This window comes from Delftia sp. WSY_12 (assembly GCF_043104645.1).
Lineage (GTDB): Bacteria > Pseudomonadota > Gammaproteobacteria > Burkholderiales > Burkholderiaceae_C > Comamonas > Comamonas tsuruhatensis.
Genome location: NZ_JBICKW010000021.1, coordinates 1 through 46829 on the forward strand (window position 1 = coordinate 1; position 46829 = coordinate 46829).

At 66.0% G+C, this 46829-nt stretch carries 45 protein-coding genes and 1 pseudogene; 23 read left to right on the plus strand and 23 right to left on the minus strand.

Going from position 1 to position 46829, the window contains the following annotated elements:
• Positions 1 to 53 precede the first annotated feature (53 nt).
• The 7 genes from ACF8LI_RS12205 to ACF8LI_RS12235 form a co-directional block, all read right to left on the minus strand.
• A complete protein-coding gene (locus tag ACF8LI_RS12205) occupies positions 54 to 743 on the minus strand; it encodes an ANTAR domain-containing response regulator (protein WP_392412891.1) in 690 nt (229 codons plus the stop codon).
• Between the two features lie 2 nt (positions 744 to 745).
• Positions 746 to 1894 carry a transporter substrate-binding domain-containing protein gene (locus ACF8LI_RS12210; protein ID WP_016445955.1) on the minus strand — a complete coding sequence of 383 codons (1149 nt, stop codon included), beginning with the start codon at positions 1892 to 1894 and terminating at the stop codon, positions 746 to 748.
• A gap of 80 nt (positions 1895 to 1974) precedes the next feature.
• Positions 1975 to 3711 (minus strand): nitric oxide reductase activation protein NorD, encoded by a 1737-nt coding sequence (locus tag ACF8LI_RS12215; protein ID WP_392412893.1) that lies wholly within the window; start codon positions 3709 to 3711, stop codon positions 1975 to 1977.
• A 12-nt stretch (positions 3712 to 3723) separates the two neighbouring features.
• Positions 3724 to 4581: a CbbQ/NirQ/NorQ/GpvN family protein gene (locus ACF8LI_RS12220; protein WP_133073739.1), complete on the minus strand. Its 858-nt coding sequence runs from the start codon at positions 4579 to 4581 to the stop codon at positions 3724 to 3726.
• Positions 4582 to 4653: 72 nt separating this feature from the next.
• Positions 4654 to 5691, minus strand: coding sequence for an aliphatic amidase (locus tag ACF8LI_RS12225; RefSeq protein ID WP_043791758.1), 1038 nt, complete (start codon positions 5689 to 5691; stop codon positions 4654 to 4656).
• Between the two features lie 307 nt (positions 5692 to 5998).
• Positions 5999 to 7408, minus strand: a complete 1410-nt coding sequence (locus tag ACF8LI_RS12230) for a GntP family permease (RefSeq protein ID WP_016454628.1) — start codon at positions 7406 to 7408, stop codon at positions 5999 to 6001.
• A 21-nt stretch (positions 7409 to 7429) separates the two neighbouring features.
• Positions 7430 to 7942, minus strand: coding sequence for a hypothetical protein (locus ACF8LI_RS12235; protein ID WP_392429762.1), 513 nt, complete (start codon positions 7940 to 7942; stop codon positions 7430 to 7432).
• Between the two features lie 110 nt (positions 7943 to 8052).
• Between ACF8LI_RS12235 and ACF8LI_RS12240 the strand changes: the two genes are divergently transcribed.
• Positions 8053 to 10287, plus strand: a complete 2235-nt coding sequence (locus ACF8LI_RS12240) for an NADP-dependent isocitrate dehydrogenase (RefSeq protein ID WP_016454629.1) — start codon at positions 8053 to 8055, stop codon at positions 10285 to 10287.
• A 155-nt stretch (positions 10288 to 10442) separates the two neighbouring features.
• On the opposite strand, the gene ACF8LI_RS12245 is transcribed toward ACF8LI_RS12240, so the two are convergent.
• A complete protein-coding gene (locus tag ACF8LI_RS12245) occupies positions 10443 to 10790 on the minus strand; it encodes an RNA-binding protein (RefSeq protein WP_016445960.1) in 348 nt (115 codons plus the stop codon).
• 111 nt (positions 10791 to 10901) lie between these two features.
• Positions 10902 to 11111, minus strand: coding sequence for a hypothetical protein (locus ACF8LI_RS12250; RefSeq protein ID WP_016445961.1), 210 nt, complete (start codon positions 11109 to 11111; stop codon positions 10902 to 10904).
• Between the two features lie 315 nt (positions 11112 to 11426).
• On the opposite strand from ACF8LI_RS12250, the gene ACF8LI_RS12255 reads away from it, so the two are divergent.
• From ACF8LI_RS12255 to fur, 6 genes are all read left to right on the plus strand, one after another.
• Complete coding sequence (locus ACF8LI_RS12255) at positions 11427 to 11870, plus strand: transcriptional repressor (RefSeq protein WP_392412896.1); 444 nt, start codon at positions 11427 to 11429, stop codon at positions 11868 to 11870.
• Between the two features lie 66 nt (positions 11871 to 11936).
• Positions 11937 to 13157: a zinc metallochaperone GTPase ZigA gene (zigA, locus tag ACF8LI_RS12260; protein ID WP_392412898.1), complete on the plus strand. Its 1221-nt coding sequence runs from the start codon at positions 11937 to 11939 to the stop codon at positions 13155 to 13157.
• A 95-nt stretch (positions 13158 to 13252) separates the two neighbouring features.
• The gene (gene folE2 / locus ACF8LI_RS12265) at positions 13253 to 14143 is read left to right on the plus strand and encodes a GTP cyclohydrolase FolE2 (protein WP_392412900.1); all 891 of its coding nucleotides are present in this window, start codon (positions 13253 to 13255) and stop codon (positions 14141 to 14143) included.
• 44 nt (positions 14144 to 14187) lie between these two features.
• Entirely contained in the window at positions 14188 to 14337 is a 150-nt protein-coding gene (gene ykgO, locus ACF8LI_RS12270; protein WP_013802515.1) for a type B 50S ribosomal protein L36, read from the plus strand.
• Entirely contained in the window at positions 14334 to 14894 is a 561-nt protein-coding gene (locus ACF8LI_RS12275; RefSeq protein ID WP_016445965.1) for a hypothetical protein, read from the plus strand. Before ykgO ends, ACF8LI_RS12275 begins: the two co-directional genes overlap by 4 nt.
• A 17-nt stretch (positions 14895 to 14911) precedes the next feature.
• Positions 14912 to 15361, plus strand: a complete 450-nt coding sequence (gene fur / locus ACF8LI_RS12280) for a ferric iron uptake transcriptional regulator (protein WP_013802513.1) — start codon at positions 14912 to 14914, stop codon at positions 15359 to 15361.
• On the opposite strand, the gene ACF8LI_RS12285 is transcribed toward fur, so the two are convergent.
• The 7 genes from ACF8LI_RS12285 to ACF8LI_RS12315 all read right to left on the minus strand — a co-directional run bounded on the left by ACF8LI_RS12285 (position 15348) and on the right by ACF8LI_RS12315 (position 21771).
• The gene (locus ACF8LI_RS12285) at positions 15348 to 16133 is read right to left on the minus strand and encodes a DNA alkylation repair protein (RefSeq protein ID WP_392412902.1); all 786 of its coding nucleotides are present in this window, start codon (positions 16131 to 16133) and stop codon (positions 15348 to 15350) included. The two genes, fur and ACF8LI_RS12285, sit on opposite strands and share 14 nt — an antisense overlap.
• On the minus strand, positions 16130 to 16621 hold the full coding sequence (locus ACF8LI_RS12290) for a MarR family winged helix-turn-helix transcriptional regulator (RefSeq protein ID WP_012205483.1): 492 nt from the start codon (positions 16619 to 16621) through the stop codon (positions 16130 to 16132). The genes ACF8LI_RS12285 and ACF8LI_RS12290 overlap by 4 nt, the downstream gene beginning before the upstream one ends.
• Before the next feature lie 23 nt (positions 16622 to 16644).
• The gene (locus ACF8LI_RS12295; RefSeq protein ID WP_392412904.1) at positions 16645 to 18177 is read right to left on the minus strand and encodes a PepSY domain-containing protein; all 1533 of its coding nucleotides are present in this window, start codon (positions 18175 to 18177) and stop codon (positions 16645 to 16647) included.
• Between the two features lie 14 nt (positions 18178 to 18191).
• Positions 18192 to 20405: a TonB-dependent siderophore receptor gene (locus ACF8LI_RS12300; protein WP_160854901.1), complete on the minus strand. Its 2214-nt coding sequence runs from the start codon at positions 20403 to 20405 to the stop codon at positions 18192 to 18194.
• A gap of 98 nt (positions 20406 to 20503) precedes the next feature.
• Positions 20504 to 20875, minus strand: coding sequence for a DUF2946 family protein (locus ACF8LI_RS12305; RefSeq protein ID WP_013802509.1), 372 nt, complete (start codon positions 20873 to 20875; stop codon positions 20504 to 20506).
• Positions 20876 to 20884: 9 nt separating this feature from the next.
• Positions 20885 to 21334 carry a DUF192 domain-containing protein gene (locus ACF8LI_RS12310; RefSeq protein ID WP_016445971.1) on the minus strand — a complete coding sequence of 150 codons (450 nt, stop codon included), beginning with the start codon at positions 21332 to 21334 and terminating at the stop codon, positions 20885 to 20887.
• A 215-nt stretch (positions 21335 to 21549) separates the two neighbouring features.
• On the minus strand, positions 21550 to 21771 hold the full coding sequence (locus tag ACF8LI_RS12315; RefSeq protein WP_016445972.1) for a hypothetical protein: 222 nt from the start codon (positions 21769 to 21771) through the stop codon (positions 21550 to 21552).
• A 209-nt stretch (positions 21772 to 21980) separates the two neighbouring features.
• On the opposite strand from ACF8LI_RS12315, the gene icd reads away from it, so the two are divergent.
• Positions 21981 to 23243 (plus strand): NADP-dependent isocitrate dehydrogenase, encoded by a 1263-nt coding sequence (icd, locus tag ACF8LI_RS12320; RefSeq protein WP_012205489.1) that lies wholly within the window; start codon positions 21981 to 21983, stop codon positions 23241 to 23243.
• A 66-nt stretch (positions 23244 to 23309) separates the two neighbouring features.
• Here icd and ACF8LI_RS12325 read toward each other — a convergent pair whose 3' ends face one another.
• Entirely contained in the window at positions 23310 to 24077 is a 768-nt protein-coding gene (locus ACF8LI_RS12325) for a DsbA family protein (RefSeq protein WP_392412906.1), read from the minus strand.
• Between the two features lie 137 nt (positions 24078 to 24214).
• On the opposite strand from ACF8LI_RS12325, the gene ACF8LI_RS12330 reads away from it, so the two are divergent.
• From ACF8LI_RS12330 to mnmH, 3 genes are all read left to right on the plus strand, one after another.
• Positions 24215 to 24802: a TIGR02281 family clan AA aspartic protease gene (locus ACF8LI_RS12330; protein ID WP_392412908.1), complete on the plus strand. Its 588-nt coding sequence runs from the start codon at positions 24215 to 24217 to the stop codon at positions 24800 to 24802.
• 47 nt (positions 24803 to 24849) lie between these two features.
• The gene (locus ACF8LI_RS12335; protein ID WP_392412910.1) at positions 24850 to 25974 is read left to right on the plus strand and encodes a serine hydrolase domain-containing protein; all 1125 of its coding nucleotides are present in this window, start codon (positions 24850 to 24852) and stop codon (positions 25972 to 25974) included.
• 226 nt (positions 25975 to 26200) lie between these two features.
• Positions 26201 to 27265 (plus strand): tRNA 2-selenouridine(34) synthase MnmH, encoded by a 1065-nt coding sequence (gene mnmH, locus ACF8LI_RS12340; RefSeq protein WP_392412929.1) that lies wholly within the window; start codon positions 26201 to 26203, stop codon positions 27263 to 27265.
• A 27-nt stretch (positions 27266 to 27292) separates the two neighbouring features.
• Here the strand turns inward: mnmH and ACF8LI_RS12345 are convergent, their stop codons facing one another.
• Positions 27293 to 27928 carry a LysE family translocator gene (locus tag ACF8LI_RS12345; RefSeq protein ID WP_016445977.1) on the minus strand — a complete coding sequence of 212 codons (636 nt, stop codon included), beginning with the start codon at positions 27926 to 27928 and terminating at the stop codon, positions 27293 to 27295.
• 126 nt (positions 27929 to 28054) lie between these two features.
• Between ACF8LI_RS12345 and ACF8LI_RS12350 the strand changes: the two genes are divergently transcribed.
• The gene (locus tag ACF8LI_RS12350; RefSeq protein WP_016445978.1) at positions 28055 to 29584 is read left to right on the plus strand and encodes a PLP-dependent aminotransferase family protein; all 1530 of its coding nucleotides are present in this window, start codon (positions 28055 to 28057) and stop codon (positions 29582 to 29584) included.
• Between the two features lie 112 nt (positions 29585 to 29696).
• Entirely contained in the window at positions 29697 to 30494 is a 798-nt protein-coding gene (locus tag ACF8LI_RS12355) for a hypothetical protein (protein ID WP_392412912.1), read from the plus strand.
• 37 nt (positions 30495 to 30531) lie between these two features.
• Here the strand turns inward: ACF8LI_RS12355 and ACF8LI_RS12360 are convergent, their stop codons facing one another.
• The gene (locus ACF8LI_RS12360) at positions 30532 to 30867 is read right to left on the minus strand and encodes a cupin domain-containing protein (RefSeq protein WP_063326208.1); all 336 of its coding nucleotides are present in this window, start codon (positions 30865 to 30867) and stop codon (positions 30532 to 30534) included.
• A gap of 100 nt (positions 30868 to 30967) precedes the next feature.
• Entirely contained in the window at positions 30968 to 31420 is a 453-nt protein-coding gene (locus ACF8LI_RS12365; protein ID WP_012205499.1) for an SRPBCC family protein, read from the minus strand.
• A gap of 233 nt (positions 31421 to 31653) precedes the next feature.
• Between ACF8LI_RS12365 and ACF8LI_RS12370 the strand changes: the two genes are divergently transcribed.
• The 5 genes from ACF8LI_RS12370 (at position 31654) to ACF8LI_RS12390 (ending at position 36669) form a co-directional block, all read left to right on the plus strand.
• Positions 31654 to 32634 (plus strand): Bug family tripartite tricarboxylate transporter substrate binding protein, encoded by a 981-nt coding sequence (locus ACF8LI_RS12370; protein ID WP_392412915.1) that lies wholly within the window; start codon positions 31654 to 31656, stop codon positions 32632 to 32634.
• Between the two features lie 11 nt (positions 32635 to 32645).
• On the plus strand, positions 32646 to 33947 hold the full coding sequence (locus ACF8LI_RS12375) for a CaiB/BaiF CoA transferase family protein (RefSeq protein ID WP_392412916.1): 1302 nt from the start codon (positions 32646 to 32648) through the stop codon (positions 33945 to 33947).
• Positions 33932 to 34327: a cupin domain-containing protein gene (locus ACF8LI_RS12380; protein WP_012205502.1), complete on the plus strand. Its 396-nt coding sequence runs from the start codon at positions 33932 to 33934 to the stop codon at positions 34325 to 34327. The genes ACF8LI_RS12375 and ACF8LI_RS12380 overlap by 16 nt, the downstream gene beginning before the upstream one ends.
• A 57-nt stretch (positions 34328 to 34384) precedes the next feature.
• Positions 34385 to 35548, plus strand: coding sequence for an acyl-CoA dehydrogenase family protein (locus ACF8LI_RS12385; RefSeq protein ID WP_392412919.1), 1164 nt, complete (start codon positions 34385 to 34387; stop codon positions 35546 to 35548).
• Positions 35549 to 35715: 167 nt separating this feature from the next.
• Positions 35716 to 36669 (plus strand): LysR substrate-binding domain-containing protein, encoded by a 954-nt coding sequence (locus ACF8LI_RS12390; RefSeq protein WP_203399416.1) that lies wholly within the window; start codon positions 35716 to 35718, stop codon positions 36667 to 36669.
• On the opposite strand, the gene ACF8LI_RS12395 is transcribed toward ACF8LI_RS12390, so the two are convergent.
• From ACF8LI_RS12395 to ACF8LI_RS12405, 3 genes are all read right to left on the minus strand, one after another.
• Positions 36650 to 36982, minus strand: coding sequence for a hypothetical protein (locus tag ACF8LI_RS12395; protein WP_392412921.1), 333 nt, complete (start codon positions 36980 to 36982; stop codon positions 36650 to 36652). The two genes, ACF8LI_RS12390 and ACF8LI_RS12395, sit on opposite strands and share 20 nt — an antisense overlap.
• A 509-nt stretch (positions 36983 to 37491) precedes the next feature.
• Positions 37492 to 37845, minus strand: a complete 354-nt coding sequence (locus ACF8LI_RS12400) for a hypothetical protein (RefSeq protein ID WP_392412923.1) — start codon at positions 37843 to 37845, stop codon at positions 37492 to 37494.
• 473 nt (positions 37846 to 38318) lie between these two features.
• Positions 38319 to 40811 carry a PAS domain-containing sensor histidine kinase gene (locus tag ACF8LI_RS12405; RefSeq protein WP_016454737.1) on the minus strand — a complete coding sequence of 831 codons (2493 nt, stop codon included), beginning with the start codon at positions 40809 to 40811 and terminating at the stop codon, positions 38319 to 38321.
• 63 nt (positions 40812 to 40874) lie between these two features.
• On the opposite strand from ACF8LI_RS12405, the gene ACF8LI_RS12410 reads away from it, so the two are divergent.
• From ACF8LI_RS12410 to ACF8LI_RS12430, 5 genes and pseudogenes are all read left to right on the plus strand, one after another.
• On the plus strand, positions 40875 to 41135 hold the full coding sequence (locus ACF8LI_RS12410) for a hypothetical protein (RefSeq protein WP_392412925.1): 261 nt from the start codon (positions 40875 to 40877) through the stop codon (positions 41133 to 41135).
• 273 nt (positions 41136 to 41408) lie between these two features.
• On the plus strand, positions 41409 to 42509 hold the full coding sequence (locus ACF8LI_RS12415) for a porin (RefSeq protein WP_392412930.1): 1101 nt from the start codon (positions 41409 to 41411) through the stop codon (positions 42507 to 42509).
• Between the two features lie 130 nt (positions 42510 to 42639).
• Positions 42640 to 44220, plus strand: a complete 1581-nt coding sequence (locus ACF8LI_RS12420) for an esterase-like activity of phytase family protein (RefSeq protein ID WP_392412927.1) — start codon at positions 42640 to 42642, stop codon at positions 44218 to 44220.
• A 505-nt stretch (positions 44221 to 44725) separates the two neighbouring features.
• Positions 44726 to 46489 carry a DEAD/DEAH box helicase gene (locus ACF8LI_RS12425; protein ID WP_392412932.1) on the plus strand — a complete coding sequence of 588 codons (1764 nt, stop codon included), beginning with the start codon at positions 44726 to 44728 and terminating at the stop codon, positions 46487 to 46489.
• 254 nt (positions 46490 to 46743) lie between these two features.
• A pseudogene (locus ACF8LI_RS12430) lies at positions 46744 to 46829 on the plus strand (IS5/IS1182 family transposase); the annotation flags it as partial.

Below are 46829 nucleotides of genomic sequence, written 5' to 3' on the forward strand. Positions count from 1 at the left end.
CCCTGGTTCCCGGGGCCAAACCATGGCTGCTGGCGGCAGGAATTCTGCGTGATTTACCCGCCCACGCCCTTGCCCAGCGACAGTATTTCGCTCGCATGCACGATGGCCTGGGCAATCTCCTCCACCGAGCTGCGCCGGCTCATGGCCTGGGCGCGGATCATGTCGTAGGCCTGGTCTTCGTTGATGTGGTGGGTGTGCATGAGGATGGCCTTGGCTTCGGCCACGCGGCGCTGGCCCAGCAGCTTGGCCTGGAGCTTGGCGATGCGCTGCTGCTGCTGGCGTGATTCCTTGTGGTTTCTGCGCGCCAGCACCAGGGTGGACAGCAGGCCGAAGGAGCGGATGGGCGTGGGCAGGATGGCTTGCACCTGCAGCTCCAGCACGGCGGAGACGATGGTGGGATTCTCGTAGTTGACCACGGCGATGGCGGTGGGCGGGCTCTCTCCCTCGCCCTGGGTCCAGGCGTAGTTCAACTGCAGGTGATCGGGGCGCACGGCCAGGAAGACCACGTCCGTGCCCTCGGGCAGGCTGGGCTGGGGCGGCCAGATGGCCTGGACCTGGCAGCCTATGCGCTGCAGCTGCTGGGCCAGCAGGCGGCCGTCCGCGTCGTCGGGGTGGACGACGGCAATGCGCAGCTGGCGCAGTTCCTTGAGCTGGGGCGAGGTGGCGCGCAGCAGCGGCTTTCTTTCCAGCAGCGGCCGGCCTGTGGCAGCGCTGCCGGTTTCCTTGTTCGGTGCGGCATCCACGCTCAGTTCTCCAGGGCACCGAGGCTGGCGGTCCAGTCGCCCAGTGAATGGGTCACCAAATAGGGGTCGGGCGAGACGGCCCGGGTGGCCTGGCGCACGATGGTGAAGCCGCCTTGGGCATTGGCGCGGCCCACGCGCGGGTACAGCCAGGTGTGGTGGTTGCCGGGATCGAGCCGGATGCGGCCCTGGGGCGCGTCGAACTCGCTGCCCAGCAGATGGGGCAGCAGATCGCCGATGCGGTCGCTGCCGGCCTGGCGGAAGGCGTTGGCGAACAGGTGCATCTGAAAGTAGGCGGCTTCCCAGCACAGGTTGGGCCGGCAGTCGTCGCCCAGGCGCTGGCGCAGCCGGGCCAGGCAGCGCGCATTGGCCGGTGAATCGATGGACTGGAAGTAGGGCGCGGCCGTGAAGTGGCCGGCCGCCACGTCGGCACCCATCTGGGCGATCTCGGCCTCGGAGGTGGTGAGGCTGGCAATCGGCATGGTCTGCGGATTGAAGCCCGCGTCGGCATAGGCGCGGTAGAGGCTGGCCGTGGAGTCGCCGACCACGGTGGAGAAGATGAAGTCCGGCTGCCTTGCGCGGATGTCCTGCATGATGGCCGCGTAGTCGCGCTCGGTGGCGTCCAGCGGCAGGTAGTGTTCGCCCAGCTTGTCGCTGCCCGGGTGCTGCATGACCAGCTCGCCCATGATGCGGTTGGACTCGTAGGGATAGATGTAGTCCGAGCCGATGAGGTAGACCCGCGCGCCGAAGCTGCTGGTCATGTAGTCGGCCAGTTGCACGCTGTTCTGGTTGGGCGCGGCGCCGGTGTAGATGACATTGCCCGAGAACTCGAAGCCTTCGTAGAGCGTCGGATAGAACAGCAGCCGGTTCCACTTCTCGACGATGGGGATGACGGCCTTGCGGCTGCTGGACATGTAGCAGCCGAAGATGACGTTGATGCCGTCGCGCACGATGAGCTGCTCGGCCAGCGCCGCATAGCGGGCCGGCGTGGAGGCCGGGTCGTAGCGCACGGCGACCAGTTCACGCCCCAGCAGGCCGCCCGACTCGTTGATTTCGTCGATGGCCAGCTGCGCGCCCTGCAGCTGGGACTGGCCGATGGTCGATGTGGTGCCGGTGGCCGAGTAAAGAATGCCGACTCTGACGGGGTCGTTCATGGGTTCCTTGTATGCCAGGTGCTGGCGTGCGTTCTTTGCAGGCTTCAGGTTAATCGAGATTTCCGTGGCGCTTGCCGTGGTCAGCGGCCGGCTGCGAGCCTTGCGCCCATCTGGGACAGCCGCCTTGGCAGATGCCGCGCGTCGTCGGCAATGCCGTAGTTGCGCCCGCCAAAGATGTGGCGCACATAGCCGTCGGCCTGGCTGTCCACGGCCAGGCAACTGATGCGTATGCCTGCGGCGCGGGCCTGCTGCACGGCATGGCGCGCGTCTTCGATCAGGTAGCGGTCGTCATGCACGTCGATGTCGGCGGGTGCTCCATCGGTGATCACCAGCAGATGGCGCTGGCCGGCAGGCTCGGCCGCCAGCAGGCTGCTGGCGTGGCGCAGGGCGGCGCCCAGGCGTGTGGAATGGCGCCCCTGCAGTGCCTGCAACCGGGTGGCCGCTGCTGCGGCAAAGGGTTGGCCGAAGTCCAGCAGGCGCAGGTAGCGGACCTCGGCGCGCGTGTTGGACGAGAAGGCGTGGATGGCCAGGCGGTCCACGCCGGTCCTGCGGCCTGCGCGCGACTCGGCCAGCATGAGGGCCGCCTGTTTCTCCAGCTCCAGCAAGCTGGCGCCGTGGAGGCCGGGCGTGTTGACCGATTCGGAAGCGTCCATCAGCACCAGCACGCTGGTGGGGCGCGGGCCTTTGCCGGCCCGCATGAAAAGGCGTGGTTCCGGGCGCAGGTTCAGGCGGCGGTCCACCTGGACCTCGAGGGCGGCGTTGAAGTCCAGGTCATCGCCTTCCCACTGGCGGCGCAGGCGCTGGCGCCGGTCCAGCTGGCGTGCGGGCGGCAGCGGCAGGGGCGGCATTGTCTGTCTGCCGGCCTGGGAGCCTTTCCCGGCCAGAGCCTCGGCCTGCCATGCGGGCAGGGTGTCGATGACGGTGCACCAGTCCGTCTTCAGGCGCTCCGACCTGCGGTCCCATTCGGGATAGCTGTGGCGCGACAGTTCCAGGCCTGGGTCCAGGTCCAGCGACTGGCCTTCCTGGGCATCGGACTGCTGTCCTGCGCCGGCCGATGGAGGCGGAGCCGCGCGCGCAGCGTTCTGCTGCAGCGCGAGTGTGTCTTCCTCGCCCTGGGGCGACTCCGGATGCTGCCAGAGATAGCTGTTGTCATCACGGTAGATGCTGGGCACGGCATGGTGCTGCGGGTCCATGCGCACGCGCATCTGGCCCAGGTCGTTGGCTAGGATGGAGGCAATGGCCCGGAATGCGGCGTAGTCCTCCAGGCCATGGCGCGTGGCGGTGTCCTCGAACAGGTCACGGGCCTTGTGGATCCAGTGGTTGCCGTCCATGCGCTCTGGCCACAGCAGCATGCGGTCCAGCCGGGCCATGAAGGCGGCAAAGCCCAGGTCCGATGGGTCGGGCTCGGGGGCGATGCAGGCCTCGAACCAGCGGCGCACGCCGGGGTGCTGCAGGCACAGCAGCCGTTCCACGCGCGCATCTTCCAGCGCGCCCACCACGGCCTGGCCCATGGGCTTGAGGGCGCTGCTGTCCTGGCGGGCGGGCGAGAAGCGCAGATGGGCTGCGGCATGGGCCATCGTTGCTGCGTGCAGGTGTGCCTGTATGGGCAAGTTGGCGGGAATCAGCAGCCGGGCAGGCTGGCTGATCAGCACGGCGCGCGGCGGCAGGGCGTGGGCCTGGCCCGGCGCCGGGGCACTGGCCGGCGCCCTGGCCAGCGCCTGCACGGCGACAGGCTGGCGCGCGAGGCCGCTGGCCAGCAGGCCCAGCGTGTGCAGCAGACGGGACTCTTCGGGCAAGGCAGCGGAGACGATGGCCATGGCGCGCGGCCCTCAGGCGCCGAACTCGGCTTCGACCAGCTGGCGCAGCGCGGCGGCGGTGTCGGGGTCGTCGGTCAGGGCGCTGGTGATGGTCATGTCGCAGCTGTCATGCACCGAGACGCCGTCGCGCATCAGCAGGCCCGCGTAGATCAGCATGCGGGTGGAGGCGCCTTCGTCCAGGCCCCGGTGGCGCAGTTCGCGCGTGCTGCGTGCCAGGCTGACCAGGCTGCGAGCGGTGGCCGGGGCAATGCCGGTCTCGTGGGCCACGATGTCCGCCTCGATCTCGGGCGCCGGGTAGTCGAAGTCCAGGGCCGCGAAGCGCTGGCGGGTCGATGGCTTCATGTCCTTGGCGCTGCTCTGGTAGCCGGGGTTGTAGGAGACCACCAGCTGGAAGTCGGGATGGGCATGCACCACCTCGCCCTTCTTGTCCAGCGGCAGGGCACGGCGCGCATCGGTCAGCGGGTGAATGACGACCGTGGTGTCCTGGCGGGCCTCCACCACTTCGTCCAGGTAGCAGATGCCGCCGTGGCGCACGGCCAGGGTCAGCGGGCCGTCGTGCCAGGCCGTGCCGTCGGCATCCAGCAGGTAGCGGCCCACCAGGTCGGAGGCTGTCATGTCCTCGTTGCAGGCCAGCGTGACCAGGGGGCGCTTGAGCGCCCAGGCCATGTACTCCACAAAGCGCGTCTTGCCGCAGCCCGTGGGGCCCTTAAGGATGAGCGGCATGCGGTGCTGGTAGGCCTGCCGGTACAGCTGCACTTCGCGGCCCGAGGGGCGGTAGAAGGGCTCTTCCTCGATGCGGTAGGCCGCCAGCGGGTCGGCGGCCTGGCTGGCAGGAGCGTGCAGCGGGCCTGTGGTTGTTGTCGTGCTCATCTTCACTCTTCACCTTTCCGTGTTCATGGGCGGGCCTGCCCCCAGGCCTGCAGGCTCGGAGGCAGGACGCTGTCAGCGGTGCCTGGGCGCCTCGTGCGGAATGCCTTCGATGGGGCATTCGGGCGTGCCTACGGTGGTGCGTGTGAAGGACTCCACCATCTCGCGTGTGCCCTCGGGATCGTTGACCCACTGGCTGTAGAAGTTGTAGGGGCAGGCGGCCACGCCCTTGTCCCCGTCGCCGGAGTTGATGGTGCCGGTGTAGCCCCGGTGCACCAGCTTGAACAGATGGTTCTGCGACTGGCCGTTTTTGCGCGCATCGCGGATCAGGTGCTTGGACAACTCGGCGTACTGGATGCCCATTTCCTCCTCGCCGGTCTCGCCCAGGGTGCGGCCGTCGAAGCCGATGATGGCCGAGTGCCCGAAGTACGAGTACACGCCGTCGAAGCCCGCCGCATTGGCCACGGCCACGTAGCAGTTGTTCATGAAGGCCATGGCCTTGGAGACCATGATCTGCTGCTCCTTGGCCGGGTACATGTAGCCCTGGCAGCGCACGACGAGCTCGGCGCCGCGCATGGCGCAGTCGCGCCAGATCTCGGGGTAGTTGCCGTCGTCGCAGATGATGAGGCTGATCTTCAGGCCCTTGGGGCCTTCGCTCACATAGGTGCAGTCGCCCGGGTACCAGCCCTCGATGGGCACCCAGGGCATGATCTTGCGGTACTTCTGCACGATCTCGCCCTGGTTGTTCATGAGGATCAGGGTGTTGTAGGGCGCCTTGTTGGGGTGCTCCTCATGGCGCTCGCCGGTCAGCGAGAACACGCCCCAGACGTTGGCCCTGCGGCAGGCGTCGGCGAAGATTTCTGTCTCTTCGCCCGGGATGGCGCTGGCCGTGTCGTACATCTCCTTGGCGTCGTACATGATGCCGTGCGTGGAGTACTCGGGAAAGATCACCAGGTCCATGCCCGGCAGGCCGCGCTTCATGCCTACCAGCATGTCCGCGATCTTGCGGCAGTTGTCCAGCACCTCGGCCTTGGTGTGCAGGCGCGGCATCTTGTAGTTGACCACTGCCACGCCGACGCAATCGTTGCTGCTGGAAATATCTCCGTGTCTCATGCTGCTGCTCCTGAAGGGGTTGAGGGGGCGGCGTGCGGCATCGCTGCCCCTTCGATTCCCGGCCAACAAAAAAAGGCCCGAACCGCTCCAGGTCAGGGAGCGGTTCGGGCCTTGTTGCCCGACATCGGCGCTGGCAGCTTTGGCAGCGGATGTCGTCTTGTCGGTTATGCGGGAATGAAGCGGGGCGATGCCTTATCGCCGTGCATGCATTGTTGCCATGCACCCGCCCCGCGCATATACGTCATATGCCGGTTGTGGCGGGCGCGATGCCGTGGTATTTCCCGCGCGCGCTCTGCGCCCTGGTCCCTCAGAAGGACCCGAACATGGTGCCGAGCGTGATCACCAGCACCAGGGCCAGCAGGGGCGCGCCTATGGTCATGATGGCGATGTTGCCGTACGACTGGCGGTGCGTGAGGCCGCAGATGGACAGCAGCGTGATGATGGCGCCGCTGTGCGGCAGGGTGTCGAAGCAGCCGGCCGCCATCACGGCCACGCGGTGCAGCAGCTCGGGGCTGATGCCCAGCTGGGCGGCCATGGCCAGGTAGTCCTTGCCCAGCGTGGACAGTGCAATCGACAGGCCGCCGGACGACGACCCCGTGATGCCTGCCAGCACGTTCATGGCCACGGCCTCGGAGATCAGCGGGTTGTGGGGCGCCACGTTGAGCACGGCCTCGCGGATGATGGCAAAACCGGCCAGGCTCGCGATGACGGCGCCGTAGCCCACTTCCGAGGCGGTGTTGAAGATGGGCAGCATGGAGCCCAGCACGCCCTTGTTCACCGATTCCTTGAGATTGCGCCAGCGGCCCAGGCCCAGCAGCACCAGTGCGGCGCAGGCCACGGCCAGGGACAGGATCAGCGCCCACAGGCCCGTCTGCTTGGCCGGGTTCACGGCAGGAAAACGGTCCTTGAGGAAGCCGAAATCCATTTGCGGGAACACGCCGTAGGTCAGCAGCGCGTTGACCGCGATCACCAGCACCAGCGGCAGCAGGGCCAGCAGCAGCGGCAGGTCCCGGCGGCTGTGCAGGGCGGGGTCGCTTTCGTCATGCAGGCCCTGCTCGACAGCGTCGTCATGATCGCCGTAGCCTTCGCCCGCCACGCGTGCCTTGGCCGCGCGCGACTGCAGCCACCACAGGCCCAGGGCCAGCATGGTCATGCCGCCGATGATGCCCAGGCCCGGCGCCGCGAACACGTTCGTGCCGTAGTAGGGAATGGGAATGGCGTTCTGGATGGACGGCGTGCCCGGCAGCGCTGTCATGGTGAAGGTGAACGAGCCCAGCGCGATGGTGGGCGGTATCAGCCGCTTGGGCACATGGGCCGCGCGGAACAGCGACTTGGCAATCGGATAGATGGCAAAGGCCACCACGAACAGCGACACGCCGCCATAGGTGAGCACGGCGCAGGCCAGCACCACGGTGAGGATGGCGTGCTTCTCGCCCAGCACGCGCATGATCCAGTGCGATATCGCGGTGGCCGCGCCCGAGTCGGCCATCAACTGGCCGAACAGCGCGCCCAGCAGGAACACGGGGAAGAACTGCAGCATGTAGTTGCCCAGGGCGCCCATGAAGGTGCTGGTGTACAGCGGCAGCATATGGCCCAGGTCGCCGGACAGCAGCACGGCCACGGCGGCCATCAGGGGTGCCAGCAGCAGCACGGAGATGCCTCGGTAGGCCAGGAACATCAGTCCCGCCAGTGAAATCACGATTGCCAGGGTACTCAAATCGTCTCCAGTCCAGTAGTTCTAGTCAAAAAGACAGAATAAAGGCGGATGGATGACAATTTGGCGTAATTGGCGTGCTTTGTAGATGACTTGGCGCAATATGTCGCCACGTTTACCCGTGTTCCCGGGCATTGGCGTGCGATTGCTGCCCCAGACGCCGGTGCTGGCCGGGGGCGTTTCCGACCCGGCCTGTGTGTGCCGTGAACAGCGCTTGATCAGCGCCTGATCACGGGGTTTTCGCCGGGGGTGTTTGCCCGCCGCTTCGCGCACGATGAATCGTCGTGGATGTATCGGCTCTGGGTGTGGCCCGGTGCTCTGCCATGCTTGCGTGTCCGTCACGCCACAGCATTTTTTGCATGGCAGAAAACGCAGGGGCTCCAAGCCGTTTCCCTGTGAAAACAGGGCCTGAATGCCGCTGTAAAACCCTAAGTCTTCTACAAGACTTAAAAAATCCGGCAGGTTCCGCTTAGAATTTTGTATTGTGGGATCGCATTGCAGAAAACGCCGGGGCAGCATGCTGGCGCGACGGGGCATTGCGTGACGGTCCTACAGCGTCAGGCTGCACCGGCCCGTTTCCCCTAGCGGATGCCCGGTTCGACGGCCTGCGGCGCGACCCCTACCTTTTTCACTACCTGAGACAAGAGATGAGCACGCAGCAACCCACCATCATCTACACCCTGACCGATGAGGCCCCGCGCCTGGCCACCAGTGCCTTCCTGCCTGTGGTGCGCGCCTTTGCAGCACCCGCCGGCGTGAATGTCGAGACCGCCGACATCTCCGTGGCCCACCGCATCCTGGGTGAGTTCTCCGAATTCCTGGCCGAAGACCAGCGCGTGGCCCACACCCTGTCCGAGCTCGGCAAGAAGACGCTGGAGCCCGATGTCAACATCATCAAGCTGCCCAACATCAGCGCCTCCGTGGCCCAGCTGACGGCTGCCATCAAGGAGCTGCAGGGCAAGGGCTACGCACTGCCCGACTACCCCGAGAACCCGTCCAACGACCAGGAAAAGGACATCAAGGCGCGCTACGGCAAGTGCCTGGGCTCGGCCGTGAACCCCGTGCTGCGTGAAGGCAACTCCGACCGCCGCGCTCCCGCCGCCGTCAAGAACTACGCCAAGAAGCACCCGCACTCCATGGGCGAGTGGAAGCAGTGGTCGCAAACCCATGTCTCGCACATGGAGCACGGCGACTTCTACCACGGCGAAAAGTCCATGACCCTGGACAAGGCCCGCGACGTCAAGATGGAGCTGACCACCAAGAGCGGCAAGACCGTGGTGCTCAAGCCCAAGGTCGCGCTGCAGGCCGGCGAGATCATCGACTCCATGTTCATGAGCAAGAAGGCGCTGTGCGACTTCTACGAAAAGGAACTGGACGACTGCCGCGACGCCGGCATCCTGTTCTCGCTGCACGTCAAGGCCACGATGATGAAGGTCTCGCACCCCATCGTGTTCGGCCACTGCGTGAAGATCTACTACAAGGAAGCCTTCGAGAAGCACGGCAAGCTGTTCGACGAGCTGGGCGTCAACGTCAACAACGGCATGTCCACGCTGTACGAGAAGATCGAGACGCTGCCCGCCTCGCTGCGCGAAGAGATCATCCGTGACCTGCACGCCTGCCAGGAACACCGTCCCGCGCTGGCCATGGTGGACTCCGCCAAGGGCATCACCAACTTCCACTCGCCCAACGACGTGATCGTCGATGCGTCCATGCCCGCCATGATCCGCCAGGGCGGCAAGATGTGGGGCGCCGACGGCAAGCCCTACGACTGCAAGGCCGTGATGCCCGAGTCCACCTTTGCCCGCATCTACCAGGAGATGATCAACTTCTGCAAGTGGCACGGCAACTTCGACCCCAAGACCATGGGCACCGTGCCCAACGTGGGTCTGATGGCGCAAAAGGCCGAAGAGTACGGCTCGCACGACAAGACCTTCGAGATCGAGGAAGACGGCGTTGCCAACATCGTCGACCTGGCCACCGGTGAAGTGCTGATGAGCCAGAACGTGGAGCAGGGCGACATCTGGCGCATGTGCCAGGTCAAGGATGCGCCCATCCGCGACTGGGTCAAGCTGGCCGTCACGCGTGCACGCAACTCCGGCATGCCTGCCGTGTTCTGGCTGGACCCCTACCGTCCGCACGAGGCCGAGCTGATCAAGAAGGTCAACACCTACCTCAAGGACTACGACACCACGGGCCTGGAAATCCACATCCTGTCGCAGGTCCGCGCCATGCGCTACACGCTGGAGCGCGTGGCCCGCGGCCTGGACACCATCTCGGTGACCGGCAACATCCTGCGCGACTACCTGACCGACCTGTTCCCCATCATGGAACTGGGCACCTCCGCCAAGATGCTGTCCATCGTGCCGCTGATGGCCGGTGGCGGCATGTACGAAACCGGTGCCGGCGGCTCCGCTCCCAAGCACGTGCAGCAGCTGGTGGAAGAAAACCACCTGCGCTGGGATTCGCTGGGCGAGTTCCTGGCACTGGCCGTGTCGCTGGAAGACCTGGGCATCAAGAACGGCAACGACAGCGCAAAGCTGCTGGCCAAGACCCTGGACGAAGCCACCGGCAGGCTGCTGGACGAGGACAAGTCGCCTTCGCGCCGCACCGGCGAGCTGGACAACCGCGGCAGCCAGTTCTACATCGCCCTGTACTGGGCGCAGGCCCTGGCTGCCCAGACCGAGAACGCCGAGCTGGCCGCCAAGTTCGCTCCCCTGGCCAAGCAGCTGGCGGACAACGAGTCCAAGATCATCGAAGAGCTGCGCGCCGTGCAGGGCAAGGCCGTGGACATCGGTGGTTACTACCAGCCCGACGTGGCCAAGATGGACGCCGTGATGCGCCCCAGCGCCACCTTCAACGCCGCCATCGACGCGCTGCGGTAAGCCACTTCGCCTTTGCCGGGGCCAGACCCCGGCAGACTTGAAGCATGACCGGCCGGCCCGCAAGGGCGGCCGGTTTTTTCATGCCGACATCGGCGGAAAACCGCAGGCGAAAAAAAACCGGCCCAAAGAGCCGGTTTTCTTGGAATTGGACGCTATCAGTAGCGACCGCCGCCGTGGCCGCCATTGCCATAGCCGACGTCGGCACGCTTGCCTGCATAGCCTTGCGGGCTGTAGCCACCCGAGCTGCGGCCTTCTTCGCGAGGACGCGCCAGGTTCACGACAATCGAGCGTCCGTCCACGGACATGCCGTGCAGGCCGGTGATGGCGGCCTGGGCGACTTCGGCAGAAGCCATCTCCACAAAGCCGAAGCCCTTGGAGCGGCCGGTTTCGCGGTCCATCATGACCTTGGCGGAAGCCACGCTGCCGAATTCGGCGAAGTTGCTTTCCAGGCTGGAGTCGGTCACGGAGTAGGGCAGATTGCCCACGTAGATTTTGGTGGTCATAGGAAAACCTCTTTGCTTAGATGTGCGCAAACGGGCGCACCGTTGGAATGCAGGCGGAGGACTGTGCAATCCGCCGCAGGAAATGGATAGGGGTTCGCAGCAAGCGGGCCATCAGCACGCAGGCGGGTGCTGCATGCAGGTCTGAAGCCAGCCTTGGGTGACGGCAAACAGCCGTGCCGCTTCGCTGGAGGCGAATGCCTTGTCGAAACGGAATACGCGGCAGTAGCTGCCGTTGCCCTGGGAGCGATGGACCGAGAAGGAGGCACGGAAGCGGCCGCAGTCGGTCGGGTGTGTCGAGGGCGAGACGACGTACTTGCCCATGGGAATGCCGGTGTTTGAAATGTGGTTCAGTCAGGTTCGCAGCCTTGAAAAGGTCTGCGTGAGCATCTAGGAACTCGGTTGGCTGCAGCTCTACAGACCAACTGGGCGACAAAGGTCGCGAAACACATCCTGCAGGAAGCGGCTGGCAAGCCGTTGCGCGGGAGATGTGGTTGCCGACTCAGGTACTGGGTACGGGTCTCGACAACGGTGCTGACTATATCCTGTTGAATATTTAAACGCAACTTAATATTCTTTTTAATTGTAAAAACCTGCCTGACAGCCGTTGTTTTGTTATGTTATAACGTCACAATTCTGATGTGGCGCAACATCGCCAACCGTTTTCTGGAACAGGAAATCACCATGCCCACCCCTTTGACCGCCAACCAGCAACGGGTGCTCGACGCCCTGCGCCAGGCCGGTGCACCGCGCACGGCCTATGCACTGCTCGACCAGCTGCGTGACCACGGGCTGAGCGCCCCCACGCAGGTCTACCGCGCGCTGGACAAGCTGGCCGAGCAGGGCGTGGTCCACCGCCTGGAGTCGTTGAACGCCTATGTGTGCTGCTCGCACCCGGATGAGGGCAGCCATGACTTCTCGGCCTTTGCGATCTGCGACAGCTGCGGGCAGGTGGACGAGTTTGTCGATGACGCGCTCAACCGCTGCCTGGGCAACTGGGCGCACGGCCATGCGTTCGCGCTGGCCCATTCGAACATCGAGCTGCATGGCAAGTGCTCCGCCTGCACCGCGCTCCCCGCCTGAGACCCCTCCCTGCGCATGCGGCCGCAGTGCCCGCCGCGTGCTCCCTTCCCCTGTTCGAGAGATTCCATGATGCATACCGTAGCGCCGGTTCAGCCGCCGCATGCCCGATTGCCGGTGACCGTACTGTCGGGCTTTCTGGGCGCGGGCAAGACCACCTTGCTCAACCACATCCTGCACAACCGCGAAGGTCGGCGCGTGGCCGTCATCGTCAACGACATGTCCGAGGTCAACATCGACGCGGCCCTGGTGCGTGATGGCGGGGCCGACCTGTCGCGCACCGACGAAAAACTGGTGGAGATGAGCAACGGCTGCATCTGCTGCACGCTGCGCGAGGACCTGCTGGTGGAGGTGGCGCGGCTGGCGGGCGAGGGCCGCTTCGACCAGCTGGTCATCGAGTCCACGGGCATCTCCGAGCCGCTGCCGGTGGCCGAGACCTTCACCTTCGCGGGCGAGGACGGACGCAGCCTGGGCGATGTGGCGCGGCTGGACACCATGGTGACCGTGGTCGATGCCTTCAACTTTCTGCACGACTATGGCTCGCGTGACAGCCTGCGCTCGCGCGGCGAATCGCTGGGCGAGGAGGACCGCCGCACCGTGGTCGATCTGCTGATCGAGCAGGTGGAGTTCTGCGATGTGATCGTGCTCAACAAGATCGACCTGGTCACCGACGAGGACTGCAGCCGGCTCATGGCCATCCTGCGCGGGCTCAACCCGCGTGCCAGGCTGGAGATCGCCTCCTTCGGCCAGCTGCCGCTGGATCGCGTGCTCGATACGGGGCTGTTCGATTTCGAGGAGGCCTCCAGGGCGCCGGGCTGGCTGCAGCAGTTGCGTGGCACGCACCAGCCCGAGACCGAGGCCTATGGCGTTGCCAGCTTTGTCTACTGCGCCCGCCGCCCCTTTCATCCCCGGCGCTTCTTCGGCCTGGTGCAAAGCGAATGGCCGGGCGTGGTGCGCTCCAAGGGGTTTTTCTGGCTGGCCAGCCATCCGGCGCTGGCCGGCTCCTGGTCGCAGGCCGGCGCCGTGGCCCGCCATGGCCCGGCCGGGCACTGGTGGGCCGCCGTGGAGGCCGAGCGCTGGCCGCGCGACCCCGAAAGCGTGCAGCGCATCCTGGACAAATGGGTCGATGGCGTGGGCGACGCGCGCCAGGAACTGGTGCTGATCGGCATGGGCATGGACGAGCAGGCGCTGCGCGCACGCCTGGACGAATGCCTGCTGACCGATGCGGAAATGGCCATGGGCCCGCAGGCCTGGACGCAGTGGGACAACCCCTTTCCCGGATGGAACTGATGCCCGGCCGGTACCGAGCCGGCCCTGAGTCGGCCCTGAGCCGACATTGAACGCTTGCCGCGCCGCCCTCGCGGGCGCGGCCCCTGGAGCCCCGAATGCTTGCACCTCTTCCCGATGTTTCCCTGACCGATCCCGCACCCAGCCTCAGCCCGCTGCAATGGGTGGGCATGCAGGGCATAGACCTGCCCGTGACCGTGGCCGAGCCCGGCTACTGGCGCGAGCTGCATGCGCGCGCCGATGTGCAGGTCGATCTTCCTGCGGCCCATGTCAAGGGCATACACATGTCCCGGCTGTACCGGCAACTGGACAGCCTGGCCGAGGAATCCGCGCTGTCTGCCCTGGCGCTGCGCCATGCGCTGCAGGCCATGATCGACAGCCACCTGGACTGCCAAAGCCGCAGCGCCCGGCTGCGCCTGTCGCTGGACCTGCTGACCCAGCGGCCCGCCCTGGTCACCCACGATCTGTCGGGCTGGAAGTCCTATCCCGTGCGCCTGGACGCCACGCTGGCGCAGGGCGTGTTCCAGCTGCGGCTGCAGGTGGGCGTGGGCTATTCCTCGACCTGCCCCTGCTCGGCGGCACTGTCGCGCCAGTTGCTGGAGCAGGGATTTTTGCAGGCCTTTGCGGGCGAGCCGCTGGTGGAGCCGGACCAGGTGGCTTCCTGGCTGCGCCGGCAAGGCACGCTGGCCACGGCACACAGCCAGCGCAGCGAGGCCCAGGTCAGCGTGGACCTGGCCTGTGATGCGCCCGACCTGGGCATCCTGCCCCTGATCGCCCGCGTGGAGCAGGCGCTGGGCACGCCCGTGCAGACCGCCGTCAAGCGCGCCGACGAGCAGGCCTTTGCCGCGCTCAACGGCCGCAACCTGATGTTTGTCGAGGATGCGGCGCGCCGCATACAGGCCGCGCTGGAAGGCAGCTACGCCCAGCCGCGCGTGCATGTGCGCCACATGGAGAGCCTGCATCCGCACGACGCCGTGTCCTGGGCATGACCCGCGAGCCGGCCCCCGTTTGTCTACAACCCAAGGAGTTTTCCATGCAAGTGCTCTCGTCCCTCAAGGAAGCCAAGCTGCGCCATCGAGACTGCCAGGTGGTGCGCCGCCGCGGCCGCATCTACGTCATCTGCAAGAGCAACCCGCGCTTCAAGGCCCGCCAGGGCGGCGCAAAAAACAGGCGCAAGGGATGATCCGCAAGAACCCGCGCGGCGACCTGCCGCGCATCCATGCCAGCGCATTCGTGGACCCCACGGCCATCCTGTGCGGACTGGTGATCGTGGAGGAGAACGTCTTCATCGGCCCCTATGCGGTGATCCGTGCCGACGAGATGGATGCGGATGGCCACATCGACCCCATCGTGATCGGTGCGCACTCCAACATCCAGGACGGGGTGGTGATCCACTCCAAGTCCGGCGCGCGCGTCAGCGTGGGGCAGCACACCTCGATCGCCCATCGCGCCATCGTCCACGGGCCCTGCACCGTGGGCAATGGCGTGTTCATCGGCTTCAACAGCGTGTTGTTCAACTGCGTGGTCGATGACGGCTGCGTGGTGCGCTACAACGCCGTGGTCGATGGATGCCACCTGCCGCCAGGCTTTTATGTGCCATCCACTGCGCGCATAGGCCCGGAGACCGACCTGTCCACGCTGGCCCAGGTGCCCGCCGACGCCAGCGATTTCTCCGAGGACGTGGTCCGCACCAACAACGAATTGGTGCGCGGCTACAAGGCCATCCACAATGAGTTCTGACCGGCCGGGAGGGCTGCATGTCCGATTCCGCTGACCTCAAGAACCTGGGGCTGAAGGCCACGCTGGCGCGACTGTGGGTACTGGACATCTTTCGCCACGGGGACCAGCGGCATCTGGCGGCGGAGGAGGTCTACCGCCAGCTGCATGACCAGGGCCGGGGCACCAGCCTGGCCACGGTCTACCGCGTGCTGGCGCAGCTGGAGCAGGCCGGCATGCTGCGCCAGCAGCGCTTTGCGGCGGGCAAGGCGGTCTATGAACTCGACGACGGCGAGCACCATGACCACCTGATCTGCACGCGCTGCGGCCTGGTGCAGGAGTTCCACGATGCGGTGATCGAGCAGCGCCAGAAGCTGCTGGCGCGCTCGCATGGCTTTGCCATCGTGGAGCACTCCCACATCCTCTACGGGCGCTGCATCAAGCCCGACTGCGAACGGCTGGCGGGCCGGCAGGAGGCTAGCTCTCCTTGAGGCTGCGCTGCGCACGCTCGCAGATGCGGCGCGTGGCGGGCACGGGCGATTCCTCGAGCCATTGCGCGCACAGGGCGCGCACCCAGTCGGGCCGGCTCTTGGCCGCGTCGTTGAGCCAGTTGGCCACCGAGTCCTGCACATAGGGCGAGGCATCGGCGCGCAGCCGCCGCAAAAGGGGCAGGGCGATCTCCGGCTGCTGCTTGAGCGCCGCGATATGGCTGCACCAGACGCCGCGCGGCCGCAGGGCCTCGCTGGCGAAACGGCGCAGGCGGTCGGAGGGCCGCCTTGTCCACCGGGACAACTCGGCCACGGCCTGCGGCAGGTCGCTGGCCAGATGCGGGCGCACGCCCATCCACGACCATTCGCGCACGCCGAAATGCGGGTCATCGGCCAGCGGCTGCAGCAGCTCCAGGCGCTGGCTCAGGGTCAGGCCCGGCTGCGCACCGGCCATGAAGCAGGCCCAGCCGCGCACCGTGTCAGATCGGTGCGTGAGGCAGCGCTGCCAGCCGGCCTGGCCCAGCGCCTGCCACAGCAGGCCACCAATGCACTCCATGCGCTTGAGAATGCCCAGCTGGCCCAGCGCCTGCGCCGTGTCCTCCAGCTGCGGCCACGCGTCGGGGAAGACGGCCTGCAGCAGCCGGGCCTGGTCCACGGCCAGGCTTTCGGTCAGCGTGGCGGTCTCGATCTCGCCCAGGGACAGGGCCTGCAGCAGTTCGGGAGTGATATCGACCTTGCGGTTGGCGCCCTTGCGCCGGGGGGCGGGCGCCTTCATGCGCTGGCCTCCACGCCTGCGGCGGCCTTGGCCAGCAGCTTTCCCAATTGGCCGCGTTCGGCGGGCGACAGGTTGGAAAACAGGCCGGCGATCCATTGGCTGTGCCGGGCAAACAGCTTGCGCGCCAGCTGGCGCCCCTTGGCGGTGAGCTGCACGCGCAGCGCGCGGCGGTCGGCCGGGTCGGGCAGGCGCTCGGCCAGGGCCTCGCGTTCCAGGCCGTCCAGCAGGCCGGTCACGGTGGCGCGGGTGATGCCGGCCTGCTCGGCCAGGTGGTTGGGGGCCAGCCCTTCGCTGGCGGATTCCAGCAGGAACAGCAGCACGAAGCGCCCTTCGGACAGGCCATGGGGCGCCAGCAGCGCGGCGCAGTCACGGTCGATGCGTGCAGCCAGCGACAGGGTCTGGAAGCACAGCCGCATGCTGTCCACATCGTCCAGCTTGCGGCGCTCGGCCTCGGCCAGCAGGGCCTGGTATTTCTGTTCGAGTTGCATGCGGCAAGCATACAGTATGGCAGCTAACCATGTGGCTGCACCTCCAGGCAAGCAGATGCCTGTGCGCGATGACTGCGCCTGCGGCGCAGCCTGCGCACGCCTATGAGCACGCCCGTGGCGCTCATCAGCAGGCCGCCCAGGCTGAAGGCCAGCAGCAGCCCATCCCACAGCGGCCGGCGCTGCAGCAGCGGCAGCCAGTCCCAGCTGTGCAGCATGGCGAACAGCCAGCGCTTGAGGCGCTGGGTGCCGTCCAGCCGGCCCAGCACCTGGCCCGTGTGCGGGTCGATGTGCACCCAGCTGGCCGCGGCATCGCCAAAGACCACGCGCAGCACGGGCAGGGGCTTGTCATGGCCGCCCATCATGGTGTGCTCGGCGCGCTCGTACCAGTACAGGTCGTGCGCGGCCAGCCATTCGCTGCGCAGCACGGGTGCGTCGATCAGCAGGGCCGCGCGCGCCAGCAGGGCGTCGCGCGAGTGGGCCACGGGCGCGGCGCTGGCGCTGTCCAGCACCAGGGGCGTACCGGCTGCGGGCTGGGCCAGCACCTCGGTGCGGCCTGCGGTGCGCAGCCAGCGCAGTTCGCGCACGGGGCCGCCCGCTGCGGCAATCAGCGACTGCGGCGTGGCGTCGTCCCCGGTCAGGCGCAGCGGGCCTTGCTGCCACCGGGCCATGTGCAGTGGCGGCGTGCCTGTGTCGAACAGGCGCCAGGGGTTCATGGACATCAGGCCGCTGAAGATCCAGGCCAGCGTGGTCAGCGCGAACAGCAGGCCCGCCACATGGTGCCAGCGCATGGCGCGGCCCGGGTACGGCGTGCGCCTGCCGCTGCGGTAGGGCTGCCTGAACCGCCAGCGCATCACCCCGACCACGGTGCCGGTGATGGCCACGGCAATGCCGACCAGCGACAGCACGTTGACGATGTCGGCCCAGGCGCCGTCAAAGGCATTGCCCCGGAACATGTACAGCCAGTGCAGCCAGGCGCCCAGGTAGTTCCAGCCGCGCTCGGTGCGCGTGGCATCGCGCACCACCTCGGCCGTGCGGCCGGAGATGTACAGCAGCGTGCCCTGGGCATCGTCCATCTGCACGCGGTGCAGGGGGCGGTGGATGTCCAGCGCGCGCGAGTGGCTGAAGGCATCCTCATCCACCGTGCCCAGGTAGTGCAGGCCCGTGCCGTCCCCCGCGAAGGCGCGCGCACTGGCCAGGGCCTGCGCCTCGCTGGTGGCGGGCAGCACCTGGCCGCTGGCCGCATCGATGGCCACGGGCTGGCGCCGCCCCTCGGGCGTGGCCAGGTAGCTGGCACGGCCGGCGCTGCCGGCATGCAGGCGCAGATCCTTGAGCGGGCCGTCGAAGCCGGCCGCGCGCAGCGCCTCGGCGGGCGCGAGCAGGGCGGCGTTGCCATCGAGCGGGGGCAGGTGGCGCAGCCGCTCGGCTTCGGTGAGCTTGGGGTAGCCCACGTACATCATCACCATGCCCGAGACAAACCACAGCGCAAAGAACAGGCACACGGCAATGCCCAGCCAGCGGTGCAGCAGGAACAGCCAGCGTTTGAGGTGAAGGCGCATGGTGCGTCTCCTGCTCAGAAGGCCACGCGCAGCGAAATGTCTGCCGTGCGCGGCGCGCCCAGGTAGGCCATGGTGCTGGTCAGGCTGGCGGCGTAGACGCGGTCCGTGGCATTGCGCAGCCGTGCAACCACGGTCATGCGCGGGTCGATGCGGTAGCTCAGGCCCAGGTCCAGCAGGGTGTAGGCGGGCCAGGACAGCGTGTTGGCCGCATCGGCATAGATGCCTCCCACGCGGCGCAGCCCGGCATTGACCTCCAGCGCCGGCGTGATGCGGTAGCTGGTCCAGAGGTTGAGCACGCTGGCGGGCGTGTTCGTGGGTCGCTTGCCCGCCAGGGACACGCCGCCTTGCTGGTAGTTGTCATAGCGCGCGTCTACATGGCTCCAGTTGCCCTGGATGGACCATCGCGGCGTGGGCGCCAGGCCCATGGACAGCTCCACCCCGCGCGAGGACTGCTGGCCCACCAGCACCGTGCGCGTGCTGTCCTGCGGGTCCTGGGTGGAGATGTTGCGGCGCGTGATGCGATAGACCGCCAGCGCCGCCGTTCCCTTGCCCTGCCAGAACGACAGCTTGCTGCCCGCCTCCACCTGGCGGCCCGTTGTCAGCCCCGTGTTGTTGATGGCATCGGCAAACGAGGCGCCCATCAGCATGCCCGACGGCGGATCGGCCGCCGTGGAGAACTGGGCGTAGAGATTGGCCTCGGGCGTGGCATCCCAGACCAGGCCCACGCGCCCGGTCGTCGGGCTATAGCTGCGGCTGTAGCTTGCGGGCAGCGCGGGCGTCACATCGCGCCGGTTGGTCAGGTCCACCTCGATGCGTTCATGGCGCAGCGCCGTCAGCAGGTGCAGGGCAGGAGTGAGGGCCGTGCGGTTTTCCAGGTAGAGCGCGGTGGTGGTGACCTTGTTGTCGCGGTCGGGCCTGAAGCCGGGCGCCATGCCGGGAATGTCGTAGAAGTTCTCTGTCGTGAAATCGTAGGGATTGACCGTGCTCACCGTGCCCGACAGGCTGTTCGGAAAGCGTGTCTGCCGGTTCACGCTCACATCCAGCCCAAAAGCCCATTCGCTGCGCCGGCCGGCCAGCTCGCCCAGGTAGCTGCCTTCGATGCGGTCACCCACCATGCGCTGGTCATGGCGCTGGAGCAGCGCCGCCGAGCGCACCACCGCGGTGTTGTCGGGCGTGAAGCGGTAGGTCTCCACGTTGCGGTAGTCGCGCAGCGCGTCATAGGCGTAGAAGGTGTTGCTCAGCTTGAGCCGGTCGCTGGCCCGCCATTCGGTGATGGAGCGCAGCCACTGCACGCGCTGGGCATACAGGCCGTCGGCGCTGTTGTAGTTCTTGCCTAGGGTCGCCTCGTCAATGCGCGCCTGGCCGCGCAGCGGGTTGAGCAGCGGCGTGCCCCAGTAGGGGCGGTCCACGCGCTCATGCTGGGCCTCGTAGGCAAGGGTGTGCGTCAGGCCGCCACCCAGGTCGGACAGCAGCGAGGTCGCCAGCTGCGTGGAGCGCGACTGCGTGCCGCCCACCCAGCTGCCGGCGTCGCGGTGGTTGAGGTCCAGGCGCAGGTAATGGGTCGTGCCCTGGCTGTCAGTGGCATCGCCCAGGCGGCGGTTCAGCCCGACGGAGGCTTCCTTCAACCCGTAGCTGCCCAGGCGCAGCTGGCCTTCGGTGAAGCTGTCGCGCTGGGCCAGCTTGGTGATGTAGTTCAGCGTGCCGCCCACGCCGCCTGCGCCATAGAGAAAGCCGGAGGCGCCGCCCACGGCCTCCACCCGGTCGTAGATCCAGCTGTCCACGGGCCGGGCCGCAATGGAGTACTGCAGGTTGATGCCGTTGAACAGCTGGCTGACCGACCCCGTGCCGAAGCCCCGGTAGCTGATGCCGATGTTGCCGGGCGGGCTGTAGGCCGTGACGCCCGGAATGGAGCGCAGGATCTCCTGCGTGTCCTGGGCGCCACGCGCCTCGATGGCTGCGCGGTCCACGATGTGCACCGAGGCCGGCGTCTCGCGCGCCGTCAGGCCCAGGCGGCTGGCCGTGCCCACGGTCTTGTTCAGCGGCAGCAGGCCGTTGGCATCGGCCGTGGCCTGGTCGGAGACCTCGACGGGGGCCAGCGGGATATCGGCCTGTGCCTGCGCTTGCGCTTGCACGCCAGGCGTCCAGGCCGTGCCCAGCGCGCAGCACAGCGCTACGGCCAGGGGATGGGGGCGAAAGAGGGGTGCAGGCAGGCGCAGAGGCGCTGCCATCGCGGGGAAGGGGAAGGAATTCACGAACTGACTCCGGGTCTTGCGCCGCGCATGCGGCGCAGGCGGGCCGGGCGCGCATCAGCAGGCCCGGCGGCGATTCAAGAGAACACGGCAGTCAGCGGAGGAGGGCCGCGCGCCGGCAGCGGCGCGCGTGTGACGGAGGCAATGTGCGCCGCCACCAGCGGCAGCAGCGCGTGGGCCAGCGGCTGCTGGTGGGGCACGGCCATCTGCGGCAGGGCCGGCGGCGGTGCACCAGCGGGCAGGCACATGGGGCAGTCAAGCTGGTGGTGGCCCATGCCCGGGGCTGCGCTGTCGCCCAGCGCCACCAGCTTGACGTCGCCGCTGGCCGTGCAGACCAGCTCGAAACCCTGGGGATGGACCAGAGGCGAAGCCACGGCAACGCCCAGCGTCACGGCAAACCAGGCCAATATCAGCCGGGTGAGCCAGAACGAGGAGCGAAGCGCTTGCATGGGCCGTGATTATGGCTTGGCGGGCGCGGGCGTGAACAGGCTGCCGCCCAGCTTGACGCCGGCCTTCAGGCCGCGCTTGGCGAACCAGCCCTGGTTCATCTCCAGCACATAGCGCACGGGCTTGGCCGAGCAGTGCGAGTCCTCGGTCATGGGCTTCATGTCGGCCAGGTTCACGATGGTGCCGTCATCGGCCACGAAGGCGGCGGTCAGCGGCAGCAGGGTGTTGCGCATCCAGAAGCACTGCACGGCAGGCACCTCGAAGACGAAGATCATGCCCTCCTGCTGGGGCATGTCCTGGCGGAACATCAGGCCGATGGCGCGCTCGCGGTCCGATGCGGCCACCTGTGCGTCGATGCGGTGGATTCCGGCCGTCAACTCCACGCGGCGCAGGTTCATCTGGGGGCTGCCCTGGGGCTGTGCGCCTGCCGATACGGCGGCGCCAGCCAGGCAGGCGGCCATGAGCAACCGCTGCAGCGCGCGGCGGGAAAGGGATGTGTGGAGGGGTGTCGAAGGCTTCGTCATCTTGCACATTCTGTCGCAGGGGGCGCGTGGCCGGACGCAAAAATCGGCCCGGCCGGGCCATCATGGCCGGGCGGGCGGCAAAAAGCCCGCAGTGCATTGCTGACTTGCGGGCTTTTTTTGAGGGGATGCCAGCGGGCATCCCGGCGCCTGGATCAGGCCACGGCCTTGTGTGCCTTCTTGGTGGAACGCTTGGCGTGCTTCTTGCCGGAATGCTTGCCGCTCTTGGCAACCTTGGCCTTCTTGGCTGTGTGAGCGGGAGCAGCTGCGGAAGCGGCCGTGGGAGCCGACATCGGCGTTTCGGGTGCTGCGGCGGCCTGTGCAAAGGCGCCTGCGGCAAACGAACCGGCGACCAGGACAGCGAGGAGTTTTTTCATATATGCCATTTCCTAGAAAAGCGGTAGAAGCCAAGTTGAACCAGACAGCGGTGCGAAATTGTTGATGCACCGCAGATGCTCAACGCACTGACTGTATCGCCGTTGACAGGAAGGCGGCCCGATTGTCGTTAGAATTTTCTGCACCAAATTTGTGCCCATTCCGGGCATTCACTCTTGCCTCGTGCACCAGCCAACGGAGACCCGTCCCCATGAACCGCTTCCAGCACATCCAGGTGCCGGCCGAGGGCCAGAAGATCACTGTCAACGCCGACATGTCGTTGAACGTGCCAGACCAGCCCATCATTCCTTTCATCGAAGGCGACGGCACCGGCGTGGACATCACGCCCGTGATGATCAAGGTGGTGGATGCCGCCGTGGCCAGGGCCTATGGCGGCAAGCGCAAGATCCAGTGGATGGAGGTCTTCGCGGGCGAGAAATCCACGCGCATCTACGGCCCCGATGTCTGGCTGCCCGAGGAAACCATGCAGGCCCTGCGCGAGTACGTGGTCTCCATCAAGGGCCCGCTGACCACGCCCGTGGGCGGCGGCATCCGCTCGCTGAACGTGGCGCTGCGCCAGGAGCTGGACCTCTACGTCTGCCTGCGCCCCGTGCAGTATTTCAAGGGCGTGCCCTCGCCGCTGAAGGAGCCCGAGAAGACCAACATGGTCATCTTCCGCGAGAACTCCGAGGACATCTACGCGGGCATCGAGTACGAGGCCCGCAGCGACAACGCCAAGAAGCTCATCGACTTCCTGGTCAAGGAAATGGGTGTCAAGAAGATCCGCTTCCCCGAGACCTCGGGCATCGGCGTCAAGCCCGTGTCCATCGAGGGCACGGAGCGCCTGGTGCGCAAGGCCATCCAGTACGCCATCGACAATGACAAGCCCAGCGTGACCCTGGTCCACAAGGGCAACATCATGAAGTTCACCGAAGGGGGCTTCCGCGACTGGGGCTACGCGCTGGCCGCGCGCGAGTTCGGCGCCCAGCCCATCGACGGCGGACCCTGGCTCAAGTTCAAGAACCCGCGCACGGGCCGCGACATCGTCATCAAGGACTCGATTGCCGACGCCTTCCTGCAGCAGATCCTGCTGCGCCCGGCCGAGTACTCGGTGGTGGCCACGCTCAACCTCAACGGCGACTACATCTCGGACGCGCTGGCGGCCCAGGTCGGCGGCATCGGCATTGCGCCCGGCGCCAACATGTCCGACTCCGTGGCCTGCTTCGAGGCCACGCACGGCACGGCCCCCAAGTACGCGGGCAAGGACTATGTGAACCCGGGCTCCGAAATCCTCTCGGCCGAGATGATGCTGCGCCACATGGGCTGGCGCGAGGCGGCCGATCTGGTCATCAGCGCGCTGGAAAAGGCCATCCAGAGCAAGCAGGTGACCTACGACTTCGCCCGCCTGATGGACGGCGCCACCCAGGTGTCGTGCTCCGGCTTTGGCGAGGTGATGATCTCCAAGATGGATTGACGGGCGCCCGCGCTCCATGAAAAAACCGCGCCAGGGCGCGGTTTTTCTTTGACGGGCGTTGACGGGTCAGCTCTTGGGCAGCGCACAGCCATCGGGCCCGCAGTCCTCGCCTTGGGGCGCGGTCTGCTCGCCGGCGGTGATGGCCGCCACCTGCTGCACCCACTCGCCCAGCTGCGTTGCCCAGCCCTGTGCATCTCCCAGCCAGGGACCGATGTCGATGCGCTGGATGGCGCGCTGGCCCGGCTGCTCGGCCTCGGGGTGGTCGAACTCCAGCGCGAAGGTCGGGAAACCCTGGCCCTGTGCCAGGTTCAGCCATTCGCGCGCCTGGGTGATATGCGCCTGGGTGGCAGCGCCGGACAAGCGCTGGAAGGCCTGGGCAAAGGCCTCGCCGTCCAGTTCCAGGTCACGGGCCAGTTCCTGCAGCACGGCGGGGTCGCTGATGCGGCGGCCTTCCACGTAGTGGGCCTGCTGCTGGCGCGCCAGCATGTCCAGGCCCCGGCCCGCCAGTTCCTCGGCGGCCAGCAGGGCCGTGGTGGGCGGCTCGGAGTCCAGCACGGCGCCCAGGTCGTTGAGCAGGCCATCGAAGTAGGCAGGGCCGAACGGCTGGCCCGTCATCTCGGCAATGCGCTGGTCGTGCGGCATCACATGGCCGCGCCAGTCGGCCGTGATGGTGCGGGTGTGGGCGCCCGTGAGCATGCCGCCGCCATGCCATTGCAGCGTGACGCCGGGCACGCTGCGCGCGGCCTTGACCAGGGGCGCGGCGGCATAGCACCAGCCGCACAGCGGGTCGAAGATGTAGTGAAGGACAAAGGGCGGCTGCGCGGTCGTGGTCATGGCAGGAGCGGGCTGTGATGAAGGCGCCCACTGTAGCGGCTATTGGCTTGCCCGTGACTGGGCAGGGCCGCAGGCAGAATGGGCGACTGCCGCCGTGCAGCCACCGTGCTGCCATCGCCGATCCCGTCTGCATTGCCATGCGCCTCAAGTCCACGCCGCCTCCGTCCGATCCGTCCGACCCGTCCGCTTCCTCTGCACCGGCCGCCGAGCCCAGCGTCCAGTCCGTCGCCCGGCGCGGCATGCTGGGTTTTCTGCTGTTCTGGCTGCTGGTCATGGGAGTGCTGTACTGGGCCATGCAGATGTACCTGAAGCCGGCCGGCGTCAAGGTCCAGGCTGATGGCACGGTGGCCATTGCGCGTGACCGTGACGGGCATTTCCGCGTGGAAGGGGCCGTCAACGGGCAGCCCGTCATGTTCCTGGTGGACACGGGCGCCAGCATGGTCGGCGTGACCGAGCCGCTGGCCGAGCGCGCAGGCCTGGACGGCGGCGAGCCGGTTCGCTTTCGCACCGCCAATGGCGAGCGCGACGGCCGCATGGTGGTGGCCGATCAGGTGCGCGTGGCCTCCCTGGTGGTCAGCGGCCTGCGCGTGGGTACGGGCTATACGGGCAGCACGGACAGGGATGCGCTGCTGGGCCAGAACTTCCTGCGCCAGTTCGATGTGGAAATACGCGGCGACCGCATGCTGATCCATCCGCGCGGCAGCGGGTCTTCGCCCAGGCAGTAAGTACGTAAGCAACTAAGTAGCTAACTAGCTAAGCAAGGGAGAGGGACATGACAAACAACGGCTTTCGCACCGACAGGCGCAGGTGGCTGCAGACGGGCGCAGCCCTGGCGACGCTGGGCTGCACGGCCTGTGCCAGCGTGGGGCAGGGCGGTGCATTTTCCACCGGCACCGGCACCGGCACCGGCCTGGCCGAGGACCTGGGCGAACGCCTGGACCAGGGCGTGCAGAGCGGAGAACTGGCGAACCTGCACGCTGTCGTCGTGATGCGCCACGGCCGGCTGGCGCTGGAGCGCTATTTCGAGGGCGAGGACGAACGCTGGGGGGAGCCGCTGGGCAAGGTGGCCTTCAACGCCGACTCCCTGCACGATGTGCGCTCGGTCAGCAAGAGCATCGTCGGCCTGCTGTACGGCATGGCCTTGGCCGAGGGCAAGGTGCCCGCGCTGGACACGCCCCTTGTCCAGGCTTTTCCCGCCTACGGCGATCTGGCGGCTGATGGGCGCCGGCGCGCCATCCTCATCTCCCATGCCCTGGGCATGACCATGGGCCTGCAATGGGACGAGGACCTTCCGTATTCCGACCCGCGCAACAGCGAAATCGCCATGGAGCGCAGCAGCGACCGCTACCGCTACGTGCTGGAGCAGCCCGTCGTCGCCCCGCCCGGCGAACGCTGGTGCTACAGCGGCGGGGCGACGGCACTGCTGGGCCATCTGATCGCGCAGGGCAGCGGCATGCCGCTGCTGGACTATGCGCGGCACAAGCTGTTTGCTCCGCTGGGCATCGACAAGGCCGAGTGGACGCCTGGCACCAACGGCGAGGCGGCCGCCGCCTCCGGCCTGCGCCTGCGGGCGCGGGACCTGGCCCGCATCGGCCAGCTGGTGCTGCAGCAGGGCGAATGGCAAGGCCGGGCGCTGGTGGCCCGGCATTGGATTGTGCAATCCATGCAGCCGCGCGTGGACGCCTGGCCCGGCCTGCGCTACGGCCACCACTGGTACGTGGGGCAGACCCGCGCCGGCCTGGCGTACTACATGGCCATCGGCCTGGGAGGCCAGCGGCTGGTGATCGTGCCCCAGCATTCGCTGGTGTATGCCGTCTTCATGGGCAACTACGACAGCCCCCAGCAGGTGCAGCGCGTGGCGGCCGTGCAGGGCCTGGTCGCCGCTGCCTTGCGTTGACAGCCTTGCCCTGACAGCCGTGCGCGGGCACGGCGGGCGTGCGAGAATCCCCGCTTCCAAGGTCGGCCGCATGCCCGGCTCGCGCAAGCAGGGCGCGAAGCGGGGCGGGCCGGTGCGTGTCGAGGCTCGATCCACTTTCCTGGTTCCGGTGCCGGCCCATGAGCCCCAGAGGCCATGGCGCCGGTTGTTTCTGCCTCCCGCATGATCGCCAGATCACCGTTTGCCCGTGTCCCACCGCCAGCCCATCCGCATCGCCGACCGTCACCACTTCGACACCCTGATCGACGCCCGTTCGCCTGCCGAATTCGCGCAGGACCACATTCCCGGTGCCATCAACTGCCCCGTGCTCGACAACGAGGAGCGCGCCCGGATCGGCACCATCTACAAGCAGGTCAGCCCCTTCGAGGCCAAACGCCTGGGCGCGGCCATGGTCTCGGCCAACCTGGCGCGCCATCTGCAGGAAACCTTCGCCGACAAACCGGCCAACTGGAAGCCGCTGGTCTACTGCTGGCGCGGTGGCCTGCGCAGTGGTTCCATGGTCACCTGGCTGCGCCTGGTCGGCTGGGATGCCCAGCAACTGGCCAACGGCTACAAGTCCTATCGCGGCCATGTGATCGAGCTGATCGACCGCCTGGTGCCCCAGCTGCGCCTGCAGGTGCTGTGCGGCGCCACCGGCAGCGCCAAGACCCGCGTGCTGCATGCCCTGGCCGAGGCCGGCGAGCAGGTGCTGGACCTGGAGGGCTATGCCAGCCACAAGGGCTCCTTGCTGGGCAACCTGCCCGGCGTGGAGCAGCCCAGCCAGAAATACTTCGAGACGCTGCTGGCCCAGCAACTGGAGAGTTTCGACACCGCACGCACCGTGTACGTGGAAGGCGAGAGCGCCAAGATCGGGCGCGTGTCCCTGCCGCTGGTGCTGGTCGAGCACATGCGCCAGTCGCCCGTGATTGCGCTCGATGCCACGCCCGAGGCGCGCCTGGCCTACCTGCTGCGCGACTACGCCTACCTGGGCGACGATCCGCAGATGCTGGCCGACAAGCTGGGCTGGCTCAAGGAGCTGCAGGGCAAGGAGACCATCTCGCGCTGGCAGGCCTGGGCGCATGAGCGCAGCCTCTCGCCGCTTTTCTCCGAGCTCATGGCCCAGCACTACGACCCGCACTACGAGCGCTCGCAGGAGCGGCATTTCACGCAGTGGCGCACGCGCCGCAGGGTGCAGGCCGACGACCTCAGCGAGGCCGGCATCACCGCGCTGGCGCGCCAGATACTGGCGCTGGATGGGGCATCGGCCGCATGAAGCAGCCGCGTGAATCAGGCGTTTGAATCAGCCGTGTGAGTCGGCCAGCACCGGATACAGCGACAGCAGCAGCAGGGCCGCCATGCACCAGTTGAAGCGGCGCAGTGCCTGCGGCGAGCGCAGCGCGCGCCCCACGGCGCTGCCGAACAGCGTCCAGACGCTGACGCTGGGATAGTTCACGATGCCCAGCACCAGGGCGGCCAGCACCAGGTTGATGAAGAAATCCTCGCGCGGCGTGTAGGTGGCAATCACGCCGATGGCCATGATCCAGGCCTTGGGGTTGACCCACTGGAAGGCCGCCGCCTGCCAGAACCCGAAGGGCCGGGCACCCGCGTTGCCGCCGTCGATGCCGCCGCTGCCCGCGATCTTCCAGGCCAGCCAGACCAGATAGGCCGCGCCCAGGTACTTGAGCGCGGTGTAGATCACCGGCAGGCGCTCGAAAACCGCGCCCAGGCCCGCGCCCACCAGCAGCACCATGACCACCACGCCCACGGTGATGCCCAGCATGTGGGGCACCGTGCGGCGATAGCCGAAGGTGGCGCCCGAGGCCGTCAACATCACATTGTTGGGGCCGGGCGTGACGGAGCTGACGAAGGAGAACATGGCCAGTGGCAGCAGGAACGAGGTGTGGGCGGTATCGAAGGGCATGGTGGCAACAGGCATGACAGGGCATCCGGCGCCCTGTCTGCGCATGCCGCAGGCCGCGGCGCCGTCAGGCCATGCTAATGGCAGTGTTCGGTACAGTAGCAGTACACTTTGCCAGAACAATTTGCCAACTGGCCTGCCCACATGACCCTGACACTTGATCCCGCAGCCACGCCGAAGCAAGCGCAGGCACAGCAGACACCGCAGACATCGAGTGCATCCTCCGCTACGGCTTTCCAGGCCGCTGCGCCCTGGCGTCCGCTGCGCTCCTCCGATCTCTCGCTGGTCGAGCAGCTCGTGGACCACTACGGCAGCCTCATCCGCCACCATGGCCTGCGCGCGGGCTCGCGGCTGCCCTCGGTGCGCGCGCTGGCGCAGCAGGCCGGCGTCAGCCGCGATACCGTGGTCCAGGCCTACGACCGGCTGGCCGCCCAGGGCCTGGTGCATTCGCGGCGCGGCTCGGGCGTCTTCGTCAGCGCCCGGCGCGCGGCCCAGGCCGTGCCGCGCGCCAGCCAGGGCCTGCCCACGCTGGAGCAGGGCGCAGCCTTCGATACCGCCTTTCTGTTGCGCAGCATGTTCCGCGAAGGCACGGAGCATTCGGGCGACGCCGGCATGCTGCCGCCGGAATGGCTGGACCAGGAGATGCTGGCCTCGGCCCTGCGCGCCGTCGGCCGCAGCACGGGCACTAGCCTGCTGACCTATGGCGTGCCCCAGGGCTATCTGCCGCTGCGCCAGCAGATCGCCTCGGTGCTGCAGGCCCAGGACGTGCCCGCCCACCCCGAGGCCCACCTGATGACCGTGGCCGGCGTCACCCAGGGCCTGGACCTGATCGTGCGCAGCCTGGTGCGGCCCGGCGATACGGTGCTGGTGGAAGACCCGGGCTGGTTCCTCATCTTCGGCCGGCTCAACGCCCTGGGCGTGAACGTGGTCGGCGTGCCCCGCCTGCCCGGCGGCCCCGACGTGGAGGCGCTGGAGCGGCTGGCCCGCCAGCACCAGCCCCGGCTTTTCATCCTGAACACGGCCGTGCACAACCCCACGGGCCAGACCCTGTCGGCCGGCGTGGCCCACGAGGTGCTGCGCATTGCCGAGCGCCACGACTTCTACCTGGCCGAGGACGACACCTACTCCGACTTCCTGCCCGGCGTGCCCGTGCGCCTGGCCGCCATGGACCGGCTGCAGCGCGTGCTGCTGGTGGGCGGCTACTCCAAGACCCTGGCCGGCAGCCTGCGCGTGGGCTATGTCGCGGCGCACACCGACCTGATACGGCGGCTGACCGACCTCAAGCTGCTGGGCGGGCTGACCACGGCGCTTCCGGGCGAGCAGGTGGTGCACCGCGTGCTGGCCGATGGCCAGTACCGCAAGCATGTGGACCGCCTGCGCGAGCGCGTGGACCGCGCGCGCAACCGCTGCCTGCGCATGCTCGAAGCCCTGGACTGCCGCGCGCCGCACGAGCCGCAGGCCGGCATGTTCGCCTGGGTGGATTGCGGCGTGGACTCGGAGGTGCTGGCCCGCCATGCCGCGCCGCAGGGCCTGCTGCTGGCACCGGGCCTGCTGTTTTCGCCCAGGCAGGCCGCGGGCAGCATGCTGCGCATTCCCGTGCCCATGGTGGAACAGCCCCAGACCTGGAAGATTCTTGGCCACCTGCTGGCGCAGCACCGGGGCGGTGGTGGATGACCGGATGGTGCAGCAGCACTGCCTGACGGGAGGTTGACGCTGCCGGCGCCAGGGCATGTAAGACAGGGCATCGGGCCTCGGCGCCCCGGTAGTGCGCTGCTATCGTTCCGGGATGACTATTGAGCTTGTCTTGCCACGGGAGGCCGGCCGCAGAGCCGGGGTGAACGACAGCCGGCCCCGACCGGGAGGCGGCGCGGCGCGCCGCCTGGCGCCGGTGCTGGCGCTGCTGCTGACAGCGGGCTGTGCCGACACGCCCGCGCCGCGCGGCAAGGTGGAGGGCGCCTCGTTCGAGCCCAGCGAAATCGTGCAGTCCGACAGCAACCGCATGGCCACCCTGGCCATGAAGGAGAACCTGGACAGCCTGATGCGCATCATGGACAAGCTCTACCTGCGCAACCCGGCCGAGTGGAAGAAAACCGCCGAAAGCCGCGAGGCCGCATCCGCCTACGTGCGCATCGCCATCACCGAGCGCCAGCCCTGGGCCGACCTGCACGGTGCCCAGGACGTGGCCGCGCTCTCGCTGGCGCTACAGCCCGACTTCAAGGGCGACCGCGTGGCCGCCTTCGTCCATGCGCTGGCCGACACCATCATCACCGCCCACGGCGGGCGCACCAGCTTCACCCTGGTCCATGGGCTGGACCCGCAGCTGATCTACAACGCCGCACGCAACGTGGAAGTGGCCAACTGGATTCTCAACTCACGGCGCAACGCAGCGGGCGGGCCGCTGCTGCTGTCCAACCACCTGGGCGACGACGCGCGCAACCTGAGCTTCGAGCGCGAGATGGGCAAGATCATCGGCCGGCTGGACCTGATCGCCAACTACACCACCGAGCGCTACAGGCGCTCCCTCATCGGCTACGGGCAGGGACTGGTGGCGGGGCCGTTCATGCAGTTCCTGCCGGTGCGCTGAGGTGCTGGGTGGGCTGAATGCGCTGAAGTGGCGAGCGTCAGGACGCGTCACACAGAACGATGGTGACCAGAGCAGAGGTGTCTTCGATGGCGCGTACCGCATGCGCCATGTTGGCCGGCAGGTGCATCAGCTGGCCGGCCTGCAGGGACTGGCGGCTTTCGCCGAGCATCACCTCCAGCTCGCCTTCCAGGCAGTGCAGGCTGACGCTGCCAGGCACCTTGTGCGGCGGCAGCGACTGGCTGGCGCGCAGCACCACGCGGATGACTTCCATGTCCTGGGACTTGAACAGGGCGCAGGTCCGGGCGCCCGCCAGCCGCGCACCAAACGGCAGGACATCGATGGCTTGAGCGGTCAGTGCAAAGGGGGTGGCCATGGCGGACCTCCGGGCGTTGGCGGGCAATACTGCCATTGTCCTCCGAAGCACGGCAATCCATCAACCGCAGCTGTGTGACAGCAGGGGCTTGTGCAGGGTCTCAGCCCGGCACGCTGGCCTCCACCAGCAGAGTCAGCAACTGCAGCGATTCCTGCCAGCCCAGGTGACAGGCCTCGGCGGGAATGACGGCGGGCACGCCTTCCTGGGTCACATCCATTTCAGTGCCGCAGAACACCTCGCGCAGCGTGATGGTGGTGATCATCTCGCCGGGCAGTTGCGGGTCGTCGAAGCGGTCGGTATGGCGCACCAACCGGCCAGGCTCCAGGTCCAGGAACTCCCCGCCGAAGCCGCTGCGCCCGCCCGTGGACAGATTGACGAAGGCCATGCGGTAGCGTCCGCCGACCCGGGCGTCGAACTCGGGCACCTCGCAGATGTAGCCGTGGGGCGGCAGCCATTTGGCCAGGGCAGCGGCCGTGGTGAAGGCCTGGTACACGCGCTGCGGCGGCGCCTTGAGGACGCGATGAAGCCGGATGGTGTGGACGGTGTGTGACATGCGGAACTCCTTGGCATGGTGTCGTGCAGGGCTGCCAGCCTCGCACCGATGCAGTCCTTGCGCAAGAGGCGGGACATGGAGCCTGACGCAGGTTTCAATGATTCATAAATCGAATCCTTGCTTGGTTTTAAAGAATTGGACTTGAATCATTGACGCCCGCACCATGGCGGCGAGCGCTGGATACACAGCGCCGCTTTCCATAGGAAACAGGATAGAAAACAGGAGACAAGCAAATGAAGCATTCCCCGTTGCGCAGGGCCCTGGCCCTTGGCGCTATCAGCACCATTGCGGCCGTGGCCGCGCCCGTGTCGGCGCAGGGTGGTTACCCCTCCAATCCCATCACCCTGGTCGTGCCGTTCGCGGCCGGCAGCGGCACGGACGCCGTGGCGCGCCTGGTGGCCACCCGGCTGGGCGAGCGGCTCAGGCAGCCCGTGATCGTGGACAACAAGGCCGGCGCCAATGCCCAGATTGCCGCCAACCATGTGGCCAAGGCCAAGCCGGACGGCTACACGCTGTTCATGACCACCAACACCTCGCACTCGGCCAACCCCTGGCTGGTCAAGGGCCTGAAGTACGACCCCGTCAAGGATTTCACGCCCGTGGCGCGCGTGGGCGAGCTGCCGTTTGCGCTGCTGGTCCACCCCTCCGTTCCGGCCAAGACCGTGCAGGAACTCATCGACTACGCCAAGGCCAATCCCGACCGCCTGTCCTACGGCACGCCCAACAGCACCTCGCTGGTGGCCTCGGAAACCTTCAAGTACGTCACGCACGCCCAGATCACCTCGGTGCCCTACAAGTCCAGCCCGCAGGCGCTGACCGACCTCATGGGCAACCAGATCCAGGTCTACGTGGCCGACCTGGGCTCGGCCTGGGGCACGATCAAGACCGACCGCGTGCGAACCCTGGCCGTGACGGCGGCCAAGGGCTCCACCCTCCTGCCCAATGTGCCGGCCATCGGCAAGACGCTGCCGGGCTTCGACATCACCTCCTGGAACGGCATCTTCGGCCCGGCCGGGATGCCCGCCGAGATCACCGAGCGGCTGAACACCGAGCTGCAGGCCATCCTCAAGGACAAGGCCGTGCAGGAGCAGTTGGCCCAGGTCGGCTTCGAGGTCTGGCCCACGGCCACGCCTGCCGAGTTCGCCACCTATGTGAAGGACCAGATGGCCCGCTGGGGACAACTGGTCAAGCAGGCCGGCATCGAGGCGCAGTGAGGGAGACCGGCATGCAAGAAGCGCAGCAGGGGCAGCAGGGCCCTCTTGCCGGGGTGAAGGTGCTGGACATGACCTCGGTGGTCATGGGCCCCTTTGCCACCCAGATCCTTGCGGGCCTGGGGGCCGAGGTGATCAAGGTCGAATCGCCCGAGGGCGACAACATGCGCCACGTCGGCCCCATGCGCAACCCCGCCATGGGCCACATCTTCCTGCAGGCCAACCAGGGCAAGCGCTCCGTGGTGCTGGACCTCAAGCAGGGCGCCGCGCGCGAGGCCCTGCTGCGCCTGGCCGAAGGCTGCGACGTGCTGGTCAGCAACGTGCGGCCCCAGGCCATGGCGCGCCTGGGCCTGGCCTACGAGGACGTGGCAGCGCGCAACCCGCGCATCATCCACGTGAGCTGCTGCGGTTTCGACCAGCGCGGCCCCTACGCGGCCCGTCCCGCCTATGACGACCTCATCCAGGGCGCCACCGGCGTGCCCTGGCTGGCGCAGCAATACGGCGGTGGCGAGCCGGCCTATGCCCCCATGACCCTGGGCGACCGCGTCACCGGCCTGCACGCGGTCTACGCCGTCACGGCCGCCCTCTATGCGCGCGAGAAAACCGGCAAGGGCCAGGCCGTGGTCGTGCCCATGTTCGAGGCCATGACCCAGTTCATCCTGGGCGACCACATGGCGGGCCTGTCGTTCGAGCCACAGCTGGGCGGCCCCGGCTATGCGCGCCTGCTCACGGCCCACCGCAGGCCCTATCGCACCAGCGACGGCCACCTGTGCGTTCTCATCTACAACGACAAGCACTGGCACAGCTTCTTCAACGCCATAGGCCAGCCCGAGCGCATGGCCGAGCCCATCTTCGCCACCCACAGCCAGCGCGCGCTGCACATCGATGCCGTCTATGCCGAAGTCTCGCGGCTGATGGCAGGGCGCACCACCGCCGAATGGCGCACGCTGCTGGACGCGGCCGATGTGCCCAACATGCCCATGGCCTCGCCCGAGGACCTGATCGCCGACCCCCAGCACCAGGCCACCGGCTTCGTGCACGAGATAGACCACCCCAGCGAAGGCCGGCTGCGCACCACGGCCAGCCCCACGCGCTGGAGCGCCACGCCGCCCGCAGAACGCGCCGCCCCCGCGCCACGCCTGGGCGAACACACCCTGCAGGTGCTGCGCGACGCGGGCCTGACCGAGGCCGAACTGGCCGCCCTGCAGGCCAGCCGCGCCTGCAGCCAGGCTGCCGCGCTGCAAGACGCCCCACCACAAACACAAGCGCAAGCACAAGCACAAACAGAAGGAAACCGCCCATGCCCCGCTACCTGATCCGTGAACAAGACGTGCCCGGCTACAGCCCCGCCAACCACCACGGCACCGTCAACCGGCGCCTGGTCAGCGCCGCCAACGTGGGCGCGCGCCACATGGAGCTGGTGCTGGGCACGCTGGAGCAGGGCGGCGGCGCGCTGCCCCATGCCCACCCCGGCATGGAGCAGGCCTGCTACCTGCTGGCCGGCACGGCCGAGGTGGAAATCGACACCCCGGACGGCAAGGAACGCTTTGCCATGCAGCCCGGCGACACCTGCTTCTTCCCCGAGGACTGCATGCACATCTTCCGCGTGACCAGCGCCGAGCCCGTGCGCCTGCTGGTCTTCTACAGCCCGCCCTACGGCGAGAACCCCGAGCGCGTGCGCCGGCCGGCAGCCTGAGCGCCGTCACCCCACAGACACAACAAGCGAACAGCAACAAGCAACGGAGCACACACCATGGACTTTCTGTGGAACGAAGAACAGGAACAGATACGCGACGCCGTCGAACGCGCCTGCGCCCCCTTTGACGCCGACTACTGGCTGCGCAAGGACCATGAAGGCGGCTTCCCGCACGACTTCCACAAGGCCCTGGCCGACGCGGGCTGGCTGGGCATTGCCATGCCCGAAGAGTTTGGCGGCGCGGGCCTGGGCATCAGCGAGGCGGCGCTGATGATGCACACCATCTCGGCCACGGGCGCAGGCCTGTCGGGCGCCTCGGCCGTGCACATGAACATCTTCGGCCTGCACCCCGTCGTCGTCTTCGGCACGGGCGAGCAAAAGCGCCGCTGGCTGCCCCCGCTGATCGCGGGCACGGACAAGGCCTGCTTCGGCGTCACCGAGCCCAATGCCGGCCTCAACACCCTCAAGCTGCAGACACGCGCCGTGCGGGATGGCGACGTCTACGTGGTCCATGGCCAGAAGGTCTTCATCTCCACCGCCCAGGTCGCCAACAAGATCCTGCTGCTGGTGCGCACCAAGCCCGTGGAAGAGTGCAAGGGCACGGAAGGCCTGAGCCTGTTCTACACCGACCTGGACCGCGAACGCATCGAGGTGCGCGAGATCGACAAGCTGGGCCGCAAATGCGTGGACACCAACCAGCTGTTCATCGACGGCCTGCGCATCCCCGCCGAGGACCGCATCGGCGAAGAGGGCAAGGGCTTCTCGTACATCCTGCACGGCCTCAACCCCGAGCGCATCCTCATCGCCGCCGAGGCCGTGGGCCTGGGCCGCGCCGCCCTGGCGCGCGCCACCCAGTACGCCAAGGAGCGCGTGGTCTTCGACCGCCCCATCGGCCAGAACCAGGGCATACAGCACCCGCTGGCCCAGGCCTGGATGGGGCTTGAGGCGGCCCACCTCATGGTGCAAAAGGCCGCCTTCCTCTACGACAGGGGCCTGCCCTGCGGCGCCGAGGCCAACGCCGCCAAGTACCTGGCAGCCGAAGCCTGCGCCAAGGCCTGCGAAACCGCCATCTTCACGCACGGCGGCATGGGCTACGCCAAGGAATACCACGTGGAGCGCTACATGCGCGAATCCTGGATTCCCCGCCTGGCGCCCGTCAGCCCGCAGCTCATCATGTGCTTCATCGCCGAAAAGGTATTGGGCTTGCCTAAATCGTATTGACCCCCTGAGTCGCTTCGCGCCTTCCCCCTTCTCGCTGCGCGGAGGGGGACGACACCCTCGGTGCGGGGCGGCCTTTCCTCGGTGTCTCAAAGTTGAGGTGCGCGGGTTTTGTGGCTGCGAACCATCTGAAGTCCCATGATTTATCAATCTGTATTTCAGAGGTAGCCATGGTGCAAGATGCCATCTCGCTTGCTCCCCATCCGCCGCCTCTCATGAAGACCCACCTGCTGCGCTATTTCGTCGCCCTGGCCGAGGAACGCCACTTCGGCCGCGCGGCCCAGCGCCTGTGCATCACCCAGCCGCCGCTGAGCATGGCGCTCAAGACCCTGGAGCAGGACCTGGGCGCCAGCCTCATGGACCGCGACGCCAAGAACGTGCGCCTCACCCCTGCGGGCGAGGCCTTTCTGGTCGAGGCACGCAAGGTGCTCGCCCAGCTGCAGCACGCGGCCGACGTGGTGCGTGGCGTGGCCGAAGGCATGCAGGGCCGGCTGGACGTGGGCATCACCGGCTCCATGGTCTACCGCCAGGTGCCCGACTTCTGCCGCGCCTTCCGCGCAGAGCGCCCCCTGGTCGAAGTCTGCCTGCACGAAATGTCCACGCGCGAGCAACTGCAGGCCATTGCCAGCGGCCAGATCGACTGCGGCTTTCTCAACATAGGCACCCCGCCAGACGGCCTGCAGACCCTGTCGATTGGCGAGGAACCCTTTGTCTGCTGCCTGCCCGCCACGCATGCGCTGGCCCGGCAGCCTGCCATCGACCTGCGCGAACTGGCCCGCGACACTTTCGTCATGTTCGCCCGCGAAGTGGCCCCGGCCAACTACGACAACGTCATCGCCTGCCTGCAGCAGGCCGGCATCCACCCCCACACACGCCACGCCGCGCGCCAGTGGCTCACCGTCATGGCCCTGGTCTCGGCAGAGCAGGGCGTGGCCCTGGTGCCCAGCTGCATGCAGCGCGTGGGCATGAACGGCGTGGTGTTCGTGCCGCTGCGCGGTCCGCAGCAGGCCATGACGCCCGCTGTCATGGCCTGGCGGGCGGACCAGCCTGCGGCGGTGCTGCAGGCTTTCATTGAGAGGGTGAGGGCGATGGCCTCCACCGCCGTCAAGGGTGGTAGGGGTTGAGAGCTGTCACCTCTACAGACCCTTCGCAGTAGTGCATGGCGAAAACCACCAGCTCCTTACCATTCGATTGGGTGATGGCCTCCACGTGCCAAAAAGGCACTTTTTCTCCCGGAGAAAACGTCACCTTGGTGATATCGAATACGTACTGAGGAAATTTCTCTTTCAGTTTTTTCAGTACATTCTTTCGAACCAGATTAAGGTCATGGTTTTCGCAAGCGGTTGCGTTTTTTGCGTCCCCGCATGCGGTGGTCAGCAAGACTGCGTCAGCCAACAAACTGCGCAAAAAGCTGGATCTTGTCAGAGCTTTTTTCATATCAACGGCCTGTGAAGTAATTGACCAAGGCCGTTGATGGACGAATGCTGGCTGAAATTATGCGCGGATGTGCGGCGTTGTGCGGGCACCATCATCCAAGACGGGTTGTCATGGTACTTTCTTCTGTTTTAGGCTGAAGAAGGCACCATGGCTTACTGGGGTCATAAACCTGGTTTACTATTGCTTCAATAGATTTCCATTATCCCATTCTCACTGGCCGAGTATTTGCTTTCCGAAACTGCTCGAGCAGAAACGGCCTTTCCCCCTGTGCCGGCCAAATGTGGGTACATGTAGCATAGAACTGCAACTTGCAGATTTGCGACTGGAATGCTACCAGCCATGGTGAAACCATTGTTATAGCAATTTGGAATCCCTCGAACTCCAACGGCAAGTGAAAGATCGCCGCCTTTTGGTACAGAAAAGTCAACGCCTGCACTTGCAGATACTCTTGTGTATGAGCCAGCACGCGGGTAAGGGTCATAGCTTAGAGATAGAACAGGTCTGTAGTTTCATTGGCCACCAGGCATGTAATAGTAGTCAGATTGTTGTTTGAATGACATTCCCTTTTGAGGGGACGCTGGTTCACAGTGAAGAGGTATATTCCTTTCATCGCTACCAATTACCATTTTCCCGGGAGATTCTGGATGCTTGTCTCCGTATATCTCGCACAGCCTCTTGTTGAATTCAATCGCTTCATCATTTTGATTGGTGGTTTCGTAGAGATATGATCCATTTGATAGCTTGACTAGATTGATGGTCACGGTACCACTCATTCCAGCCATGCTGCCGGAAATACTTCTGGCGACCATTGGCATGCCGTTCTTTTCAATTTCCTCATTCCCTATCAGAAAATCTTGAGCCATTGCAGAGATTGATGCGAGAAAAAGTATAGATCCGATCAGAATTTTACTTGGCATAGTTCCCTCTGTGCTGAAATGTTAATAGGCCTTTGCTGCCACATGGCAGTGAGTGACGCTATCAGTCTAAGTTCTTTCGAATTTTCAGATCAAGTGGAGACTGCTGTCGTTTTCTATTTTTTCTGAAAAATAAGATACTTCCTAGGAATTTGCGTGAATTGACGATCAGCGGTCTAAACACAAGCATTCGGATTCAAGATGAGCAAGGCTTTTGCTGGTTCGCAGGCTTGATGAATCCGTAAGTTTCTGGGGCCGTACATCTGAGTGCTCTTGCCGCTTTGGCAGTACCCCTGCGTCGTCGCCGATCGAGTCTGCCCACATTGCCACTACGCGGGCCGAGGGAGATGCGATGTGACGGGGTTTGAACTGCGAGACAGGCGCCCGGAATCTGCCGGTCACCACGGCCCCAGCCACACGACTCAGTCCAATGGCACAGCGTCTGTACTGCCCAGAATCTCCGCCACCTTGAGCGCCAGCGCCTCCAATGTGAACGGCTTGGTCAGAAGCTGCGTCCCGGGGTGCAGGTTTTCCTGGCTGAGGGGCGATGCCTCGGTGAACCCGGTGATGAAGAGCACCGGCAGGTCGGAACGGGCCAGGCGTGCCTCGTCGGCCAGCTGCTTGCCGTTCATTCCGCCGCGAAGCCTCATGTCCGTGATCAGCATGTCCACCCGGGTTCCGGCGCGCAGTACCTGCAGTGCGGCGGCTGCATCGGCCACGGCAAGCACCGTGTAGCCCAGATCGACAAGCGCCTCGTCGATGAGATGGCGGATCGGGGCTTCGTCATCCACGACCAGCAAGGTCCTTTGGGCAGGAACGACCACCTGCCGTGCCGCATCGACCGCGCGTTCTGCAACGGGTGCGGCGTCGCACCGGGGCAGATACAGGCAGACGGTGGTGCCCTGGCCCGGCTGGGAGAAGATCCTGACCGCTCCTCCCGATTGCCGCGCGAAGCCGTAGATCATCGACAGCCCCAACCCTGTTCCATGGCCCACCGGCTTGGTGGTGTAGAACGGCTCGAAGGCGCGTGCAATGGTCTGCTCCGACATGCCGGTGCCCGTATCGGTGACGCATAGCGACACATAGCCGCCCGGCGGAAGATCCCACTCCCGGGCTGCCGCCTCTTCAAGCTCGATATTGGCTGTCCTGATGGTCAGCCGGCCGCCTTCGGGCATGGCATCGCGGGCGTTGATGCACAGGTTCAGGATGGCGTTCTCCAGCTGCGTTCCATCGATTTGCGCATGCCACAGATGGGCTGCCGGCACGATGTCGATATCCACGCTGGCGCCCACGGTCCTGCGCAGCAGGTCCTCCCAATCGGCCAGGAGCGCGGCCATATCTGTGGGCTTGGAGTCCAGGATCTGCCGGCGCGAGAACGCAAGCAGCCGCTGCGTGAGCGTGGCGGCGCGCCGCACCGCCCCCTGCGCTCCATGGATGAAGCGCGTGAGGTTGTCCACCTGGCCGCGCGCCAGCATCCGCTGCAGCAGCTCCAGATTGCCCATGACGGCCGCCAGCAGGTTGTTGAAGTCGTGCGCAAGACCGCCCGTCAGCTGGCCCACCGCCTCCATCTTCTGCGACTGGCGCAGTTGCTCCTGCACCTTGGCCAGCGCTTCGGCCTTGGCCATTTCGGAGGTGATGTCGCGGCCCACGGCATTGATGCGGCCTGCCGCCGAACGGGTGGACCAGGAGATCCAGCGGTAGCTCCCGTCCCGATGGCGGTACCGGTTGTCGAACCGGGCATGCGCCATGCCTGTGGCCAGCTCCTGCGTGTCCTGGATGGTGCGCGCCAGATCCTCCGGATGGATGAGATGAAAAAGCGTGGTGCCCAGCAGCTCGTCTTCACGCCAGCCCAATACCTCGGTCCAGGCCGGGTTGACCGCAGTGATGATGCCCTCGAACGTGCAGCGCATCATGATGTCGGATGACAGCTGCCACAGCGCGTTGCGGTCGGCCGTGCGCTCTGCCACCTGTTCCTCCAGCGTGGCATTCAAGCGCTCCAGCGCGGCCTGGGCCTGCTTGCGCTCGGTGATGTCGGAGGCCGCTCCCAGCCAGCCGGTGATGGCGCCTGCGGCATCGAACAGCGGCACGGCGCGCGAGAACGCCCAGCCCACGCTGCCATCGACGCGGTTCACCCGGTGCTCGATCACGTAGTCCGTCTTCGTGCGGATGGCCCGCGCGATCTCCGCGCGCACCAGGTCGCGGTCCTCCGGGGGGATGTAGTCTTCCAGCCAGTTCGTGTTGGACGCCTGCGTGTCAGGGATGAACCCGCCGCCTGCCAGCTGGTGCAGCTCGCTCCAGTCCGCACTGATGGAGTAGCGCACCTCCGAGGAGGAGCGCACCAGCGCATCCAGCCGCTCCTCGCTCTGGCGCAACATGTCCAGCGCCCGCCGTTCCGCATCGATGTCCAAAATGGCGATGGCCGTGGCCACGACTTCCTTGTCCGCATTGCGCAGCGGCACCCCGAAAACGCGCGTCCATACCTCGAGCCCCTGGGGCGTGTCATAGACACAGTCAACGCCCGGCACCACCAGCTCCCCGCGGAACGCGCGGGCGGCCACAAACTGGTCGCGGGGAACGGGCTTGCCGTCCTTGTCCCAACTGCGCCAGCGCCCCCGGTCCTCCTCGGCCGACAGCAGCGAAGGGATGGGGGTGTCTGGCAGGAAATGGCGGTAGGCCGGGTTGGACATCAGCACCTTGCCACCCTTGCCCACCAGGCACAGGCCTATCGGCAGATGCTCGATGAAATCCGAGAACAGCGTCTTCTGGTCCGCGACCTGCGCATCGAAAGGGTCCTGATCGCTGGCGCCCGCGCCCTGTACGGCGCTGGCATGGCCCGCCGTGGCAATCGCCAGCTGCGCCCGCAGCCTGGCGTTTTCCTCGCGAAGCAGGGCAATCTCTTCGGACTCTTGGATCATGGGAGGGTGGAGCGGGGCGTTGGGTGGAGGAGAGGGGGCAGCTCGCCGCTGGCGGGGACGGCGATGCTGCTGGGGATCATAGCTGTGACTGCTGGTGCGACCGATGTTGAGGCTGCAGTCCTCGGTGCGGCAATTCTTGTGGGACTTCGCCCTCCCAGGGACTATGGGGTTGAACTGGCTGTGCAATGGGCTGAATTTGGGTCCCCAATGACCGATGAATCGATCGACGAACGCTCGAAATGTGCCATTGAAAATATGGAAGTCGAGAACCTTATTGAGAAAATGGCAAAAGGATGCATATTTCCGCCAATTTCTCGAATATGAATCAAACAAATCGGCAATGAATGATCTGCCCCGTCGTGCGGGCCATGGCTGAAGGGTGGCGGCGATAGGGCTTCCCTGCAGGAAACGTGCCGCAGGCACCGCCGCTGCTGTGACTTTCATGTTACACAGCACAGCTGTCACGAAGAATACTTATGTGTTGCCTAGAGTTCCCGTAGCGGTGGCAGGAGGCTACCGTCATTCTCATTAATAAGTTCAGTTCGTATCTCGCCAATGAAAAATCAAAAAACGTGCTCGCGCATTCTGGGACTCGCGATGGGCACATTCTTCGCATCTTCTTCCAGCTTGGCTTTGGCACAATCTTCCGTCACCATTTTTGGTGTGGTGGACGTCGGTGTCACCATTGCCAAGTCCGGCAGCAACAGGCTCAATGCACTGAACTCCAGCCAAGGCAAGACCAGCTTGCTTGGCTTGCGCGGCACGGAGGACCTCGGCGGCGGCAACCGAGCTCAGCTCTGGCTTGAAGGCGGCCTCAACCCCGATGTCGGCTCTGGCGGCAGCAGCGGCTCCCTTGGCTTCGAGCGCCGCTCCACGATCGGGCTGAGCAACAATTCCTGGGGTGAAATCCGGCTGGGTCGCGACTACACCCCCAGCTACAACATCTTCACCGCTTTCGCGGGCCCCGACACCACCACCGGTGTGCAGGCCAATCTGTTCCAGACGATTCGCCAGACTGCCTATAACGCCGCCAGCCAAAGCGGCGTGGTCGACCGCACGCGCATCAGCAACGCCGTGGGCTACTTCCTGCCGAGCGACCTGGGCGGTATCTATGGCCAGTTCTCGGTTTCCTTTGGCGACGAGAACGCCTCCGGCTCTGGCGCAAGCAAGGCCCGCAGGTACATAGGCGGCAACCTGGGCTATCGCTCTGGCCCGCTGAACGTGGGTATCGGCTACGGCCGGATCGACGGCACCGCAGCCGTGGCTTCGCCCAGCGCCATCGCTGCAAGCAGCGATCTGGAAGACCTGGTGCTGGGCGCCTCGTACAACTTCGGCAGTTTCCTGCTCAATGGCGGATACAACAGCCTGAAGTGGGAGCCCGTCAACGGCGCAACCTCCGGGAAGGTGGACGGCTTCTACCTGGGCGCGACCATCCCCATGGGGCCAGGCAGCTTGCGCGTCAAGTACGCCAGCGCCAAGTTCAGCGGCAACGCCTCTGCCCTCACGCGCAGCGGCGGCAAGGCCGACAAGTATTCGATCGGATATGTCTACGACTTCTCCAAGCGCACCTCTCTGTACGCAGGGCTGGCGCGTGTGAACAACAAGAACGGTGCCAGCGTCGGCCTGATCGGCGGCCCTGCGGGTGTGGCCAACGCCGGCTCGACCGGTGTGGATCTGGGCATCAGCCACTCGTTCTGAGCGGCACAGCGCCTTTTCCAGAAATGAAGCCTTCAAGCTTGGGCAGGCCCTTGCCACGCAGGGCCTGCCGATCTGCCGATCTGCCGATCTACCTATCAGGCTTGCCTCTTCTTCTCAAGACCTACTCGCCATGCGCCCCCCCACTTCCTCTTCCTGCCTGATGGCAGTGATCGCCGCCGCGGCTGCCTTGCTGAGCGCCTGCGCCGACACCCGCCCGCTCCAGGCCGCCGGCTCCGAGACGGTGACGCAGACCACCGGCGTCGGCAGCATCCGCGCCACCGTCACGCGCCAGGACGTCCAGTTCGACGACAGGTTCTATTTCCCCTACGAAGGCCAACACCCCGCCACCAAGGCCGATTTTCCCAAGGGCTTTCTGCCAGCCTACGGTTCGGGCCTGGCCTTGAAGGGCAGGCGTGCCGACGGCACGCTGGAGTTCTACGCCATCACCGATCGCGGCCCGAACGCGACCACCGGCCCGGTCACAGAGATCACTGACGGCTCCAATCCCGCGGGCTTTGCCAGTTCCACGGTGTTTCCTTCGCCCAACTTCACTCCGTCCATCGGCGTGATCGCCCTCGGAAAGGACGGAGCCAGGCTCGTCTCCACCCTGCCGCTCAGATTCAGCGCCACACAGAACGCCAACGGCCGCGTGCAGCCACGGGGCCTCACAGGCAACACGGGCGAGCAAGTCCTGGATGACTCCTTCACCTATCCCGGCAAGGCCAAGGGCTACAGCGAATTCGGCCTGGACACAGAATCCGTGGTGGTGGATGCCGCACGCAATGCGCTGTGGGTGTCCGACGAATACGGACCCTTCATCGTGAAGATTGACCCGGCGACCGGCATCATCCAGAAGAAATACGGGCCCGGCACCGGCGCGGCCGATCTGCCGGCCATTCTCGCCAAGCGCCGCGCCAACCGTGGCATGGAGGGGCTGAGCATCGATGCGGCCAGCGGCAAGCTGCACGGCTTCCTGCAAAGCCCCCTGGACGACGGCAAGGCCGACTACACCACCGCTGCCGTTGCCGACGCCACTGGCAAATCGGAGAACGTGCGCGACTACGCTCGCTTTGTGCGCTGGGTGGAGTTTGACCCGACCACCGAGAAAACCCGCCTGTTTGCCTTGCCCGTGGACAGCCGCTGGTACAACCAAGGCAAGACCGGCAATGCCAAGCTGGGTGATGTGGTCTCACTGGGCAAGGGGAAGTTCGTCGCCATCGAGCAAGGCACGGGCAAGGACAAGAAAGTCTTCAACGACCTGGTTCTGATCGAGTTTCCGGCCAACGCCACCGACATCACCGCGCTGGGCTCCGACCTGGAAAAGAGCAGCCTGACTGGCAAGCCGGTCAATGGCTCGGACTATTCCAAGGTCGTGACGCTCAAGAAGACCCGGCTCTTCAACCTGAACGCCACCGGCTGGGTGGCCGAGAAGGCCGAAGGCCTGGCGCTGGTCGATGACTACACGCTGGCGCTGACCAACGACACCGACTTCGGTGTTTCGCTGGCCGTGCTGGACGCCAGCGGCAAGGAAATCGATGGCTCGAACGTCACCAAATGCATGGTGGACGCCGACGGCAAGATCGTGAACGACGGCCAATGCGCCAAGGGCGCGGCGAGCCTGCGCTTTACCACCAATGACGTCAACGATCGCACGCAGCGACTGTGGACCTTTAGGTTCAGCAAGAAACTGAGCGAATACGGCGCTCCCTGAACGACTGCGACTGCTTGGCATAGGCAAGACAACGGGGCCAAGGCGATCCAGGGCGGTTCGTCCAGCGCGAAGGCGCTGCGACGGGCCGCAACGCTGATGTCGCCTCCTATGGCATCTGCACGGAGCAGCGCCGCCGTTGCGGCGAAAGTGCGGGGTTGCCGCAATGGCTGGACCTTTCGACCTCCAGCAGTCTTACGGCATTGCCCAAAGCGGTAGTCGTCGAGTGCGTAGATGGCAGGCATACGTCCGAGCCAAGCACTTTCACAATCAAATCCTCCTCTGCTTGGTCATTTCAGAAGCGCCTTCAAATTCCATGCTGGTTTCCGCGTGAGTCGAGGAAATTCAACAGAGAGCCGTTCAGAATTCAATTCCGGATTTTCGATGGCTTGGGATTGGCCAGTCATCGAATTCCTGAAGAGATAGTGCGTGCGGTATCCTCAGCCGCTCTGTGGAGGAGAAGAAAGTGGCGGTACTGATTCCTGCGATGGGGGCGTGCGTTGGGCGCATGACGCCTGGCGAGCGACGGCTGGCCGAGCGTTTGGAGCAAAAGCTCGAAGACGATTACATGCTTTGGTATGACGTGCCCATCGGCCCCAAGCAGACGCATCCTGACTTTGTCGTCATTCATCCACGCAGGGGCGTTTTGATTCTTGAGACCAAGGATTGGCGGCTCGAGACGGTTCAAGAGGCGACCAAACAGGCCTGGACGCTCATCGTGGATGGAAGACCCAAAGTCGTCATCAATCCGGCAGCCCAGGCGCGACACTGCGCCATTCAAGTGGTCAATGCACTGGAGCGGGATCAGCAACTCATTCACGGCGAAGGCCCTCATCAGGGAAAGCTGGCATTTCCCTGGGGCAGCGGCGTGGTGTTCACCAACATCACGCGCAAGCAGTTTGAAGAATCTGCACTGGACCAGACGATTGATGCGCATCTGGTCATCTGCAAGGATGAGATGCTGGAATCCGTTGATGCGGAGGCTTTTCAGCAGCGCCTGTGGAACATGTTCCCCCACGCTTTCGGCAAAGCCATGTCGGTGCCGCAGCTCGAGCGCACGCGGTGGATCATGTTCCCGCAGGTGCGTGTTCCGGTGCAAGGCAGCCTTCTGCCGGAAGACGCGGACGAGCTGCCGGACATCATGCGCGTCATGGACTTGCAGCAGGAGCAACTCGCGCGCAGCCTGGGCGATGGGCATCGCGTGATCCACGGAGTTGCCGGCTCAGGCAAGACCATGATTCTTGGCTATCGTGCGGAACACCTGGCCAAGACCGCTTCGACCAAGCCCATCCTCGTGCTCTGCTACAACGAGCCCTTGGCCGTGAAGCTCAATGCCTGGTTTGCGGCCAAGGGCCTGGCCGACCGGGTGCATGCCCGCAACTTCCACAAGTGGTGCCGCCAGCAGTTGGTGGCCTATGGCCAGACGCTACCCGCTCAGGGCCCGGGCATGTTTGATCAGATGGTGGAGTTTGTGATTCGCGGCGTGGATCGGCAACAGATTCCGTCCGGGCAATACCAGGCCGTGATGGTCGACGAGGGGCACGACTTTCAGCCTGAATGGCTCAAGCTCGTCACCCAGATGGTGGACCCCGAGACCAACAGCCTGTTGATCCTGTACGACAGCGCCCAGAACATCTATGGCAAGAGCAAGGCGCGTGGCTTCAGCTTCAAGAGCGTGGGAATCCAGGCCTCTGGGCGCACGACCATTCTCAAGATCAACTACCGCAACACCAGGCAGATTCTGCAAATCGCCAACCGCGTCGCCGCCGAGTTCCTGCAACCCAACGCCCAGGATGAGGACGGTGTTCCGCTGGTGCAGCCTATCAGCTGCGGCCGCGAAGGGCAGGACCCGCTGATCGTGCGCCTGCCGAGCTTGCGTGACGAGCCCGCCAAGATCGCCGAGCTGCTGGCTGCGGCGCATCAGGAAGGCCACGCCTGGGGTGACATGGCCATCCTGTGCCGCGATCACGACTCCATGAACCAGTGCGCCATGGCACTTGGCCGCCGAAAACTGCCGCATCGCGTGCGACATCGTTCAGGTGACTTCGATCCACTGGCCGACACCATCAAAGTGATGACAATGCACGCCAGCAAGGGATTGGAGTTCCCGGTCGTGGCCGTCGCAGGAGTGGGGCAGATGCCGCGTGAAGGCGAAGATGCGGCGGACGAGGCCAAACTGTTCTATGTGGCTGCGACGCGGGCGACACAAAAACTGGTGTTGACTGTGGCGGGCGAAGGGGCGTTTGCAAAGGCGCTGGTGAATGCGGGGTGAATGCGGGATGAATGCGGGGTGAGGGCAGGGCGAGGACGGGCACAAGTCCGTGGTGCGGTGGTCAGGGCTCCAGGCGTGGTCCCAGTAGCGTTGCACCCGCAGCGCATTCTTGAGGATGGCGCTGCGACCCGAAAAGGATGTTGTGCCTATCACCCTTCCCACTCGGATGTGCAAGCCATCTTGCCACTCGGCGCATTGCGCAGACGGTTCAGAGTGGCTAACACCACTTCGTCACAGACCCCCGCAGAGCAGTTATGCTCGCTGCCCTCATGGCACGACGACCTGTAAGCAAAGAACTGTGGCGACAGCTACAACCCCTCATCCCAGCCTTCGTGCCTTC

Bases quoted from the DNA above. Each gene is read 5' to 3' on its own strand.
- ACF8LI_RS12210 (WP_016445955.1), bottom strand. From the start codon at position 1,894: ATGAACGACCCCGTCAGAGTCGGCATTCTTTACTCGGCCACCGGCACC.
- ACF8LI_RS12215 (WP_392412893.1), bottom strand. From the start codon at position 3,711: ATGGCCATCGTCTCCGCTGCCTTGCCCGAAGAGTCCCGTCTGCTGCAC.
- ACF8LI_RS12220 (WP_133073739.1), bottom strand. From the start codon at position 4,581: ATGAGCACGACAACAACCACAGGCCCGCTGCACGCTCCTGCCAGCCAG.
- ACF8LI_RS12225 (WP_043791758.1), bottom strand. From the start codon at position 5,691: ATGAGACACGGAGATATTTCCAGCAGCAACGATTGCGTCGGCGTGGCA.
- ACF8LI_RS12235 (WP_392429762.1), bottom strand. From the start codon at position 7,942: ATGCCCCGTCGCGCCAGCATGCTGCCCCGGCGTTTTCTGCAATGCGAT.
- ACF8LI_RS12240 (WP_016454629.1), top strand. From the start codon at position 8,053: ATGAGCACGCAGCAACCCACCATCATCTACACCCTGACCGATGAGGCC.
- ACF8LI_RS12245 (WP_016445960.1), bottom strand. From the start codon at position 10,790: ATGACCACCAAAATCTACGTGGGCAATCTGCCCTACTCCGTGACCGAC.
- ACF8LI_RS12250 (WP_016445961.1), bottom strand. From the start codon at position 11,111: ATGGGCAAGTACGTCGTCTCGCCCTCGACACACCCGACCGACTGCGGC.
- ACF8LI_RS12255 (WP_392412896.1), top strand. From the start codon at position 11,427: ATGTGGCGCAACATCGCCAACCGTTTTCTGGAACAGGAAATCACCATG.
- zigA (WP_392412898.1), top strand. From the start codon at position 11,937: ATGATGCATACCGTAGCGCCGGTTCAGCCGCCGCATGCCCGATTGCCG.
- folE2 (WP_392412900.1), top strand. From the start codon at position 13,253: ATGCTTGCACCTCTTCCCGATGTTTCCCTGACCGATCCCGCACCCAGC.
- ykgO (WP_013802515.1), top strand. From the start codon at position 14,188: ATGCAAGTGCTCTCGTCCCTCAAGGAAGCCAAGCTGCGCCATCGAGAC.
- ACF8LI_RS12275 (WP_016445965.1), top strand. From the start codon at position 14,334: ATGATCCGCAAGAACCCGCGCGGCGACCTGCCGCGCATCCATGCCAGC.
- fur (WP_013802513.1), top strand. From the start codon at position 14,912: ATGTCCGATTCCGCTGACCTCAAGAACCTGGGGCTGAAGGCCACGCTG.
- ACF8LI_RS12285 (WP_392412902.1), bottom strand. From the start codon at position 16,133: ATGAAGGCGCCCGCCCCCCGGCGCAAGGGCGCCAACCGCAAGGTCGAT.
- ACF8LI_RS12290 (WP_012205483.1), bottom strand. From the start codon at position 16,621: ATGCAACTCGAACAGAAATACCAGGCCCTGCTGGCCGAGGCCGAGCGC.
- ACF8LI_RS12295 (WP_392412904.1), bottom strand. From the start codon at position 18,177: ATGCGCCTTCACCTCAAACGCTGGCTGTTCCTGCTGCACCGCTGGCTG.
- ACF8LI_RS12300 (WP_160854901.1), bottom strand. From the start codon at position 20,405: ATGGCAGCGCCTCTGCGCCTGCCTGCACCCCTCTTTCGCCCCCATCCC.
- ACF8LI_RS12305 (WP_013802509.1), bottom strand. From the start codon at position 20,875: ATGCAAGCGCTTCGCTCCTCGTTCTGGCTCACCCGGCTGATATTGGCC.
- ACF8LI_RS12310 (WP_016445971.1), bottom strand. From the start codon at position 21,334: ATGGCCGCCTGCCTGGCTGGCGCCGCCGTATCGGCAGGCGCACAGCCC.
- ACF8LI_RS12315 (WP_016445972.1), bottom strand. From the start codon at position 21,771: ATGAAAAAACTCCTCGCTGTCCTGGTCGCCGGTTCGTTTGCCGCAGGC.
- icd (WP_012205489.1), top strand. From the start codon at position 21,981: ATGAACCGCTTCCAGCACATCCAGGTGCCGGCCGAGGGCCAGAAGATC.
- ACF8LI_RS12325 (WP_392412906.1), bottom strand. From the start codon at position 24,077: ATGACCACGACCGCGCAGCCGCCCTTTGTCCTTCACTACATCTTCGAC.
- ACF8LI_RS12330 (WP_392412908.1), top strand. From the start codon at position 24,215: ATGCGCCTCAAGTCCACGCCGCCTCCGTCCGATCCGTCCGACCCGTCC.
- ACF8LI_RS12335 (WP_392412910.1), top strand. From the start codon at position 24,850: ATGACAAACAACGGCTTTCGCACCGACAGGCGCAGGTGGCTGCAGACG.
- ACF8LI_RS12345 (WP_016445977.1), bottom strand. From the start codon at position 27,928: ATGCCTGTTGCCACCATGCCCTTCGATACCGCCCACACCTCGTTCCTG.
- ACF8LI_RS12350 (WP_016445978.1), top strand. From the start codon at position 28,055: ATGACCCTGACACTTGATCCCGCAGCCACGCCGAAGCAAGCGCAGGCA.
- ACF8LI_RS12355 (WP_392412912.1), top strand. From the start codon at position 29,697: ATGACTATTGAGCTTGTCTTGCCACGGGAGGCCGGCCGCAGAGCCGGG.
- ACF8LI_RS12360 (WP_063326208.1), bottom strand. From the start codon at position 30,867: ATGGCCACCCCCTTTGCACTGACCGCTCAAGCCATCGATGTCCTGCCG.
- ACF8LI_RS12365 (WP_012205499.1), bottom strand. From the start codon at position 31,420: ATGTCACACACCGTCCACACCATCCGGCTTCATCGCGTCCTCAAGGCG.
- ACF8LI_RS12370 (WP_392412915.1), top strand. From the start codon at position 31,654: ATGAAGCATTCCCCGTTGCGCAGGGCCCTGGCCCTTGGCGCTATCAGC.
- ACF8LI_RS12375 (WP_392412916.1), top strand. From the start codon at position 32,646: ATGCAAGAAGCGCAGCAGGGGCAGCAGGGCCCTCTTGCCGGGGTGAAG.
- ACF8LI_RS12380 (WP_012205502.1), top strand. From the start codon at position 33,932: ATGCCCCGCTACCTGATCCGTGAACAAGACGTGCCCGGCTACAGCCCC.
- ACF8LI_RS12385 (WP_392412919.1), top strand. From the start codon at position 34,385: ATGGACTTTCTGTGGAACGAAGAACAGGAACAGATACGCGACGCCGTC.
- ACF8LI_RS12390 (WP_203399416.1), top strand. From the start codon at position 35,716: ATGGTGCAAGATGCCATCTCGCTTGCTCCCCATCCGCCGCCTCTCATG.
- ACF8LI_RS12395 (WP_392412921.1), bottom strand. From the start codon at position 36,982: ATGAAAAAAGCTCTGACAAGATCCAGCTTTTTGCGCAGTTTGTTGGCT.
- ACF8LI_RS12400 (WP_392412923.1), bottom strand. From the start codon at position 37,845: ATGGCTCAAGATTTTCTGATAGGGAATGAGGAAATTGAAAAGAACGGC.
- ACF8LI_RS12405 (WP_016454737.1), bottom strand. From the start codon at position 40,811: ATGATCCAAGAGTCCGAAGAGATTGCCCTGCTTCGCGAGGAAAACGCC.
- ACF8LI_RS12410 (WP_392412925.1), top strand. From the start codon at position 40,875: ATGCTGCTGGGGATCATAGCTGTGACTGCTGGTGCGACCGATGTTGAG.
- ACF8LI_RS12415 (WP_392412930.1), top strand. From the start codon at position 41,409: ATGGGCACATTCTTCGCATCTTCTTCCAGCTTGGCTTTGGCACAATCT.
- ACF8LI_RS12420 (WP_392412927.1), top strand. From the start codon at position 42,640: ATGCGCCCCCCCACTTCCTCTTCCTGCCTGATGGCAGTGATCGCCGCC.
- ACF8LI_RS12425 (WP_392412932.1), top strand. From the start codon at position 44,726: ATGACGCCTGGCGAGCGACGGCTGGCCGAGCGTTTGGAGCAAAAGCTC.